Origin of the sequence: Pseudochelatococcus sp. G4_1912, from assembly GCF_047501465.1 — a bacterium.
Taxonomy (GTDB): Bacteria; Pseudomonadota; Alphaproteobacteria; order Rhizobiales; family Beijerinckiaceae; genus Pseudochelatococcus.
In genome coordinates this window covers 967,501-1,025,171 of sequence record NZ_JAZDRL010000002.1, presented here as the reverse complement: position 1 = coordinate 1,025,171, position 57,671 = coordinate 967,501, and the positions used below count along the sequence as shown (strand labels likewise).

Genomic DNA, 57,671 nt, shown 5'->3' with positions numbered 1-57,671 from the left:
AGGCGATGAAAGCTGGCCGAAGGTCACACTGGTTGGCAAGGGCGTAACATTCGATACTGGTGGCCTTGATATCAAGCCATCCAGTGCAATGCTTCTGATGAAAAAGGATATGGGCGGAGCCGCAGCGGCATTGGCTACGGCGCAGATGCTGCTTGATGCCAAGGTGAAGGTGCGCCTTCGTGTGCTTATTCCAGCGGTGGAAAATGCCATATCCGGCGACTCATTCCGCCCTGGCGATGTCATCCCCAGCCGTAAAGGATTGACGGTCGAGATCGGTGACACCGATGCCGAAGGCCGGCTGGTGCTGGCAGATGCACTCGCACTTGCATGTGAAGATAAACCCGAACTCATTATCGACTTCGCAACGCTGACAGGCGCTGCCCGCGTCGCACTTGGACCTGAGCTGCCCCCCTTCTACACCGATGATGATGCAATAGCGGCAGATATTGGTCGTATAGGTGAGCAGGTCAACGACCCCGTTTGGCGGCTTCCACTATGGCCGCCTTATGACAAACTGCTAGCCTCCAAGATTGCAGACGTGAATCATATTTCGGGCGGTGGCTTCTCAGGCTCAATCACGGCAGCGTTGTTCTTGCGTCGTTTTACGCAAGGTGTACCACATGTACATTTCGACATCTACGGCTGGACGCCTACGGCAAGACCAGGCCGGCCAGAAGGGGGCGAGGTGCAAGGCGCGCGCCTTGTTTATGAATGGCTCAAACAGCGATACGGTATGACCGCATGAACGCGCCACACCTTCGCCAGATCATTGCGCCAATTGCTCCTTTGCGGCGCATCCCCGTATCCAATGGCGCGCTCGACACCGAAGCGTTGATGGGCGAGCATGTCCATGTGAAGGATGAGCGGGAAGGCTGGTCGCATGTCATGCTTCTGCAGGATGACTACGAAGGCTATATGCCAACTTCCGCATTGGGAGAACCAACCACACCAACGCATCGCGTTAATGTTCTGCGCAGTTTTGTTTATCCCGGCCCTTCCATCAAACTCCCTCCCCTTGCAGCGCTGCCGCTAACCGGGCAAGTACGGGTGATCGCCGCACAAGGTGATTTCGCACGCATTAGTGGCGATTTTGGCGAAGGCTTCGTTTATGCTGCACATCTCGTGCCATTAAGCGCGCTGTGGGAATCTGATTTCGTGAGTGTTGCCGAACGCTTCATCGGGGTGCCTTATTTATGGGGCGGAAAGTCAGCACTGGGCATAGATTGTTCGGGATTAACACAATTATCGCTTGCCACAACTGGCACGAGAGCCCCCCGTGACAGCGGACCTCAGTGCGAAAGGCTGGGCGATAAACTCCCTGACGAACAGGCCCTTAGCCTGACAGACTTGCAACGTGGTGATCTGATTTTTTGGCCAGGACACGTAGGCATTCTGCGAGATGCCAACACCCTGCTTCACGCGAATGGCACCCATATGCTCGTTGTTAGCGAGCCTTTGATAGAAGCGGTGGAGCGCATCATGACACTTACCGGCAACGGCATTACCGCCATCCGACGTTTACCACGCTGAGGCCTGAAATATACAAACGTACGTTTAAATCGGAGATCGAGTTAAACGTACGTTGCATATTATATATAAGTTATATTTATCCTGTACTTACCGTCATGCATTCATGATAGAGATGCCGTTTTTCAGCTGTAATTTATTCAGGCATAAGTGTAGATGCATCGCTTGTCGAGGCATTATAATCCGGCACAAGAGCACTCAATACAAGTAAGTTATCCATATCGGGCCTATCGTCTTGAATTGCCGAAGAGGGTATATTTTCCTCCGCTGGAAATAAGCATCGTGGCTCCAGTGGGCGATATGGCCGCTGTTCAACGGGCCTTGGTAGAGTTGCAGGACTATTCACCGCTAGTCGCAACACCGTCGATGGTGGACCGTGGTTTCGTTGGGAAGGAGGATGTTGTAAGTACAATTGAGGCCGTAGCTGATGATGATCATTATACCTACCTCCCCGAAATAGTTCTTGATTATTCTTTATAGGACTAGAAGGAGGTGTAGTAAAAGAATTTGACATTTTTGCATCCGAAATAAATATTGTATGATAGCAAGATCGTTATTATGACATAATTGCACGGAGAAGGGATAGACAAGTGTCAATTACTTTACACCTCAGCATACAAATAAACCACGATTAATATTTAGCGACATATAGCCACCAAATAGTTATAGCACACCTTGGAAGCGTTGCCAGCTTATATCGCAAACAACACTTCCAATGCAACTTTATTATGCGCAAGATTTAAATATAACAACGCATGCCTAAAAAATAATCGAATTAAACATACGTTGCAATATAACATAAGCAGAAATTTTGCTTCTTACTGCATATTACGATAATTTCACAACTTGTTGAGTTTTATACTAATATGTTTATCACTCTGGACCATTATTACTGCGCAGAAGATCGTCATAATTATCTTCAGGAGTTATGAAGCTATCTTCGCGAATAAAGACTTGGCCAAACGCAAGAACTAGAGGCCGTAATTGAAACTGTAAATGAGGCAATAGTAGAGGTGGAAACATTGCAGTGGTCATTTCCGGAGACGCCTCACTGTTCAACGCCTGACGAAATATATTCGAGAATACATGGTTTGGTGATGCAGGATTATTTGCTTGTGCACCAAACTGAATATGCCTCTCATCCCCCCCCCTTCCAGGATCTGTATTACTATTTCTTCCTAACTCCGATATAATAAGCTGCTGTCTTTGGCGGGATAATTCATTCTCAACTCTCTGTAGGAGCTGTGTATTGTTAATAGGCCGAAGAGGAGGCGTAGAATAAGGATCTGACATTACCTGCATCCAAAATAAATATTATCTTGCTGAGTAATAACAAGATAGTCATTGCGATAAAACTGCGCGTCTGTAAGAAAAGGCAAAAACGTCAATTATCTTACAAATGTGACTGGTATAAGTGAATTATGGTTAATATTTGTCGTCTCCTTGGTGATAAATAGGTGCAATTAAGGTTTAACTCCTTTTCCCCGAAAAAAGAGTAAATACTTTATTAACAAACGATTACCTGATTGCATCGTTGTTCGCTCTTGCAACCCAATAAAATGTTCCGATGGAGTATCTTTATGAAAAATTACATCAATAAATTTTATTCTTATAGATAGAAGTATATTGAACGGTGTTCAGAAAATAAGAATGTCGCTTAAAGCTTACCAGAATTTACGCCCCATCAAATCCGGCCCTCTTCTACGCCATGGCACGCAACCATGGCCCCATTGACCGTAACCGGCTCCGGCACTTCTGCCTTGCATCGGGCGTTGGCGAAGGGGCAGCGGGGATGGAATGTGCATCCTGATGGTGGGTTAAGCGGACTTGGCACATCGCCAGCAATCGGTATCCGCTCCCGCCCCGTCATCGCGAGATCCGGCACGGCATCCAGTAGCATGCGCGTATAGGGATGGCGTGGTGCATTAAAGAGTTGCTTCGTCTCCGCCTGCTCGACGATACGCCCCAGATACATTACGCCGACCCGCGCCGACATGTGATACACAACCGCCAGATTGTGGCTAATGAAGAGATAAGTCAGACCAAGTTCCTGCTGCAAATCCTTCATTAGATTAAGGATCTGCGCCTGCACTGATACATCGAGCGCTGAAGTGGGCTCATCGCAGATCAGAAAGCTCGGCTTACCCGCCAATGCCCGTGCGATCGAAAGACGCTGACGCTGCCCACCTGAGAATTCATGCGGAAAGCGGTTACCATCCGATGGCGCCAACCCCACCTGCCGCAACAGCTCATCAACCCGCTGTCTGATCTTGCGCTCATCGCTCTCCAGCCGCAGAAACCGGATTGGCTCAGCAATGATATTATGCACACGCATCCGTGGATTAAGCGATGCATATGGGTCCTGAAAGATCATCTGCAGCTGGGTTTGCTCATGCGCATTCTCTTTGCGCGCACGCGGGGTGCTGAGGTCTTTTCCATGCACCGTCAGCTTACCATTGGAGAGCGGATAGAGCCCCACAATCAAACGCGCGACGGTTGATTTCCCGCAGCCGGACTCGCCTACAAGGCTGAATGTCTCGCCCTGACGAATATCAAAACTGACATTCTCCACCGCATGCACGCTGACGGCCTTCTTGCCAGTCACCCGCCCGATCAAGCCAGGCGACATATTGAAGTAGCGCTGCAGATTATTAGCGCTCAGCATGACTTTGCCAGCGTCGGCTGTGCTTGTATCGGCTACCTGAATGCTCATGGAGCCTCCCCAATTTCATCGCTGAAAAGAAAGCACGCGACCTTCCGTTCGCCCACATTCACGAGGGGCGGTTGCGACTGTCGACACACATCCATTGCGTGGGGGCAGCGTGGGTTGAAAGCGCAAGCCTTGGTCCGTTCCGATAGGCGCGGCATGGAGCCATCAATTTGCGCCAACCGTTCTACATCATCGCCAATTTCGGGAATGGCCCCCATCAACCCCTTGGTATAAGGATGTTGTGCATCATGCACCACCTCGGCAACTGGCCCCACCTCAACAATGCGCCCGGCGTACATCACAACAACCCGATCAGCCGCCTCAGCGATCACGCCCATATCGTGGGTCACGAGCATTACCGCCGTGCCGCGCTCGTGGCAGAGGTTTTTCAACAGCGTGATGATCTGCGCCTGCACCGACACATCAAGCGCGGTTGTCGGCTCATCAGCAATGATCAGGCGTGGCTCCGTGCATAGTGCAAGAGCGATCACAACACGCTGGCGCATACCGCCCGAGAACTGATGCGGATAATGATCAATCCGCTCTTTAGCCGCCGGCACACCAACAGAATCCAACAGCGCAATTGCCTTGGCTCGCGCTTGCTGCTTCGAGAGCGGAAGATGGGTGCGGATGGTCTCGATCAGCTGATCACCCACGCTATACAACGGATCCAGGCTGGTTAGCGGATCCTGAAAAATCATACTAATGTGTCGCCCGCGGATGCGGCGCATGTCTTTAGACGGAAGGTTATCGATGCGCTTGCCATCGAGCACAATCTCACCTGCAGCTAGATAGCCCGGCGGATCAAGCAAACCGATAATGGCCGACCCCGTCAACGATTTACCTGCACCGGATTCCCCCACGACGCCTACGATCTCACCCGCTTCAATCGAAAGCGAGACATCATCAATGGCAAGCAACGGGCCATGTCGCGTTGCGAATTCGATGCGGATATTGCGCACCTCCAACAGCGGATCGACCGATACGGCGCTGTCTTCGGCGCTCATTTTATTTGAGCCGAGGATTGAGAGCATCGCGTAACCAATCTCCGAGAAGGTTTACTGACAAAACAAGCACACCCAGAACCGCCGCCGGAAACAGCGTGATCCACCACTCGCCCGAGAACAGATAATCATTGCCCGTGCGGATAAGCGTGCCTAACGAAGGTTGCGTGCTGGGAATGCCAACGCCAAGGAAGCTAAGTGTTGCTTCCGCAATGATCGCCAGGGCCAGATTGATCGTGCCGATCACAAGCACCGGCGTCATGATATTGCGTAGCAAATGCCGCCACATGATCAACGGTGCGCTCAACCCCAGCACGCGCGCCGCCATGACATATTCCTTGCCGCGCTCAATCAATGTCGAACCGCGCACCGTGCGCGCATACTGCACCCAGAACGAAAGCCCGATCGCAAACACCACCGCCGCCATCGCAAGATTATCGCTGGTGCCCTTGGCCGCTGCCTTGATCACACCATCAACCAGCAGTGCAACCAGAATAGCCGGAAATGTGAGCTGTACATCAGCAATACGCATGATGATGTTATCGATCATTCCGCCGAAATAACCGCTGATCAGCCCAAGCATAATCCCGATGACCATCGCCAGCAGCACCGAGCACATTCCCACAATCAGAGAGAGGCGCGTGCCGTACATGATGGTTGAGAGGATATCACGGCCCTGATTATCGGTGCCAAGCGGATACGACCAGTTTCCGCCTTCAATCCATGCTGGCGGCAAAAGCGCATCCATCAGGCTGAGCGAATTCAGATCATACGGATTATGTGGCGCCAGAAACGGCGCGCCGAATGCTCCAACAACGAAGATCAGTGTAAGCACAGCCGCGACGACCGTCATCTTCGATTTTTTAAAACTATAAACGAGGTCGCTAGCCAGAAAACCCCGCATGCGCTCCATGTACGCACTCATGATCTTCCCCCTACGAACTCGTTCTCAGACGGGGATCGACTGCAAGATAAAGCATGTCGACAATGAAGTTGATTGTGACGAACACAACCCCGACAAACAACAGATACGCTGACATCACCGGCACATCAGAAAACTGCACAGATCGGATAAACAGCAGCCCAAGCCCCGGCCATTGAAACACCGTTTCCACAATGATGGAGAACGCAATCAGCGAACCAAGCTGCAGCCCTACCACCGTAATCACCGGCACAAGCGTGTTCTTGAGCGCATGTCGGAAGTAGATCGCCCGGTCACTTAGCCCCCGTGCACGGGCGAACTTGATAAAGTCGGTCCCCAGCACATCGATCATTCCGGCCCGCACGAGCCGCATGATCAATGTCATCTGAAACATCCCCAGCGTAATCGCCGGCATGATCAGCGACTTCCACCCTGAAACCGTTAAAAACCCGGTTTGCCAAAAGCCAAGATCAACCACCTCCCCACGTCCGAATGTCGGCAATATACGCAGCGTGACGCCAAAGATAAGGATAAGCACAATGCCTATCACAAAAGGCGGCAGGGAAACGCCGAACAGTGACACCGCCTGAAACAACCGGCTGAAGGCATTATGGGGGTGGATGCCACAGTAGATGCCCATGGGGATACCAACAGCCAGGGCAAAGAAAGCGGCAACGGCGGCGAGCTCAAAAGTCGCGGGCAGGCGCTGTGCGATGAGTTCAGAAACGCGATGCCCATCTCGATAGGAAACACCGAGATCCCCAGACGCAATGCGCGTCACAAAATCAGCGAACTGGATGATGATGGGGCGATCAAGACCCAACTCTGTCCGCAACCGCTCCCGTTCCGCCATCGACGTATCCTGCCCAACCATGTTGGAGACAGGATCGCCCACAAACTGGAAGATCAGGAATGAGAGGAATGCAACCGCAAGAAGGACAAAGATTGAATGCCCGACACGTTTCAAGAGCAAGTTAATCAATCAACCCCTCCTGCAAATTCGACATGGCTGGGTCACGCCACATCTAGCGGGCGCGAGGGTCAAGTCATTCCGGGGCAACGTCCACTTCAATTGGACGGGACATTGCCCCAGTATGATATCCGTAAGGTAGTGTGTTTGAACAGCGTCAGTTTACGCGTGTGAAGCGTAGCTCCAGCCGATCATCGGGACGCTGGTGCACATCGACATTTTTGCGCTTGGCCCAGACCAGCATCTGCTGATGCAATGGCACGTGCGCATTATCATCACGTACAATGCTGAACGCCTCAAACAGCAGTTCCTTACGCTTGTCGGCATCCATCTCGGCACCAATCTGCTGCGTTAGCTCATCCACCTTGGGGTTTGAATAGCCATTCAGGTTCCACGTACCGGTTTGTGGTGTTGGCGTATTGAGCAGATCATACAGGATGTTATGGCCATCATTGGTCGATGTCGCCCATGCGTGCAGATAGAAACTGGTATCGCGCGCGAGCACTTTCTTGAAGAACAGCGAGCGGGTCTGAGCCTGTAGATCAACCTTGATGTTAATCCGCGCCAGCATGGCTGCCACTGCCTGACAGATCGCCTCATCGTTGACGTAACGATCGTTGGGGCAATCCATCGTGAGGGTGAAGCCATCAGCATAACCGGCGTCTTTCATCAACGCTTTTGCTTTTTCGAGATCGTATGGCAAACGCCCATTCAGCCGTTCATCGAAGCCCGTTACACTCGGTGCAATCAGCGTGCCTGTGGGGAAGGAGGCATTACGCATGATCCGGCTTTTGATCGCCTCAACATCAACTGCATGGTAAACAGCTTGCCGCACGCGCTCGTCTTTAAATGGATTTTTGCCCTTTACACTGCTATGCAGCAATTCATCACGCGCAACATCGAAGCCCAGGAAAACAACGCGGCTTTCAGGGCCTTTGAGCAGCTCAATATCCGATGTTTGCTCAAGCCGTGGCATGTCTTGCGACGGCACGGGATAGATCATATCGACATTGCCCGAGAGCAGTGCCGCAACACGTGTCGAGTTATTGGATACGGGCGAGAAAATGGCTTCCTTGATATTGAACTCAGGCTTATCCCACCATTCTTCATTCGCGTTGAGAACCGTCTTTTCATCCCGCTGGCGAAGGGTCAGCTTGAATGGGCCAGTGCCGTTTGCACGGTGGGTTGCAGCATTTTCGCCACCTTTACGCACATCGGCTGGTGCCTGCGCATTATTGGCCTCGCTCCAGGCTTTACTGACAATGAACCAGTCAGCAAGCTCGGCAAGCAAAATCGGATTAGGCGATTTTGTCTCGATTTCGATCTCGTGATCGCCAATCTTGCGGATTTCCTTGATGCTCTGCACACGCGGCTTCACGTCCGAGCCATCTTTCATCGACCGCTCATAGCTGAAAATCACGTCATCAGCCGTAAAGGGAGAGCCATCGTGAAACTTGACGTTATCGCGCAATTTGAAGCGCCATACCGTCGGGCTTTCAAGCTTCCACTCTTCTGCGAGCGCTGGCTCGATCTGCATATTGCGATCGCGCCGAACCAGTCCCTCATAGATGTTCGATAGAAAGCCAACGGTGGTGTATTCCGTTGTACTGTGGGGGTCCATGGTGATGTTCTCACCCTGGAACGCCCATCGAAATGTCTGCGCAAACGCGGAACCAGCAAGTGTCTGACTCGCAAGAACGCCAATAGCGGCGGCCGCGACCGTCCTCAGCAAAATCTTTCTCATTGTTCCTCTCCGCGTCCCTTTGTGGGACTGTCATTGATTTATTCAGGTTATGTCTTTTTGCATGCACAAGTCAATCATTATGCATGCACAAAATATCAGATAGGAATAAAGATATGTTCGCTAGACAGCTGATCGATCGCAGTAACGCCCAGATGCGCCATGGTGATTGTCAGTTCTTCGCGCATCAGCGAGATGACCTGCTCCACACCGGCTTTGCCGCCGGCTGCAAGTCCATACATCGCCGCACGCCCTATCAGAACGAAGCTTGCTCCATAAGCAATTGCTTTGGCGACATGCTCACCTGAACGGATGCCACTATCGAATATGACGGGATAATCCGGCCCCACTGCCCGCCTGATTTCCGGCAAGCTCTCTATGGTCGCCATGGCGCCTTCCAGCTGTCGCCCGCCATGGTTGGAGATAACGATGGCATCAATGCCCAAAGCCACGGCACGCGCAGCATCCTCAGCCGATTGCACGCCTTTCAAAATGAGCTTCCGCGGCCATTGCTGGCGCAGCTTTTCAACAACCTCCCAGTTGAGCCGCCCAGATGATTGCGAAGACATATAAGCCGCCAGCGATTGTACGCTGCTTTTGGGCGGCGCGTATTGCTCAATGGTTGCGAACCGGGGCACCCCTTTGCGCAATGTCTCAATGCCCCACAAGGGACGTGAGGCTATGTCTGCCATCAACGGCAAGCTTGGTTTTAGCGGAAGCTGGAAACCATTCTGCAAATCCCGCAACCGCCGTGATGGGCGCGGCACATCCACCGTCACCACGAGGGCATCGAAGCCCGCAACATCAGCACGACGCACGAGATCATCAACAATCTCCTCCGACTTCGCCACGTAGAGCTGAAACCAGCTGCCAGGCGCCACCGCGCCAATGCGCTCTATGGATGTCGTGCCAGCCGTGGACAATGTATAGGGAATGCCATTTTCGGCGGCAGTGATAGCCACAATTTCATCACCACCTGGCCAAATGAGATTGGTCAGCCCAATGGGCGCAATACCAAACGGTGCTTGCCAGCGCTTACCGAGAAAATCGGTCTCCAGGCTGATCTCTTCGGTGTTGACCAGCGCGCGTGGCCGCAAACGCACTTTGTCCAGCGCCTCGGTATTATGCCTCAAGCCATATTCATTGCCGGCACCGCCATCGAGAAAATCAAAGATCACGCGCGGAATGCGCCGCTTTGCCAGATTACGCAAATCACCAATTGTGTGGGCCTTCATCCGATCAACCCCGTCTGAATTATTATGAAGTGTGTCTTTTTATGAACGCTGTGCCAAGGGTGCATCTGCTGCGAAAGCCTCGCCCGCGGCGCGCAAAAGGTGCAGAAACTCTGCCAGCCCCTCGCCAAGAATGTTGACATGTCGGCTCATGGCAGCAGAGGCTTTATCGCCCTCACGCTGCATAATTGCTTTCAACACTTCGGCATGCTGATCCACCGACACGTGCATTCTACCCGCCTGCGCCGTGATCGTGCGCCGATAGGGCGCAACCTTCAGAGTAAGACGGCGGATTTCATCTTGCAGAATGCGGTTTTGGCTTGCTGCCGCAATTGCTTCGTGGAAGGTGAGATTAGCAATGTAAAAGCCCGCATCATCATCAGCCTTCATCGCGCGCTCACACGCCTGATGCGCCTCTTCCAGACGCCCAATCTGTTCTGTACGGGCGCGCCGTGCGGCCTGCCGTGCAGCAAGCCCTTCAAGTTGCGCCACAATACTAAAGGCATCGAGAATTTCAGCTACAGACAGCTGCGCAACCTGCAGCCCCTGTCTGCCGCGCGATACAACAAGCCCGCTGGCAACAAGTCGCTGTAAGGATTCCCGCACAGGGGTGCGCGAAACACCAAACCGCTCTGCAAGCTGGCGCTCATCCAGATGATCCCCGGGACGGCGCACTCCCATAAGGATCTCGCCCTCAAGACGACTCACGACATAGCTTGAAAGCGAGCCGTCAGCAGCGGGATCAGCGCTATCCGCAGCCTGATAAGATGCCGATAAGAGATTCATGTCATGCACCGTTTTCATCACTCATTCGTAACACGGTGTACGCCAGATTGTAAATCAAATATACAAATTTGTATTGCATGCATGCCAGGATACTGCCTATACTCCAACCAACGAGGAACGCACAGGCCTAAAAGCTCCAAGCAGCATATTGCCTGAAATAAAAAGAACGGATTGATTCATGAATCAAGCATACGTTCGACCTTCGCATTTCGTTGACGGTGAACGCCTCTGGCACCGCCACTTGACGCTTGCCCAATTCGGCGCACGCGCAGATGGCGGCGTTGATCGCCCTGCCCTCTCGCCACAAGAAAGCGAGGCCCGCGCACAATTGGTGCAATGGGGGCGTCAAATTGGCCTGCAAGCGTTTACGGACAAAGCCGCAAACCTTTTCCTACGTCTTGAAGGCACAGACACCACAGTCGCGCCAGTTCTGTCGGGCTCTCATATCGATTCCCAACCAACCGGCGGCAAGTTCGATGGCGTTTTTGGTGTCTTGTCAGCACTCGAAGCCGTTGAGGCAATCGTCGCTTCCGGCAGAACCCCAAAGCACCCTATCGAAATCGTTGCCTGGATGAACGAGGAAGGCTCCCGTTTTTCACCAGGCATGGCTGGCTCAGAAGCATTTACGGGCGTCAAATCCATCGAGGAACTGCATGCGGTAACGGATTCCAACAGTATAACCGTCGGCGAGGCTGTAGCGCAGGTTCTCAGTAAAGATGAAAATATCCCTTTGCGGCCCTTCGGCAGGCCGGTTGCGGCCTGTATTGAGGCGCACATTGAACAGGGCCCACTGCTGGAACGTTTTGGTATACCGGTTGGTGTCGTTTCGGGCATTCAGGGCACGCGGCGTTATCGGGTACGTGTGAAAGGCGAAGCCGCCCATGCGGGCACCGCCAACCGGAGCGAGCGCAAGGATGCTCTTATGGCAGCCGTCCGCATGGTAGCAGCGATTGACCGGGGCGCGCTCCAGCCCGACGATCTCAAGGTGACGGTCGGAATGTTTACCGTCACCCCCAATGCTCCCTCCGTTGTGCCATCGGAGGTTTTTTTCTCAATCGATGTCCGCCATCCTGATAATGCCGAAGTCGATCGCATCGACGCGCTTATTCATGAAGTGGTGGAAGCGGAAAAGGGTCCGTGCACTGTCTCATTGACACAAATTGCGCACGCACCATCCCTAACTTTCAATGCCCATATCCGGCAGACGATCCACACGGCTGCGAGTGCTTTAGGCATTCCGGCGATGGACATTTACTCCGCAGCCGGACACGATGCCCGTCAATTGCACTACGTATGCCCCACGGGCATGATCTTCGTGCCATGCCGTGAGGGCATCAGCCACAATCCGAAAGAGTGGGCGGAGCCTGAACACCTGCTCAAGGGAACACAAATTCTGGCCGATGCCTTATGGCATCTCGCTAACGCGGCATAAAGGAAACAACAATGACGGCCACACCATCACGGACTGCGGGAAATGCCGAAGAGATCCATCTTGACCTTTATATCGGCGGCGCATTTCGCGAGGCATCCTCATCCAACCGCACCGAAATCCGTAACCCCGCCACAGGCGCGCTGATTGGCAGCGCAGCCAAGGGCACGCGTGAGGATATGCTGGCTGCCGTCGATATTGCGGCAAAGGCCTTCGACAGCGGAGCGTGGTCCAACCTTGATGCACTTGATCGCGGCCACATCCTCCATGCCATCGGCGATGCGTTGAAAACCCGTCTGCCAGAATTTGCCGAGTTGGAAACGCGCGTAACCGGCAGACCGATCCGCGAAATGACGGCACAGCTCAGCCGCCTGCCAGAATGGTTCTATTATTTTGGCGGCATCGCGCGCGGTCTTGAGGGGCACGTCAAACCATTCAAGGGGGAATATCTCAACTACACGCAGTTCAGCCCCTTAGGCGTTGTGGGGTTGATCACTTCGTGGAACCATCCCCTGCTGATATTCCTGAAAAAGCTCGCCCCCGCCCTTGCTGCCGGCAATACAGTTGTCGTCAAACCCTCCGAGATTGCACCCCTCACCCCCCTGCTATTTGCTGATCTCGCCACTCATGCAGGTCTTCCTCCCGGCGTTCTGAACATTGTTACCGGCGAAGGCTCACAGATTGGCCCGGCGATGTGCGCTGCCCCTCGTATGGCCAAGCTCGACCTCACAGGCGGCACAGATACCGGGCGGCGCGTTGCAGGCATGGCAGCCGAACGGCTAATCCCCGCCACGATGGAACTCGGCGGCAAGGCTCCCGTTCTCGTATTTGACGATACACCGCTTGATGAAGCCGTAAACGGCGCAGCCTTCGCAGGCTTCATCGCCTCGGGGCAGACCTGCGTTGCAGGCACACGCTTCATTGTGCAACAAACGATCTATGATGCCTTCGTTGAAAAGCTCGTCGCCAAGGTGGCTGCCTTCCGGCTCGGCGATCCGATTGAACGCACAACCGATATGGGCCCCGTCATCTCGCGCAAGCAGATGGAGACGACGCTGGAATACATTGAATCTGGAAAAAGTGAAGGCGCGCGCCTTGTCACTGGTGGTGAGCTGGCCAATCTTCCTGCTCCTCTCACTGATGGGTACTTCATCCAACCAACGATTTTCGCAGATGTTACGCCTAATCACCGAATTGTGCGGGAAGAGATTTTCGGCCCCGTCATTTGCGTGATGCCCTTCACCGACGAACAGCACGCGCTACAATTAGCGAACGACCACGAGTTTGGCCTCGGCGCCTCTGTCTGGACGCGGGACGTTACCCGCGCCCACCGGGTGGTGAAGAAGCTCAACGCCGGCATTGTCTGGATTAACGACCACCATAAAAACGATCCGGCCTCGATCTGGGGCGGCTTCGGATCAAGTGGATATGGCAAGGAAAACGGCTGGAACGCGCTGCACGAGTACTCGAAAGAGCAGAACGTCGTCGTGCGTTTGGCGCCTGATTTCCCAGATTGGTATGGCGGCAGCGACCGCTACAGCTAGACGCGGATGCACCACCCGTTTGATGCAAATTAAACTGCAGGGAACACCTTATGTCGACTTCATTCACGCGGACAGCAAGCGACGTTTTTCTCGAGTCACTCAGCCTTGGTGGCGTTGATGTCGCATTTTCCGTCTTTGGTACGGATCACGCGGGGTTGATTGAAAGCTGGGCCAAGCACGAGGCCACGGGCGACATGCCCAAGGTGCCAAGGCTCGTCCTGTGCCAACATGAGGCCGTGGCAATGAACGGTGCGCTCGGCTTCGCGCACTTTTCAGGACGCGCGCAGGCCGTGATCGCCCACGTCGATGTCGGCACGCTCAATCTGGGCGCCGGCCTGCACAACTCCATGCGCAACCGTTTGCCAGTACTGATATTTGCAGGCATCTCACCGTGGACGGAAGGCGATCGCTTCGGCGGTCGCGATCACTATGTCCACTGGATGCAGGATGTCTACGATCAACGCGGCAGCGTGCGCCAATATGTCAAGTGGGAGTATGAGGTGCGCACGGGCGCATCCTTCCCGGCAGCAGTATCGCGCTCATTGCAGATCGCCCACTCCAACCCACCAGGCGCCGTCTACATGACCGCCGCGCGTGAACCGCTGGAGGAAGCGGTTGCAGAATACACCTACCCCACCATGCCAGCCCCGGCACCTACAGTGCCACCAGACCACATCCTGCAGGATCTTGTCACGCGTTTGCGGCAGGCCAAGGCGCCACTTCTCGTCACAACATCAGGCGGCGCAGAACCCGGCGCAGTGGAAGCGCTTGTCGCCTTCGCGGAAACATTCGTGGTTCCGGTCATCGAAATCCGCCCGTTCCACGTCAACATGCCTTCAGATCACACCTTGCATCAAGGCTATATTACCGATGCCAAAACCGACCTGCTGGAACAAGCCGATCTGGTGATCTCACTGGATTGTCCCATTCCGTGGGTGCCTGTCATTCAAGCACCAGCGGACGATGCACAGGTCGTATGGATCGGCATTGATCCGGTTGATGGTCGCATTCCCATGCGCAGCCTGCGTGGCGATATGTTCATTCAGGCGAATTCGCGCGAAACCCTGAACGCCCTTACCCGCCTTGGCCGCTCAACGCCCGCTATCAATGAAGTTGGCCTCCGTGAGCGCTGGGATAAACTCGCCGCGTCCCACAAGGCGCTCCATGAAACGTGGGACAAGGAAGCCAGCACGGATACACTGACAGTTGCGCATTTGGCCAAACTGGTTGCAGAAATCTGCGGCAACGACGCGCTTGTGATCAACGAAACCGTCACCAACGACACCCGCGTATTGCGTCAACTGCGCAAGCGCAAACCGGGTACGCTCATGGGCGAGGCCGGAAGCGGGCTAGGACTTGGCCTTTCTGCCGCGCTCGGCGCAAAGCTGGCGCGCCCTGATGCCGATGTTGTCTGCTTGCAAGGCGACGGGTGCTACATTTTCGGCTCCCCCTCTGCCGTTCACTGGAGTGCAAGAGCCTATGATGCGCCATTTCTAACGGTAATTTTGAACAATGGTGGCTGGCGAGCGGTAGCACGGTCGACCGCTTTGATGCATCCTGATGGACATTCGGCCCAGGCCGGGTTCCCGGAAGGTCGTTTTGCTGCCCCATTGGATCTGGCGCGCACGATCGAAGCCGCAGGCGGTATTGGCCTGACGGTGAACACCCCAGAAGAAGCAAAAGCAGCCATCACAGAAGGATTAGCTAAAGTGCGCGCAGGAACAAGTGTGGTGATAAATGCTTATGTAACCGACTAGAATAGTTTGCGTGCAAGTTGGTTTGCCAAATTGAACGCAAGTTGCGGTAAAATATAAAATTAGAGCGCAGCTCTGATCCTATCAGAACGTCTGGCGCTCTAATCAGCATCTTCGGTCAGGGAGGGTGAGGAATGACAACAAAAATCAGCAGACGGGATTTCCTTTTCGAAGTATCAGCCGCAGCGGCACTGGTTTCCGGCGCTGCGGGCACAGCCTTACTACCCACAATAGCCCAGGCGCAGACACCAACCGTTCGCGTAACCCATTTCGGTGGCCCCTATCAGATCCTCGATCAGGCTGTCGGCAAACCATTTGAGGCAGCGGGCCTTGGACGTGTCGAGTACATCGCCAGCCTAACCCCCGCGACAATGGGGCAGCTTCAGGCTAGCAAATCCAACCCACCCTTTGATGTCGTGATGGTGTCGCGTCCAGCCGGTGTGCGTGCAGGACGTGCCGGACTGGTTGAAAAGATCGATATTTCAAAGATTCCCAACCTGGCAGAGGTTGAACCCGGTGCGCTAAGCCCGGAGGGTTTTGGCATCCCCTTCGTGCTCGATACAATCGAGATTATGTACAATACGAAGATGGTTAGCTCGCCCATCACCTCATGGCTTGATTTATGGCGCCCCGAGCTAAAGGGCAAGATTGCCCTACCCTCTACCAGCGTCGTCTTCGCACCAGACTTTGTCGCCCTCATTGCGCGCTCACTTGGCGGCGATGAGAAAGATCCGAAAGCGGTCGATGAAGCTTTTAAAAAGATCATGGAACTGAAGAGCCACGTGCGCACATTCACCACCAATCCTGAACAGGCATCTGCCTTGATGGAACGCGGTGAAATTGCAGCTTCACCACAATTTGGGGTGCGCATCAGCAGCGTAATCAAGAACAATCCCGATGTTGCAAGATCCTTCCCCACAGAAGGTGTGGCTGCCCGTCCTTATGATCTTGCTATACCGGCCGAAACGCCTGCAAAGGAACTGGCATACGAGTACATCAATTTCGTTATCGGCAAGCAGGCGCAGGAAAACCTGATGCGTGATCTCTGGGCGACCACTGTCAATCGCAACGTTGTCGTTCCCGATGATCTGAAAGACAAAGTCGTCACTGATTTCAGCAAGCTGATTTTCTGGGATGATATCTACATGGCTAGCGTAGAGCGTGATTGGCGGACCCGTTGGGAGAGAAACGTTCAATCGGGCTAAAATCCTGAAGAGCACCACCAGCCGGTTCGGACATTAAAAGCGAGCTCTTATACCCATGACGATTTTGAATCGAAACACTCAATCGAACGCAGATCATCAAGGGCTTGCCAGCTTCGGGCCGGAGTTCGACCTCGAGATCCGGAACGTCAGCAAACGTTACGAGTCTCTCCACGCGGTCAATAACAGCAGCCTCTCAATCCGTAAAGGCGAGATCATTTCATTTCTGGGCCCCAGCGGCTGCGGAAAATCCACGCTGCTGAATATGATAGCCGGGTTCGTTACCCCTGATGCAGGCGACATCCGGCTCGCCGGGCAATCGCTCATCGATCTGCCGCCCCATCGGCGCGAAACCGGGATGGTTTTTCAGCACTATGCGCTGTTTCCGCACATGACAGTGAAGGACAACATCGCTTACGGCCTGGAAGCACGGCGCCAGCCTGCAGCGCTGATCAAGGAGCGTGTGCACACCATGCTATCACTGCTTAAGCTCGACAGCTTCGGTGATCGCTATCCGGCAGAGCTCAGCGGTGGCCAGCGTCAACGTGTAGCGGTCGCACGCGCCCTCGCTCCCCAGCCCAAAGTGCTGCTGCTCGATGAGGCGTTGAGCGCGCTGGATAAAAATCTGCGCGAGGAAATGCAGATCGAGCTATCACTGCTGTTACGCCGCCTGCAGATCACCACCATCATGGTTACGCATGATCAAGCTGAAGCCTTCGCCATCAGCGATCGCATCGCTATTATGGAGGCTGGCCACATCGTACAGGTTGGCACGCCAGAGGACGTCTACCGCAATCCGGTTTCAAGTTTCGCATTGCGCTTTCTTGGCTCTGCCAATGAACTGCCGGCAACCCTCAAAAAAACACCCTCCGGCACAACAGACGCGGTTGCGCAAAGTGGGGTGCGAGCTTCCAATATCGATGCAGGAAATCATGGCACTAAAGCCAGTATCTTTATTCGTAGTGAGGATATCAGATTATCGCCGCGCCCCACCCTCGCCCATCCCGAAAAGCCGGGCAAAATCACTCTTGTGACATTCCTTGGTTCCATCTCACGCTATGTGATTGATCTCGACGGCTTACAAATCGTTGCCGATTATCCTGCTGATTTCAAAGCACTAACGGTTGGCGATGAAGTGTACCTTGATGTTGCACGCGAGCACATCCGTGTAATGCAGACGGGGACAGCCGCATGACTACAGCCCTTACAGCCCCAACCCAACCGTCGCCATCTCTAGGCATGAGATGGCGACGCCGGATGGCGGGGGCGGCACCATGGCTATGGCTTGCTCCGGCGATTGCGTTATTCGTGCCATTTTTCATCGTGCCGATGGCGGTTGTGTTCCGCAACAGCCTCAACCGCGATGATCCACTGGCGCTGATGGTCAGCGACGTCACGCTGGAGAACTATACCAGCATTCTGACAGATCCATATTATCTGACGGTGTTTTCCAACAGCATCGCCGTCTCGCTGGGGGTTACGCTTGGCACGCTGATACTGGGCTATCCCTTCGCCTACTTCCTGGTGCGATACGCCAGGTCCTCGCGCGGTTTCCTCTTGTGGGCAGTCTATCTGCCGTTGATGGTCAGCGTGATTGTGCGGGCATTCGGCTGGATTGTAATCACCGCCGACACGGGTCTGATCAATTCAATTCTTATGGCAACAGGCATACTCCACAAGCCGCTGATCATGCTGTTCGAACTGGAGAGCATGGTGCCTGCGATGATCCATCGGTATCTACCGCTGATGGTACTACCGCTGATCAATTCCATCGGCAAGATCGACGATACGCTCTATTCCGCCTCTTCCAATCTCGGCGCGGGCCGCGCACGCACCTTCCGGCGGGTGATCCTGCCCTTGAGTGCACCGGGAATTGTTGCGGGCAGTCAGCTTGTATTCGCGAATGTCCTGAGTGATTTCGTCATTCCGAACCTGCTTGGATCCACGCGCTTTCGTATGCTTGCGCCGGTGATCTATGAGGAAGCCGCAGTGCATGTTGCGTGGGCAACTGCGGCAGCACTTGCTATCGTGATGCTCGTTGTTGTCACAGCAATGCTGTTCATCTCAAACTATACATTCCGCCGTCTGGCGCCCTGGGCAAGGACACTCTGACGTGACAAACCATCGCCAATCAGAAGACCGTTTTGCGCGCCGCATGCTCGCTATCTACGTAGGCGGAGTCTGCATATTTCTGATCGTCCCGATCCTGCTGCCGATGGTGATTTCCTTTTCCAGCAGCGCGCGCATCGAGTTCCCGCCACCGGGTTTCAGCCTGCAATGGTATGAGGCAGCGCTCAGCAATGAACATTTCCGGCGCGGCTTACTGAACAGCCTCATCATCGCCTTTGCATGCGCACTGCTTTCTACAATTGCAGGCACAGCAGCGGCGATTGCCCTCAACCACTACAAATTTATTGGCAGAACTTCGGCGCAGCTTGTTTTGATGATGCCGCTTGCCCTGCCGGCTGTGGTGAAAGGGTTGGGCATCATGTTCGTGCTGCCCTCCTATGGTCTGTCACAGGGAGTTCTGGCAACTGTCTTCGCACACTGCGTGCTGGGCATTCCGTATGTCGCCTATCTTGTGCTTGCAACATTAGCCAACTACGACTTAACGCTTGAACAAGCCTCGCGAAACCTCGGCGCATCGGGCTTGCGTACCTTCATAAAGGTCACCTTCCCTCTGATCAAACCGGGGGTTGTTGCGGGCGGTGTGTTTGCGTTTCTGATGTCCCTCGACAACGTCTCGCTGTCACTGTTCACGGCGGCCGGCGATACACTGCCGTTGCGTCTGATGCAGCACATTCAGCACAATGCCGATCCAACGATTGCCGCCGTCTCGACATTCCTGATTGTAGCGGCGTTGGTTATAATGGCATTGTTCGGGCAAGTTATCCGGCAACGCCAGCTGAGCGGCCTGAAACCGGCAAAGTAATATTCACCGGTACAATCAAAGTATCGCCTGGGTCATTGGCCTTGGTAGCGACACTATATAAAGAAACCGCTCTCACCCTGATTTGATGCAGCCTGCCCATCATCTCACACAAGATTGATATAGTTGCGAATTATGGAAGTCTGACACAGCGCAAATATATTCAATGGACACGAACCGCTTAGATCACCACACCGATACAAGCCTATGCCTAAGCTTCAAAAGTAATGGCGATGTATTCTCATTATACATCGCCATATATAACATATATCCTATTACCATCTAATAATACAGGCTATGTCTTACGGGAAGAAAGCTTATATAACTTTAAGGCAAATTTGCCTCTGACCTTATCTGCATGGCTAAACTCTGTGGGAGCTGCCCCCACGTGATTGGCAATCGATACTCTTACCCGCTCTGCAAATTCGCTTGGTGTCTCATTATCGTGTCTTCTGGCTGTCTCCATTATATCCATTTCTACCGTTACATAAGGCATTGCAAAAACCCAGAACATATTGACTGCGTGAGACGCGCCTAAAGGATGGATATTGAAAGAAAACGCCGGATTAACGCGAAGCGCTACAGGTATGACATCTGTGTCAAAAGAGAAGAAGAACTTCTCAAATCGGAACAATCCCCTTCCATCCGCGATGGTGCCTTCAGGCGCAACACATAGTATTCTTGGAGATGGCGATTTTTTCCACTCTTGAATATCACGCAATAAAGTACGGAGATTATTTATAATAAGTATATGTCGATCAAAAGATTTTATAACAGCGCCGAAGAAATGCTTATTGAAGCTGCTCTCATTCGCAGATGGATCAGCTGCAATGATTGTTGTATTTTCAATAGAGGCAATTACAAGAGCATCAGCGAGTGATACATGATTGTAAACCAGAACAGAAGGTAACCCCGTATTTTTTACTTCTCCCGTTTTCTTAACACGCAAGCCACTTGTAAGGAGCGTTAGTTTATAGATACGGTTTTTCCAGGATGGTAGTGGGACAGCCGCCGCCAAAAGGGCGAAAATACCGGCCATCAGCACGCGGAAAAGCACAAGAAGTAGACCAAACGGCAGATAAAGGATGGCCCACCATGGCAATCCTTTCTGGCCTGCGAACCTGTTCAAGGAGCATGGTAGACCTGAATTCATGCCCGTATACTCATTACTATTCGTGGAGGCGTGCTTTCCTAAGCTCATCACGTTTCGTAATGGGCTCAAGTATAGATAAGCCCTTTTCAAAAACCCGCTCACCCCAGTACTTATTTGCGTCGATTGATTGCTTAACATGCTTAACCCCTGAGATTTCTAGCGTGTTTTCGTATTTCAGACCGAACTTTTCATTCAGCTTCCATGCTCGCTCATTCTTCTCAACGGTAAGCGCGATGGCTCGTCCAATTCCTCTCTTGGCAAGCCCTTCTTTCAGAGCATAAACAAGGGCTTCCGGAGCATATCCACTACCCCAGAAAGCACGGTTTACTCTTCCACCAAAATCAACCTCTCCATCACGAACCATAAAGCCAACCATGCCGACGAACCGACCATGACTTTGCTCGCGCACAACCCAGCGAGAGAAGCCATGCTCCGCTTCATGAGCTATAAACCCATTTATCTCAGCTTCGGCTTTACTGATATTTCGCGCCTCACCATTGCCAATATAGCGCATGACACGCTCATCGCCTATAAGTTGAGCATAATCATGAACGTCCGCTTTATTCCACTCAGTAAGTAAAAGACGAGGTGTCTCAGCAATAATTCTTGCAGAAATCCCCAAACGAGAGTCACCAACCATCTAGCGTCTCCGACTTTACTAACACTATAGTGCAAGCATCATAGTCAGAGAATTTAACGCCCATGTCAACATAATCTGTAAATAAAATTACAAAAATGATATATAAAGTATAATTTAGTAAATTTTTTAAATAAGCAAATATAAATTTGAAATGAACAGAAAACAGAGAAATCCTCCGATTAAATATCCGCTTAACACATCTATTATATAATGTTTTTCGAGAAGGACTCGTGATAATCCAATGCAAATTATAATTAATACCCAAAACACCGATATTATTCCGGGCGAAAAATATGCCAAGGAAAGCAAAATGGCCGCAGAATTCTGAGCATGAGCAGACGGAAAGCTCCATCCGTGCTCAGCTTTCGCATCAATATGTTCAGCAACTGGTCGCGGTCTTTTTATGATACTCTTGAGAACTGCGTTAACGACCTCAGATACAAGCAACAGCACAAAGAGACCGCCGCCCAGGGTTAAGTCAACACTGCATACACCCAACAATAGAAATATAAACCCGGGTGTCTTACCCAGCTCTGTAAACCCCTGAGATACTACTGTTAAATTTAATCTTGTATTATATGCAGATAATTTCTTTGATAGCACCCTATCTACATATAAAAAATTTTTTTTAATTCCGTATCTGAGATTTTTGTATGTCATGCTACATCCATTTATTCACCCATCACAATCCAACATATACCTCAAATAACTGTCGTGACGCTGACATAACGCGCATGATGGCAGGCTGGCCGTTATCGCCAGCCATCAGATTACCCAAATATGGCCAGGAATTTTTAGCTCAGCAAAAGCCTTCGATGCGCTTTAGATGATAAAACATCGGATGCAACAATACCAAAACATCAAGTCTGGATCAGATCTACATCCATGCTCAGAAAATGAATAAGATCCGAAAGCCCTTCACCCAGCAATGTAACATGCCCACGCAATGCCTGGCTTGCGCCCAGACTATCGCCGCGGAAGATAGCATCCATCACCTCATTATGCTCGGGGATGGATTTGCTCATCCGATCCGCCTGAAAGGTGATGATCCGCCGGTAAGGTGAGGTTTTGACAGTCAGCCGGCGCAGCTGATCCTGCAACACCCGGTTATGGCTAGCAGCCGCAATCACTTGATGAAACGCAATGTTAGCGGAAAAGAAGGCGTCGGCATCGCCCCTAAGCACTGCTTCTTCGCATGCAGCGTGCGCCTTGATCATCTCTTCTTTCTGCGCGGGGGTTATTCTGCGCGCGGCTTGCCCGGCAGCCAGCGCCTCAAGCTCAGCAACAACACTGAACGCATCGAGCAGATCAGCAACCGCAAGCTTTGCTACTTGCAAACCCTGCTTGCCACGCGACACAACAAGCCCACTGGCCGCCAACCGCTGCAACGCTTCCCGCACCGGTGTGCGTGATACACCATATTGCTCCGCAAGCTGACGCTCATCCAGCCTGTCTCCAGGTTTTCTCCTGCCGTGCAGAATTTCTTCTTCCAGCCGTGTGGCCACCTCCTCCGAGAGAGAAAGAGTTTCCGCTTGAGACATGCCCTATTCCTAACGCCAACCTGGAGATGTTGCCATACATAATGCCAACGACAATGCTTTGAAAAACATACACACATAATCATTGCGTCTCCAGCCTTATCCGGCATGCGATAATAAAACTTTGGTGCACAACTATAAGCAAGAACCATCAGCCGATGGGATAAAACCCGTCACAGTATAGCGGTAGCTCCTCTCCTAATTGTCACTCCATTGTTCTGGATCACGCTGACACCCCGATTCTATGCGTTCGTCCTTCAATAATTTTCCATGCCGTTCGTTATTTTTGGTATACACAATTGACACGCGTGCATGCATTGCGCATAGTTCATCAGGCGCAACGATCCTGACGAACGCCGAAAGCAACGACCAAGGGAACCAGCCAAGGGGTATTGGATATGAGGAGCTTTGAGCTCAGAAACGCCCATTTCGACAGGCTCGTTAATACGCCGGATTTGAAATGGCTTGGACAGAACACCAATCACGCCAAGCTGCATCCTGCGGTTATTGAGGCGATGGAGCGTTGCATCCAAGATGAGGAATTTCACATCTACGCCCCACCAGCTGGCCTTGAAGAACTGCGCGCTGGCATTCTGGATGATCTAGGCCTGCAGGGGCTTTCAACGCTGGTTTCTGATGGTGCGGTCGCGTCGCTTTACCACGTCTGCCACACGTTCCTGCAGCCGGGCGATGAGTTCATCACCACCGATCCGACATGGAACTGGCCAATGGCATTTGCGCGGTCTGTCGGCGCGACGGTGAAACAGATACCAATTTATGGCGACGAATACGGTTATCGCCTCGCTCCAGAGCGTCTTGCGGCTGCAATTACGCCTAAAACCAAAATGGTGTATCTCGTCGACCCCAACAACCCGCTAGGCACAGCCTGCACACCGGAAGAGATCAAGGCGATCGTCAAGATTGTGCGTGATGCTGGTGCTTATCTGATCCACGATTGCACCTATCGCCATTTCGCCTATCACCACACACTTGCCGCGACGCTATATCCTGAAAAAACGATTACGGTCTATAGCTTCTCCAAATGGCTTGGCCTTGCGGGATTACGCATTGGTGCTGTCGTTGCGCATGGCAACGTTGTTGAGCAGCTTGCGAGTTCGCCCCCGAACAATCTTGGTTCCAGCATCTTCGCCCAGCGCGCGGCAGCAGCCGGCCTGCGGACGAAGGCGGAGTGGTTCCCGGCTGTACTCGCACAACAACGCGATAACCAGCGGCTCATCAAGGACGCATCCGAGAAGATTGAGGGCCTGAGGATGCCCGTCTACCCATCCAACGGCAACTTCATAGTGCTTGAAACACTGGGCGCCGGCGTATCGCCAGAAGCGTTGGTAGCGGAATATCAAAAGCACAAAATCATGATCCGTCAAGGAGCCTATCACACACCCACTTTCGGCGATCGGTTCGTAAAGGTCAGCGTCAGCGTGCCCCAGGAGTGGGTGCAGGAGTTTGTTGATCTGCTGCCAACGCTGATCGAGCGTGCCCGTGGCCGTAATGAAGCTGTGAAGCTCTTCTGAGCTGCGCCTGAAAAGCAAAACACAATATCGAATATCTCAGGAGGGATACTATGGATCTGGCTCTCAACGGCAAAAAGGTATTGATTACAGGCGCGTCACAAGGCATCGGTGCGGGCTTGAGCAAGGCTTTTGCTGAAGAAGGTTGCGATGTTCACCTTGTCGCACGCTCCAAAGACAAGCTAGAGGCAATCAGGGATGACATCCTGAAAAACCACGACGTCCAAGTCACCATTCAGGCACTCGATCTTACCTCGGAAGGCGCGATTGAGAAGGTGCTGGAGGCTGCAGGTAACGTCGATATCCTGATCAATAACGCGGGCGTTATTCCAAGCGGTAGCTTATGGGATATCGACGAGAAAAAATGGCGTGACGGCTGGGATTTGAAGGTTTTCGGTTACATCAACCTCACCCGCGCGATCTATCCGCGTATGAAGGAGCAGGGCGGCGGCGTCATCATCAACAATATCGGCAATGGTGGCGAGGTCTTTGATCCTAACTACGTCGCAGGCACCGCCGGCAACGCCAGCCTGATGGCATTCACCCGTGCGATGGGCGGCTGCAGTCTTGATGATAACATCCGCATCGTCGGCGTGAACCCTGGGCCTGTCGATACGGACCGTATCTACAACATGCTCAAGAAGCGCGCCAAGGAATGGCATGATGATGAAAGCCGCTACACGGAACTGCAGAACCGCTACCCGCTGAAACGCCCTGCGCATATTCACGAAATTACCGATCTGATCGTGTTCCTCGCATCCTTCCGTTCGGGCTATACTTCGGGTGCGATTTTCACAGTTGACGGCGGCATTACCTCACGCCGTTCGGTTATTTAAACGAAAAAGACCGGTTCGGGAGACACACAATGGGTTTCGTCACAACGAGCGATGGCCTGCAACTTTACTACGAAGAGGCAGGCTCCGGACCGGTGATCGTGTTTGTGCACGAGTTCGGCGGGAATTACTGGAGCTGGGAGCCTCAGCTCAATTATTTCTCGCGCCGTTATCGTTGCATCACGTTTGCAGCGCGCGGTTATGCTCCCTCTGACATTCCGGAGGATGTGGAGCGCTACTCACAGGCGCGTGCTGCCGATGATATCGTGGATGTGATTAAGGCTCTTGGCGTTGAAAAGGCTCACATCGTGGGTCTCTCAATGGGCGGCTTCGCTTGCCTGCACGCAGCGTTGCGACATCCTGATCATATCCAGTCAGTTGTCGCAGCAGGCGCCGGATACGGCGCTGAAAAGGCACATGAGGCATACTTTAAGGGCGTGTCAGAACAGGTCGCAAAGAACTTCGCAGAGCGTGGCGCAAAAGACTTTGCGCCGGTCTATGCCTCAGGTGCCTCACGGGTTCAGTTTCAGAATAAAGATCCGCGCGGATGGGCACTGTTTGCCGAGCGCCTGGGGCAGCACTCATCGATTGGCGCGGCCAACACCATGAGAGGCGTGCAGATGCGCCGCCCCTCTCTTTACGATCTGGAAACAGAGCTCTCTGCATTACAAGCCCCCACGCTTGTAATTGTCGGCGATGAGGACGATCACTGCTTGCAGCCCGGCTTCTTCCTCAAACGCACCATTCCGAGCTGTGGCCTATCGGTTTTCCCAAAGGCTGGTCACACGCTCAATCTGGAAGAGCCAGCGCTCTTCAATAGCACAGTCAGCGAGTTTCTGGCGCAGGTTGAGCTAGGCCAATGGAAGCCCAGAGACCCACGCGCCAACCCGGCACAAATCATGCGCACAGATTGAGGTGCGCCCAACTTTTATACACCTTCTCTTCCCCAACTGAACGACAGCGCCGCGCGGGCCTTAAACCCATATCGGCACTGTCGTCTTTTTTTGCAGTCATCCCGTCTGCTCAGTACATAACCACGCTGCGGATGCTCTCGCCTGAGCGCATGAGATCAAACCCCTTGTTGATTTCATCAAGGGTCAGAATGTGGGTGATCATCGGATCGATCTCGATTTTTCCGTTCATGTACCAGTCCACGATCTTCGGCACATCCGTACGCCCACGCGCACCGCCGAATGCCGTGCCCTTCCACGTACGTCCAGTCACAAGCTGGAAAGGACGCGTCGAGATTTCCTGCCCTGCACCGGCAACACCGATCACAATGGACTCGCCCCAACCACGATGCGACGCCTCCAGCGCCTGACGCATCACCTTGGTATTGCCCGTACAATCGAAGGTGTAATCCGCCCCGCCAATCTGGTCAGCACCACGCTTGGTGAGGTTGATCAAATAGGGCACGATGTCCCCCTCAACCTCTGCAGGATTGACAAAGTGCGTCATGCCGAAGCGCTCGCCCCAGGCCTTTTTGCTGTTGTTGAGATCAACACCGATGATCATATCAGCGCCTGCAAGCCGCAAACCTTGAATGACATTGAGACCAATGCCACCAAGGCCAAACACGATAGCGGTCGCCCCTTCTTCCACCTGCGCTGTATTCAGCACCGCACCAATGCCCGTGGTAACACCGCAGCCGATGTAACAGATCTTGTCGAATGGCGCTTCCGGGTTCACTTTAGCCAGCGCGATCTCCGGTACAACGGTATGGTTCGCGAAGGTCGAGCAGCCCATGTAGTGATAAATCCGATCCTTGCCGATAGAGAACCGCGATGTACCATCGGGCATCAGCCCCTGCCCCTGCGTGCTGCGGATGGCCGTGCACAGGTTCGTCTTGCGCGACAGGCACGAAGGGCACTGGCGACATTCCGGCGTATAGAGCGGGATGACATGATCACCCTTTTTCAGGGTAGTAACACCGGGGCCGACATCCACGACAACACCCGCTCCCTCGTGCCCTAAAATGGCCGGGAACAAACCTTCAGGATCAGCACCTGAGAGCGTGAACTCATCTGTGTGGCAAATGCCGGTCGCCTTGATCTCAACCAGCACTTCACCAACGCTTGGGCCCTCAAGATCAACTTCCATGATCTCCAGCGGCTTACCTGCAGCAACTGCAACAGCGGCACGTGTTTTCATTGATCTCGTTCCCTTGAATAGCTGGTGAGATTACCCTCAACCCATCAAACGCGCGGCATGCCAGCGCAAATGATCTTCGATAAAGGTGGCGATGAAAAAGTAGGAGTGATCATAACCATCATGGCGACGCAAAGTCAGCTTTTGCTGTGCGCTCGCGCAGGCCTGCTCCAGCAGGTGCGGCTTCAGTTGCACATCCAGAAAATTATCGGCAAGCCCCTGATCGACGAGAATATCCGGCACGCGCGCACCATCCTCGATCAGCGCGCAGGCGTCATAGGCCCGCCAGCGGGCGCGGTCCTGCCCCAGATAATTCCTCAGCGCCTTCTCACCCCATGGACAGTTCATGGGCGAAACGATGGGTGCAAATGCGGATACTGACTGGTATCGATCAGGGTTCTTAAGTGCCATTGTCAGCGCACCATGCCCACCCATAGAATGTCCAGCAATACCTTGCCGACTGACATCAACCGGCAGCCGCCCCGCAATCAGCGCAGGCAATTCTTCAACGATATAGGTCGACATCTGATAATGCGTATTCCAGGGCGCTTCAGTTGCATCAACATAAAACCCCGCCCCAAGACCGCAATCATATGCGCCTTCAGGATCGTCCGGCACACCTTCACCGCGCGGGCTGGTATCAGGGGCAATCAAGACAAGCCCCAACTCAGCCGCTACGCGCTGAGCGCCGGCTTTGACTGTGAAATTTTCTTCAGTGCACGTTAATCCGGAAAGGAACCACACAACGGGTGCGGCCTCATGCTCGGCCTGTGGCGGCACGAAAGCCGCAAAGCGCATCGCAGTGCCGGTTGCCAGTGATTGATGTCGATAAATATATTGTGTGCCGCCGAAACAGCGAACAGCGGAAACGACTTCAAGTGATGTCGCATGCGGGCTTATCCATGACATGGCGTACTATCTCCCTACACAAGGTATAGCATCATGCACTGTCAGAGGCACCCTCCGCGGCGATTCAATCACATGCTATTAAAAGCGAACATCGTTTTTGGACTTGGTGCATAAACAAATAACTTAGAGAAAAATAACGACAGAGATTTGCATTTGTCTTGATTGCGGATTTGTCTACCCACTGCTGCAATACGTGTGTAATCGCCATCAAAATAATGCCCTCTCTCAAGCGGCACCCGTTGAGCTTGCCCTAACTGAGATGCTGGGTATCTTTTTTCGGCAACTCTCTTGCCATAAATGCACTGTGTGCGATCTGGCTGCAGCGCAAAAAGCCCCCAGCACCGCGACACCTCACTGTAAAAGCCATTCACCGATTGATCTGTCGATATCGCGTCAGCCACCATCACCCGAAAACAATAAGCGCCAATGCCTACACTGCCTCCTTAGGTTCAATGACAGCAACCGGCAGATCGGACACGCCATGATCACCGCCGCCGCCCATTTTAACGGCTCCCTCGATTATCGCCGAACGAACTGCATCATCGCTCTCTGCGCTCACGAACTGGGCTTCATCAAGCGCCGACTGGAACGTGGTTATGCGCGCCATTTCGCTTTCAGGAGCGATGACACGCCACGGATCCGACAGCGCCTCAGTTGGAATTGAGAGCGCGAACAGTCCTTCCCCGGTTGATACCTGTGGTGTGTCGAAGCAATATGTACGATCCGTCCGCAGTACCGGCTGGAAATCCACACTGATCGCACCGCCCAGCGTATTAACCGGCGCCTGCGCAACCACCGCATAAGCAAACGCTGCGCTTTCACCCCGGCCAATTACAATCGGATAAAAATAGCGCTTCAGCTGCAGGCCATTCTCTACCTCACGAGCCAGATCCTTAAGGTCATCAGAAACGTAGTGACATTCTGTCGAAGCTGGACTTGCAGCCAATTGCGCACGCACGCGATCCATATCAAGCGCGATCGTGATGATACCCGCACGTGCAAGCGCTTTTATGTCATCAACCTGCGCTTCCGCATTGTCTGCATCCATCATGACGATGGAGATACCGCGCACCGGCACTGCTGCCCGTGAGACTTCGACCTTGCCGAAAATCTCGGTGTCCATTTGCATCAACGTCACCTTGGGCCCAATGAGGAAGGTCAAGATTATGTTGCCGAACAAAAATGTGCCTATCCCCAGCGCACCAATCGCCACCACCCCTGCTACAATCCGGAACACCAGCCCCGTTTTCATTTCCTGCAATCCTTATTCATTATTCTCTGTACTGGTAAGACGAGCCGGTCGTGTGGACACAAGGGTCGTCGCAGCGATCAAATCTATGGCAACACAAGACCGCCCGGGTTAGCGAGATGGGGCGAAACCCAGACTGGATTATATTTTTCCTTATAGGCACGCAGCCCATGAAAACCATAGAAATGTTCGCTATGGCACGCAGCGAAAGCGACAAACTTGTGCCAATCCGGCGCAAGTCGATGACAGGAGAAGCCAGACAGCGGCGCCATAACCAGCTTAAACCAGCTATAGCCACGCTTAGTGGCTTCCAGCATAACGAAAATGCGTTGAATTCCAGCTATCGCAGGCAAGCTGAGCAGAGGCTCATGTATCAGCTAAAGCCACCTCCTGAATGCCCGGCAGCTCCGGCCCCACGGGCACAATGCCATTCGGATTGAGAGTTTTGATTGAGTAGTACCCCTGCTTGATATGATCAATGCTCACTGTTTCCCGCACACCTGGCATGGCAAGCAGGCGCAGAAGATAGGCGCTTAATAACGGATAATCAGCAAGAGGGCGCAAATTGCATTTAAATAGCCCATGATAAGCTGCATCAAAGCGCACAAGGGTAACAAATAGCCTGACATCGGCTTCAGTCAGTCGCGCCCCGAATAGATATGGCCCTTTTTCGGCAAGGCGGCTTTCCAGCGCATCAAGCATGTCAAATACGTCCGCAAAGGCTTCTTCGTAAGCTTCTTGCGTGGTCGCAAAGCCAGCCCGATAGACCCCGTTGTTGAGCTTCGTATAGATCGCATCATTCAATGCATCGATGTCATCCTGCAGATCAGCAGGATAGAGATCAAACTGACCACTCGCCAACGCGCCAAAACCTGCGTTAAACATGCGCAAGATATCAGCGGATTCATTGTTTACGATTGTCTTGCGTTGCTTATCCCACAGCACAGGTACGGTCGCACGCCCCGTATAATGCGGATCAGCCAGCGTATAAATCTCATGCATATAGGTTGCACTGTTAAGCGTATCGCGATCAGCACCCGGATAACTCCCGAAACGCCACCCCTGCTCAGTCAATGCAGGCTCAACGATACTGACAGAGACAACTTCATCCAGACCTTTCAGCTTGCGCGCCATAAGTGTGCGAGAGGCCCATGGGCAAACCAGCGCGACATAAAGATGATAGCGACCGCTTTCGGCCTTAAACCCTGCATCACCTGTAGGGCCCGCGCTGCCATCTGGCGTTACCCAGTTTCTGAAACCAGAAATCTGCCTTACGAAACCACCCTTATTGTCAGTTGCCTGTACGGGCTGCCAATCGGTCGTCCATTTACCGTCAACGAGCATCGCCAGATTTCCTTTCCTCCACTCAATGCAGAGCATGGGCGCATGGTTGCCTTAGCTATATATTTTATCAGTCAGAGCAGCCGCAAGAACAACCGCTGCCCTGAATATTTTGATGAGATAATAGCTGATACATATTTATTATCATGATGTGTATTGGTCGAAGTCTCCCTCTGCGCGCCCATAGCGCTGGTACGGTTCGCATGATAGGCACTCAGCAACGTAATGTATGAGCCTCATGAAGCATCCAGATAACGAATTACCCGCGCTAGTGCTGTTTCGCAGCGACCTGCGCCTTTCCGACAATCGCGCACTCGCTGCCGCCGCAGCGGCAGGCGGGCCGATTTTGGCTGTCTATATCCACGATGCTGCTGAAGCAAAACGGGGCGGTGCATCACTCTGGTGGCGGCATTATTCGCTCAAACGTCTTGCAGAAGACCTCGCACGCCAAGGCATACCGCTCATACTGAGGGCGGGCGATGGTGCCGCAATCGCGGAAGAACTGATTGCACACGGCACATGTGGTGTATTCTGGAACCGCCGCTACAGCCCCGATGCCATTGCAGCGGATAGCCACCTCAAAGCAACATTGCGCGCACGTGGCATATTGGCGAAAAGCTTCGAGGGGCATTTGCTCCACGAGCCATCGCTGATGAAGACCGGCGCAGGGGGCGCGTATAAGGTTTATACGCCATTCCGCAACGCACTGATGCGCGGACCTGAGCCACGGTCACCAGTCGATGCTCCCGCCTCGTTAAAACCATGCATTGGCGATATCGCTTCAGTACCGCTCGATACGCTTATCCCGCTGCCGCAAACTCCAGATTGGGCAGGCGGATTGCGTGACAACTGGACCCCCGGTGAAGCGGGCGCGCAGAAAGCGCTTGATGATTTTCTGGAGAGCACAATAAGCGGCTACGCCACGCGCCGCGACATCCCAGGCATTGTAGGCACCTCGCGTCTGTCACCGCATCTCGCGCATGGCGAGATCACGCCTTACCAAATCCTGGATGCCCTGGCACAGGCCAAGCCAGACAATGACAGTGCAACATTCCGCAATGAGATCATCTGGAGAGAATTCTGCTACCATCTGCTCTTCCACTATCCTGACCTCGTAAAGACCAATTACAATCCCGCCTTCAACACCTTCCCCTGGCATGATGACCCAGCCGGTCTGCGTGCCTGGCAGCGTGGTCAGACTGGTTATCCAATTGTTGATGCGGGGATGCGCGAGCTCTGGCACACGGGCTGGATGCATAACCGCGTGCGAATGATCGTTGCCTCGTTCCTGACAAAGCATTTGCTGATCGACTGGCGAGCCGGTGAGGCGTGGTTCAACGACACTCTCGTCGATGCCGACCCGGCCAGTAACCCCGCCAGCTGGCAGTGGGTTGCGGGATCGGGCGCAGATGCTGCCCCCTATTTCCGCATCTTCAACCCGGTACTGCAAAGCCGCAAATTTGACCCCTTAGGTCACTATCTACGCCAATGGTTGCCAGAACTCGCAAACATGCCCGATAAGCACATCCACAGCCCATGGGAGGCATCAGCGCAGGTGCTGAGGCACGCAGGCGTTACCCTCGGCAAAACATGGCCTCACCCGATTGTCGATCACACCTTCGCCCGAAATCGTGCCTTGGAGGCTTGGCAGGAAATCCGTTAGCTTTCCGCAATCGCCTGTCCGGCCGCCCAGCCGGATGACCACGCCCACTGAAAATTGTAACCGCCCAGCCATCCCGTAACATCAACAACTTCGCCAATGAAATAAAGCCCTGGCACTGCCGCTGCCTGCATCGTTCGCGAATTGAGGCCTGCTGTATCGACACCACCCAGCGTCACTTCAGCAGTGCGGTATCCTTCCGAGCCAATCGGATTCAATGTCCAGTTCTTGATAGCATCGGCGAGCGCCATAAGCCTTTTGTCACTCATGTCGCCAATATTGCCATCCGCCTCAAAGATATCAGCCAGATAAGCGGCGAGACGCTTCGGGAATAGCTCTGCCATAATAGTCGCAATGTTCTTGCGGCCATCCTGCTGCCGCCGTTCACGCAGCACTTGGTATACATCCACACTTGGCAGCAACGACACTGTTATCGGCGTTTTCTCCCTCCAGTAGGATGAAATCTGCAAGATCGCAGGCCCCGAAAGCCCACGATGCGTAAACAGCATCGCCTCCTCAAAGGTAATTTTGCCGCATGAAATACGCGCATCAATGGCAACACCCGCCAGCGATTGGAAATCAGCCAGCACATCCTCGCCAAAGGTTAGCGGCACAAGTGCGGGCCGTGTCTCGGTCAAGGCAAGCCCGAACTGCTCAGCAATCTGATAACCGAGGCCGGATGCGCCCATCTTAGGAATCGACTTACCGCCGCAGGCCACAACGAGATTGCGACAGGTTACATTATAAATGCTCCCCTGTTCCTCAAGCTGCAGCGTAAAGCCACCTTCCGTGCCAGATAGCGCTCGGATATGGGTTTCAAGGCGCAGCTCAGCGCTTACCTTCTGCATTTCCTCAAGCAGCATCTCGATGATTGATTTTGCGCTGCCATCGCAAAACAACTGCCCCAATGTCTTTTCATGATAGGCAATGCCGTAGCGCTCGACCAGCGCGATAAAATCATGCTGAGTGTAGCGGCTGAGTGCAGACTTCGCGAAATGGCGATTGGACGAGATAAAACACTGCGGCTTCGCATGCAGATTGGTGAAGTTGCAGCGCCCCCCACCTGAAATACGGATCTTCTCGCCCGGCGCTCTTGCGTGATCGATCACCAGCACACGCGCGCCACCAACGCCCGCTTGCGCAGCGCACATCATGCCAGCCGCGCCAGCGCCAAGAATAACAGTGTCAAAGTTTTGTGAATTACGTGCCATGCGGCATGACTAGCCGAAGTTGAGATGCATCGCTAGCAGCATATTTAACTTTCTGCTGCCGCATCAGGTGCCAAAGCGATCAGCGCTTCATTGACGCTATGAAACAGACGATCCGGCCCCAGTTTAGCCAACACACCAAAGCGCTGAATCGCCTCTTGCGCACGCACGGATTCCAGCCGCGAGATAGCGAGTTGAACTTGATGTTCATGGCAGTAGTCAACAACCTCAAGCAAAGCCTGAGCGGCGGTGTAATCAATATCCACGATACTGCTTGCTTCGATCACGACGAGTGAAGGTCGCACCTCCGCTGCTTCAATGATGCGCAGCACGCCCGCCTTGAATGCCTCAGCATTGGCAAAAAGCAACGGCGCCTGAAATGCGATGACCGTGATGCCTTCCACAGTCTCACCTATTCCTGCGCGGCCTGGAGGCCACCAGATGGTTGTGCCCGGCAAGCGATGCAACACAATGGGGCTCGTGCGCGTATACACCGCAACACCATGCAATAGCGAAAGCCCAATACCGATTGCAGCCCCGGTCTGGATGGGGAGCAGCACAATCGCGATAATCGTCAACAGCACAAGTCCGCCTTCAACCGGTGACTCTCGTGCGATTTTGACGATCGTTTCATACTGAAAAATGCGCTTTGCCACGAACATCAAAACGCCCGCAAGCGCCGCCTGCGGCACGTGCGCCAATAACGCACCGCCCCATAACGCAAGCATTAGAATAAACCCCGCCGCCGTGAGCGCTACCCATTGTGACGTACCGCCAGCAGAAACAACAACGCCCGTTCGTGGCGGACTGGCATTTACCGGAAATGCCCCAAAAACGCTCGCCAGAAGATTGCCCGCACCAATGCCAATAAAATCCCGGTTAACGTCAGGCGCAGCGCCCTCCGTACGAAACGAATGGCTGACAGCCGCCGTCTGCATCATAATAATCAACGTAACAATCAAGCTAACGGGAACAAGCTGCGCCCAGTCATTCATGGCGGGGAATGCAAACTGCGGTAACCCCCGCGGCAAAGTGCCGAGCACACCAACCCCGCGCTGCTCAAGCCCCAAGACCAGCGACAGCAATATTGCAGCGATCAAGCCAATCAAAGCACCAGGAATACGCGGGCTTATCTTTTCCGAGATCAGCATGAGCGCCAGCACACCACCTCCAATCCCGGCCGACCATGGATTGATTGCAGGTAGATGATGAATGATACCGACAACGCGTTGGATCAAGCTACCTTCCGTTTCCACGATGCCCAACAACCCCGGCAGTTGGGACACCACGATATGAACAGCGATGCCCGCGATGAAACCGGTAATCACCGGGGTCGATAACAGGTGAGCAATCCAGCCAAGCTTCAGCGCGCCACATACAACGAGCATCACCCCCACCAGAAGCGCCAGCGCCACCGCCGCAGATTCCAGCGAAGCCGTGCCCGCAGCCACAAGTGCAGCGAGCAAACCTGCAAACAAAGGTGTGATGGTTGAATCCGCCCCCGCCGTCAGCACACGGCTTGCACCGAAAGCGGCGAAGCCAAGCGTTGCGGCTATAAAGGCATAAAACCCCACCTGCGGCTCAAAGCCGCCCAATCGTGCAGTTGCTATCTGTTCGGGAATAGTGATGGCTGCAAGCGTTACACCCGCAAGAACATCGCGCCCGAAAGAGCCGCCCGAACGCCCGCGAAGCGCACTGAACAATATGGCGAAGCGCGGTACTTTAGCTACCGTCTTGCCCTTGCCTGCATCACCATAAGTCATATCCGCCATCCATTCGCGGCCTAAACAAACATTGTTTCATGGCAGCAATAGCTGATCTATAATTTTTGCTGCGCATGGAGCCTTTCCCTTTTATATATCGCTCCACATCATGGCAGCGTTTTTGCTTGGGTAACGTATATATTTGGAGACTATCATTGATTCACGCTAATACTATTCACGCAGAAGTTCACAATGATATGCTTCGCATTGCATTTAATGGACGACTGGATACAGCCACAAGCATGCAGATACAGAATGAGGTGATGTCGATCATTGAAAATACCCCCCATTCCCTTGTTTTTGATTTAGCGAAGGTCGACTTCGTAGCCTCTGCTTTTCTCCGCCTCTGCATTCTCAGTGCACGGAAGGTGGGTATGGAACGTTTTCTTCTAACAAATGTTAATCCAGCCGTTGGCCGGGTATTTAGCATCGCCGGCCTCGACAAACACTTAAAAATCACATGAAGCTAACACTGCGCGCCTCTCTCGATGCCTTGCCTATGCTGCTGGATAGCGCCGACTCGGCGTTACATGGCTATGGCATTGATGATGAAAGTTGCGCCACTATTCTGCTGTCGATTGATGAAGTGTTCAGCAATATCATCCTTCACGGACAGCTGGATGCGAGTTCAGATGTGATTCAATTCACACTCTCGCCCGACAAGGATGGTGTTAGCATTGACATTTGCGATCCCGGCCCTCCTTTTGACGCTGCAAAAGCAGCACATTCCGCCGCCGCCTCTAACGGCCCGATAAGTGATATTCCAATAGGTGGCTGGGGGCTTCTACTCGTGCAAGCCTTCACAGCCAATATTCAATACGTGCGTGAAAACAGCACAAATCACATCAGGTTATCTTTCAAGCTGCCGTTAGCGACTGACGGCGTAAAATCATCAGTGTGATATCGTCTTCCTGTTCACCATCGGCATGCTTCATTACGGTTGCGGCAATATCTTCAGCGGCTTCATCAACTGGTTTGTTAGCCAAGGCATGCATAAGCGTTTTCAACCGCTCCTCTTCATAAGGATCATTTTTACACGTCCCAGCCTCTGTCACCCCATCGGTATATAGTAATAACGCATCCCCAGGTTGCAGCACGATGCCTTGTTCAATGTATTGCTCATCCGCAAACACACCCAGCAATGCACCGCTGCTATTGAGCTTTTGAATATCACCGTTTCTACGTCTCAAGAATGGCGACGGATGGCCTGCACAGACATACCTTAACAGTCCTGTCGGCAAGTCATAATGAGCAAGGAATAGGCTGGCGAACATAGCATCAGGGTTCTGCTGGGCTAATGCTTTATTAGCTGCATGGACCGTTTTCCCAGGTGATTGTCCGGCTACGCTGAAGTTGCGCAAGGTCGTACGAATAAGCGCCATATAAAGCGCAGCCGACATGCCCTTGCCACACACATCCGCAATGACCAGTACCAGCGTGTCACCATCCAGCATGAAGTAATCATAGAAATCACCGCTCATCATTGCGGCTGGTTTGCATAATGCATAAAGCGCATCATCGACAGAGGATCCGAAAACAGGCCGTGAAGAGGGCAGTAGATTACGCTGGATATCACGCGCCAGCGTCATTTCCTTCAAGATAGCCTGTCTTGCCTCAGCCTCATGCATGCGATCGGCCATGGCAACCTGAAGATCATCCAGCATTCGGTCAAAGACCTGAGCAAAGTTTCCGATTTCATCCTTTGCGCCAATTTCACCCACACGCAGTGCGAGATTGCCCTGCCCTACCGCATGCGCCACTTGATTAAGGCGTACCAGCGGCTGCGTCAGATGCCGGGTGATCAGGATTATAGCGATCAAGATCAAGCACAGGATGACCAACGCGATGAGCAAATGCCATTGCAAATGATCATAAACATCATGCAGCACCTTGCCCTCATCCACCAACGCGACAAGGCTCCATCCGGTACTGGAAACGGGCGCATACGCAAGCCAGAACATCCCCTTACCATCCAGAGGATCACGCATACGCACGACACCGCTTTCGCCCCCCACCATACTGAGACCAGCTTCAATCAGCTCCGGTAAATTGAGCGCCTCCGCCGCGCGAAAGAGATTCACATTATTGCGCAAATTCACAGGTGTGCGCTCAACTGGCGGAAGTGGTGAAAGATAGTTGCCTTTCTCATCAATCAACCGCGCATAACCGCCCCAAAGACCTTCCCATTGAGGATTGGGGTTAACATTCTCAAGTAGCACATCGACAGAAACGACCCCTTGAGCATTATCTGGCCCCTGGAAAGGAACGCTGTAAGTCACTGCTTTTGCATTATGAAAATACGCATCGATATACGGGCCGCTCCACCTTGGCCTGTTTCGTTTGATAACTTCCCCAAACCAACGTTGGGTTGTGTAGTTAATTTTCGCTTCAGCTGGCGACCGAATTCTTGCCTCGCCAATGCTAAGGTCCACATAGATTTCATCTGTCCGCACAGAAGAAACGTAGAAAATTGATGCGCTATAAATGAGCGGATTTTGAGTTAAGCTATTTGAAATTACTTTCTTTAGCGCGTCATCATCATACGCATCAATCTCTTTAAGCAAACTGGCAGTTGAGCGCGCAACTTGAGCAATAGCGGTAAAGCGGGAATCCAAAGCAGCGGCCTGATACAGCGCTGACTCCCGCATGTAATTCTGCAAATCAGTAATATCTACTGCGCGCTGAGTATTATATTCATAAATCATCATCCCCGTTTGCACCAACATCAAAGGAATACAAATGGCAATGATTAATCTGAAGTGAAGTGTCTTGAAGAAATTTGAAAAACGCATATTTCACGCCATTATAAATAAATTTACACCAAATCCAACAAAATTAAACAGCAGGATGCATATTTAAAATTGTATACTATTATGCCTTATCATGGAAATAGTAAAAATCCCCATACAACCAGCAATTGAATTGTGCCAGACACTTCAAAAACGCCTTTAATGGCATTTTCAGATATTACACAAATACCAGTTCAAGACTGCCAATTAATTCTTTTTCTGCATGATAGAGCATCATAAAAACATACCCACCATAGCATTTCTTAAAATAAGACAAGATATATCAATTAGATAACAACCGCCCCTGTTCCACCTGGACTGTTTGACCGCAATTCAGCAAGCAAGCTTGGCGATAGCTTTATTAAGATATCATCTGGCTGCAAAGGCGGTACAAAAGATGACTCATTCTAAAGTGCCAATTGTTTCTAATAAAGAACGGCTCAGTGCAATTCAGGCGCTGGGCGATTTGCAAAAGCCTTATCAGATCGGAGGAGAAGCAGACCAGCTATTTGTAGCGGCAATGCGCGAATGCATTGACTGGCACGCCGCTGAAAATGCATTTTATGGCCGTTTACTCAAGGAAAGAGGCGCTTCATCGGCCTCCCTCAGCACCATCGATGACTGCATCGCATTGCCATTCATCCATGCGAATTTCTTCAAAACACATGAGATTTTATCTATCCAGCCGGAGCAGGTCACGCTTCATCTGACATCTTCTGGCACCACGGGACAGAAGTCACAGATATTCTTCGACGAATGGTCGATCGGTGCTGGCCAACAGATGGTGCAACGTATTTTCCAGCATTACAATTGGTATCAGCCAGGAGAACCGGCCAATTATCTGCTGTTTAATTATGAACCGCTTCAGGACTGGAAAGTCGGCACCTCCTATACAGCAAACTTTCTCACACGCTTCGCCCCGGTTAATCGCATATCCTATGCGTTAAAACGTACAGGTTGCGGCGGTCATGAGTTTGATATTTACGGCGCCATACGCACCCTGCAAGATTATGCGCAAGACGGGCTTCCAGTGCGTATATTCGGCTTCCCTGCATTTCTGCACGCCACCTTGCTGCGTATGCAAGCTTTAGGAATGCCGCCCCTTTCACTGCCCCATGGCTCAATGGCGTTTTTTGGTGGGGGCTGGAAAGGCCAGGCTGACAAAGCAATTCCGAAACCTGACTTTTATGCCACCATCTCCGAACAACTGGGCCTGCCTGATGCGAACATCCGCGATGGCTATGGCTCGGTGGAGCACAGCGTGCCCTATGTTGAGTGCGCAAATCATCGCTTCCACGTGCCGGTGTGGTCGCGCATTGCTATTCGCGATGTGGAGACGCTCAAACCGCTAGGCCCCGGCGAGCCTGGCTTCCTCAATTTCATCTCGCCTTACGTCACCTCGACGCCAGTACAAAGTGTGCTGATGGGTGATCTCGCTGCATGGCATCCGGGTGACGGTTGCGGCTGCGGTCTTAAATCGCCGTATTTCGAGCCCCTGGGCCGGGCAGGTATTTCCAAAAACAAGAGCTGTGCAATTGCGGCCGCAGAATTGTTAAAGGGAAAAACAGCGTGACAAAACATCTATGGCGCGGCCAATGGGTGGATGATGCAGAGCTGGCAGTACGGCTGCCGATGCTTGGCGCCACATTGGCGGAAGATCTTGAATGCACATTCCCGCTAAGACAACTGCTAACGGCAGCGCATGATCTGGGGCAGGAATTGCGTACATCCGGCACAGTGCGAGATCAGTTGCATGGCGTATTGATGGCAGCCCCCGATGCCCGCGAGCAGGACGTCGCTATGACGCTTGACTCCGTGGCATCATTTTTGGACAGGGAGCAGCTTGAGTACAAGCTTAAGCGGGAGCTTGGCTCAACAGATCCCTTCACTCCCAGGCGAATTTCCTTCACTGGCAATCGCTTTGAATCATGGGCGCCGCTTGGTTTTCTAGTGCATGTTGCACCCGGCAATGTATCCTCAGTCGCGCCGCTATCGGTGATTGAGGGAATGCTATCCGGCAACATCAACTTCCTCAAAACCAGCAGCGGCGGCTCGGCCTTTGCCCAGCACCTTCTTGCAACCCTTGTGGAACGCGATCCATCGGGCGCACTCGCACCTTTTGTCTATGCAGCCGAAATTTCTTCCCGCGAAACTGACCGCCTGCGCAACCTGTTCTCGTTGGCAGATGGTATTGCTGCATGGGGAGGCGAAGCAGCCATTGCTGCAGTGCGGGATATGGCGCCGCAAGGATGCCGGGTTATCGATTGGGGGCATAAGATCTCCTTTGCATATCTGGCCAAGGAAAAGCTCGAAGACATCGCAAGCCTGCAAGCCTTGGCGCGGGATGTCTGCTTTATCGAGCAGCAGGCATGCTCAAGTCCGCAATGCCTTTTCATCGAGGCAGCGGATCGAGAAGACCTGTTTGCTTTCGCAGAAAAATTTTCCGGCATCCTGGGGGGAGTTTCTGAAGTAATCCCCGTGACGCATCCAGGCCTGCAGGAGCGCGCAGAGATCACCACGGTTACGGAAGCGGCACGGATGGAGGCGGTCTATTCCGGTTCCACACGTGTATTCGCCGCCCCGGATAACAGCTGGCGAGTATTGGCTGAGGATAATCCGGCACTGCGAGCATCGCCGTTATACCGAACGCTTTGGGTCAAACCGCTGGCACCTTCAGCCTTTACCGCAACCTTACGGCCCATGCGCCCATGGCTGCAAACTGCTGGGCTTGCTTGCAATCTGGAACGATATGCTGACCTCTCCAACCGCCTGATCGCAGCCGGGATCAGCCGCGTTACACAGGTGGGTGAGCAGCTGGGCGGATATGTCGGCGCACCGCACGATGGTGTTTATGCGCTGCAACGCTATTGTCGTCGCATCAGCTGCGAATTACCGGCAAATGCAAAAGGGATTGCGAGTTTTCATGAGTTGACTGAGCCAATCCCTCCTCTCGCACCAGATACGCCGTTACTCGACAAGGCAGGCTTTCTGGCGCTGGAGGAGAATGAGAACCACGCGCATCTCTATTTCAAAAGCGGCGGCAGTTCGGGGGCGCCGAAGTTGGCAGTGTATTCGTGGACTGATTACCACAGCCAGATGCAGGCGGCCGCCGATGGCCTCTATGCCGCAGGGCTTGATCCAACAAAAGACCGGACGATGAACCTGTTCTTCTCGGGCCATCTCTATGGCAGCTTCATCAGCTTCTGGAGCGTCCTTGAGAACCTGGGCGCGGTGCAATTCCCGATAACCGGCATTGATGATATGGAAGAGGTAGCCAATACCATCATCAATCAAAAGGTTGATACGCTCCTTGGCATGCCTTTCTACATCCATAAGCTCTTTTCCACACAGGGCGATATGCTGCGTACTTATGGCGGCGTGAAAAAAATCTTCTTCGGCGGGGAGCATTTCAACAGCGTGCAGCGCAAGCATCTGCAGCGGGAGTTCGGCGTTGAAATCATCCGGGCAGCCGCCTACGGCAGCAATGACGCCGGGCCTCTCGGCTATCAATGCGAGGGATGCGATGACTCGGAATATCATGTTCTGACGCAGACACAGTATCTGGAAATTCTCGACACCGAGGCCGATCGTCCCGCAACCGCAGGTGAGCCAGGGAGGCTTGCCTTCACCTCTCTGGCGCGTCGCGGACAGAAGGTGGAGCGCTATGAGATCGGCGATATGGGGCGTTGGCTTACAACGCCCTGTTCATGCGGACGCAGCGCACCGCGCTTCGAACTAATGGGACGCTATGGCGACATGTTCCGCGCGCCCTATTTCTTCAACTACCGCATATTTTGCCGCGTATTGGCGGAGCATGGCCATTATACCGGTAATGTACAGCTCGTACTCAATCACGATGGTATTCGTCACAACATCAAGGTGTGGCTAGAGGATGGCCATAATCTAGCCTCAGCTCAAGCCCGCTCTCTTTTGCTCACTCACTATCCTGATTTGCGCGATTTCGTTGAAGAATATGGTTTTGTTACTTTAACTGTCGAGCAAATATCGCTCTCAGCATTCGCAACAACCCCCAGCACCGGCAAACTGAAGGCCATCGTCGATCTGCGGAGCGCAACATGAATGCTTACCCCCTAGCGACATTAATCGCTGTAGCGCGAACGCTATCCCCTTTCTATCGCCAACTTTATGAGGGGGTGGGCGATGCGCCCGCATTGACTGATCTTCCGCTAACCGACCAAAAAGCCTATTGGGCCGCCAATACCATTCGCAACAACAAACTGCTCACCGGCCCCCTAGAAAACGGGATGGTCTTCAAGAGTGGCGGCACGACGGGTGCACCTAAATTCTCGGTGTTCAGCCAATCTGAATGGCGCATATTCACGCAGGTTTTTGGCGAGGGGCTGGATGCTGGCGGCCTTCGCAATGGTGAGCGTATAGCCAACATGTTCTATGCGGGCGAGCTCTATGCTTCATTCATTTTTATTATGAACTCGCTGACGGATGCGCATGCGCCAGTGCTACAATTCCCTCTTTCCGGGAAAGCAGATATTCCCACAACCATCCAAACCATGATCGATTTTGATATCGACGGGATTGCGGGAACGTCCACAACGCTCATCGGCCTTGCCGATCATCTGCTGCAAACCAATGTCACCCTGCCCGGAATCCGACGCTTGCTGTTTGGTGGAGAGTCGCTCTACCCGGATCAGCGCAAAATGTTGGCACGCGCTTTCCCGAATGCGCACGCAGCCTCAATCGGCTATGCAAGCGTCGATGCTGGCCTGCTCGGTTATGCGGATACGGCCTGTGCACCAGACGAACATCGCGTGTTTGACCATTATACGATCCTCGAAATACTTGACGAGGAAACAAATGAACCAATCCGCGAAACGGGGAGGCTGGGACGCATAGTTGTAACCAATCTCACCCGATTGCTGATGCCAATCATCCGTTACCCAGTTGGTGATCGCGGCATGTGGCTGGAAGAGGAAGGCGCTCCAAACCGCAAATTCAAAATTGCTGGCCGCTCGGAAGAAGGTGCCCGTATCGGCCCCGTCACGCTGTATGTGGAAGACGTCGCGTTGGTGTTAAAGCCTTTTAATGAAGCGTTACAAATTACGGGTTTTCAGATGATCATCACACATCATGATCAAAAGGACCGGCTAACGCTCAAGCTTGCTTCACACAGTGCACCTAAGCTTCATGATACCGCAAGCGCAGAGATACTCTCTATGCTGTTCACGGCCCGCCCGCTGCTGCTGGAGTTTGTGGAGCGTGATCTCATCCATCCGCCACAAGTGGAATGGGTTCATACCGCCGACCTCGCAATCAACCCGCGCACGGGTAAGTTGAAACGCGTGCTGGATTTGCGCTGGACAGACGCAACACAATCGCCCACGAAACCATCATGAGCCAACCAGCCCTCACCCCTGGTTATAGCCGCCTGACCTTAACCAACGAAACGCATGCACCCGCATTGGCTTGCGCCCACGTGGTGCAGGTGGCGCGCAATCTTGGTTCTTCGGATGAAGAACTGGCAGCAATTGAGCTTGGAGTTGAGGAGGCTACAGCAAACGTGGTGCGTCACGCTTTCGCACCGGGAGAGTTGGGCAGCTTTGACATCATTTGCATGCCAACCGCGCTAGGACTTGAAATCCGCATCTGTGATCAGGGCGTCCCATTCGATCCCGGGCAGTTGCCAGCATTCAGCCCCGATGGCCTGCTCTCATTGGATGATAACAGCGCGCATAATAACGGATCGGGCGGCGGGCTGGGCATCTTCCTGATGCGGCAGGTTTTCGACGTCGTCATATTTCGCAATCTGGGGCGCAACGGCAAAGAAACCTGCCTGATTAAATATCGCAACCATGCGCCGATTGGTGAATACACTACCCCGCCCCCCACACCGCTTGATGCCTCCAGAGAAATTGTCTCAAGTGTACGGCGCATAAAGCCTTCCGAGGCGATTGAGGTTTCGCGCTGTGTTTATGAAGCCTATGGCTATTCCTACCCTTATGAACACATCTACTATCCCGAGCGCATCACCGCGTTAAATGAAAGCGGCGAAATCGTCTCAGCTGTCGCTGTAACACCAAGCGGACGCATTGCTGGCCATGCTGCACTGGTAAAGGATGCAAATGATGGCGCTGAGCTGGCCATTGTTGTCACCCGCCCAACCTTTCGTGGACAGGGTATAGCACAGCAGTTAGGCGACTTTCTTCTACAAGAAGCGCGGGCAATAGGCTTGCAAACTGTCTTTACACAAGCAGTAACAAGCCACACCTACACCCAGCAGTTCTGCAATGCATTAGGCTTCAGCGAGTGCGCGCTTCTGCCTGGGCATGCACCCGCTTCCATGCAGTTTCGCAATATTGCTGATCATTTGCAGCAACGCGAAAGCTGCATTCTGGCTGTGAGGTTTTTATCGACAAAACAGCAACGTCCTCTGGTTTATGCACCAGAGGCCCATCAACCTTTGATCGAAAGACTTTATCTCAATCTTGGTATTGAACCACTATGGCAAAAGCCGCCCGCTTCAGATGATGCGATGCCTGACCATACCGAAATGAGTGTCAATGCATCGAGTAGCCTTGGGCTTGGTATAATGAAGGTTGCAACATGGGGGAAGGACTGTACAGACATCCTTCGGCAACATTTGCTACAATTGCACCATGAACGCTATGCAGTTGTACAATTGCTGTTACCACTCTGGCAGCCTGCCTGCGCTAGCCATTTGATAGAGGTCGAAAAGATCGGATTTTTCTTCAGCGGCATCTTCCCTCAACCCTCAGGAAAAGACTGGCTGGTGATGCACTATCTTCTGGACCCCAATATTGATTACAACTGTATTCACGCCTACTCTTCTACTGCCAAGCTCCTGCTAAATTATGTAAAAAACCTTGATCCATTTAATTCAAAAAACATAAAAATATAAATATTGATATCTGTTCATATTCACCCATCAGTGATAAAAATTAACCACGTCATCGCCTATTCTGACCGATCCAATTAATGGATGCGGAGACATTCTCTACGACTATGAGGAGAGTGAAATGGCAAGCCAGGCCGATAAAGAAGTTTTCATTGAGAGAACAGACGGCGGGCGACTATTTATGCGGTCCTGGCACCCGGTCGGAAATCCGCGTGCGATCATCATGATTTGCCACGGTATCAATTCTCATAGCGGACAATATTTCTGGGTTGCCAACCGGCTTGCCTGTGAAGGCTATGCTGTTTACGCACTGGATCTGCGCGGACGCGGAAATTCCAGCGGCGAGCGCTACTTTGTTGAAACGATAGACCAATATGTTGAAGATCTTGCTGCAGCAATTAGCCATGCCAAGACGCAAGAACCTGAGTTATCAATATTTCTGCTGGGGCACAGTGCAGGCGGCATTGTATCCTGTATTTATGTGCTCGATAATCAGCACGAGATAAATGGTTTTATTTGTGAAAGCTTTGCCTTTCAAATTTCTGCTTCAACCCTGGTGTTGTCCCTCATCAAGGGCCTCAGTCTAATTGCACCACATCTGCCGGTACTACGCCTCAAAAACGCAGACTTCTCACGCGATCCCGCAGCAGTACATGCAATGAATAAAGACCCCTTGATTGCCAACGAAATGCAGCCCTCGCAAACGATTGCTGCATTGATACGTGCGGGCGATCGTCTTCGTAAGGAGTTTCAACGCATCACCTTGCCAGTACTGATCTTGCACGGTACTGCCGACAAAGCGACGCTTCCCAGCGGCAGTCAACGATTTTACGACACGGTTGGTTCTCCCGATAAAGCACTGTGGCTATATCAGGATCGTGCTCATGATCTGCTAAATGATCTGGGTAAAGAAAAAATATTGGATGACATCAGCGATTGGATAGACTCGCGCATTCCAGAACATTGAGCTCCACACTCTCCTCCAAGGTTCCATCCGCAATCTGCAGCATGCACGCTCGCATACCTGCGTTAGCGATTTTACGCTCATTGGGAACCTTACTTCTCAATAACGGTTATAGAAGACGTAAACACGTCGCGAATGTATAAATCGTGTTCTTGATTGATCAGGCATCATGATCATTCAGATTTGATTGATGCTCAAATAGCTTTGAGCAATGCATCTGATCTGTTTTTTGATGACTTGCTTGATCTTCAATAGTTGCAGAAGCCCATAGCCTAAGCGGACAAAGGGGTAATTCTTTCGTTGTCTAAATCCGTTACGGCATCATCAAGCCAATTCTACAAACGATTGATGCTTTAACAAACTTTAGGAGGAAAATTATGAAAAAACTCGTCCTTGTCAGCGCTTTCTCGTTGCTTGCTGCCGGCGCAAGCGCACAGACAGCCGACCCAGGAACGCAACCGCCGATCGCGCCCCCCGCTGATACTATGATGCCCAGAGACACAACGATGCCTCCCGCTGGCGCACAACCCACAACACCCACGCCACCTATCGCTGGCGCTAATTCATTTACAGAAGATCAGGCCAAGTCGCACATCGAAAAGATGGGCTACACAAATGTGACAGATCTTAAAAAAGACGAAAAAGGCATTTGGCACGGACACGCCATGAAGGGCGGGCAGACGGTGCCTGTTTCACTTGACTACAAAGGCAATGTTGTCAGCAAATAACAAGGAGAATAACTAATGACCACGACAATCACACGCGCTTTTGATGATCCAGTCCTCGCTCAACGAGCTGTTACAGCGCTCACCGACGCCGGTATTCCTGTCAGTGACGTAAGCTTGATAGCGAACAATGAAGAAGGCTGGTTTGATGAAGACAGCAACATTAGCTCCAGTGGCGCAGCTGATGGCGCAGGCACAGGGGCAGGCGTTGGGGGCGTATTGGGCGCAGGCGTAGGAGCTCTGACGGGCCTTGGATTAATGGCAATCCCTGGTCTGGGCCCTGTGGTTGCCGCTGGATGGCTTGCTGCAACAGCAGTGGGCGCAGTAGGTGGCGCAGCTATTGGTGGTGCCGCCGGTGGCATAATCGGCGCTCTGACCTCATCAGGGGTCGAAGAACATGACGCTCACGTTTATGCTGAAGTGGTGCGCCGTGGTGGAGCCGTTGTCTCATTGCGTGTTCCTGATGAAGCAGTGCGACGCGCAGAAGAAGTACTGGCGCGCACCAGCACCATCGATACCAAGCAGAGGCGAGAGGCTTACACAAGCACCGGCTGGACCGGTTTTGATCCAGCAGCGCCAACCTATAAGGGCGAACCACCACGAAAGGATGACTACCGCCCACTTCCTTGATTTAATCACCTTGCGTAGCGCAGTGCCAGAACTGCGCTGCGCTTTTCATGACAAACACACGAGGCATTTCAGCGAATACATACCTGATGAAATGATGCGAAGAGAAACGAATTCATGCTGGAAAGAATTATAACCGAATTTTCGTTCTCCACTGTGGTACCCATGGACATCATGCTCATCAGAATAATTGGAGCAGTGTTCCTTTGCGGAATGATAGGTTTCGAGCGGCGCTTGCATAATAATACAGCTGGCGTGCGAACCAATATGCTTATCGGCCTTGCCGCCGTCATGTTCTCAATCATTACTCTGCATCTGATTGAAACATTTGACGTTAAAGGTGGCTCAATGGGTTTTGATCCACTTCGTCTCGTTGAAGCGGTGACAGCTGGTGTTGCGTTTCTCGCTGCGGGTGTTGTCGTCTACACGAGAGGTGACGCAAAAGGTCTGACAACCGGCGCCAGCATGTGGGTTTCAGCTGCAATTGGCGTCTCCGCCGGGCTAGGAATGTGGCCACTGGCAATCGTCGCTACCATTATAGGCATTATCATCCTTTGGATACTGCGGAAAGCCGAGTACGTGACAGGCGTAAAAGAGCCTGAAGAGAGCCCTGGCTAAGAAGCCCCGCTACCGGAACCATCTCTTGTCTGAAACGTTAATTTTTCATCATGAGGTAGGGGGAGGTGTTTTTATGCCACGCCATCATGGTCGACCGACGTCCCCAGAGGGGGAGGATGAGGAAATCATCGTACCAGCGCGCAGGATGCGTCCCGGCGGTATCGGTAGAACTGTCGCATACATTCTCTTCTTCAGCCTGGCGCTTGTTCTTATAGCATGGCTGGGGCTGGCTATATGGGCCGCCTACTTTGAAAGCGGACTGTAAACAGCCCCCAAATCAAGCATTCCCGAAAGGAACTGGCAATGAGCAAAAAAGACATGATGAAGAAAGATAACACAAAGTCCCTGAAGAAAACTGAAGATTTGCTGGATGAGAGCCTTGAAGAGAGTTTTCCAGCAAGCGATCCACCAACACTCACGCGTGCACCTGCTGATAAACGCGAAACGAAATATCCGCCACCGAAGAAAGATGGCAAGCCAAAGCATAAGTCTGCCGGCGATTATAGTATTTAATGCCGACAATAGACCCTGTCAGCCATCATGCATCCATGCACTGGCAGAGTAGAGGTATCAATCATGCCAGCAAAATCAAAAGCACAGCAGAAAGCAGCAGGAGCTGCTTTGGCAGCAAAGCGTGATCCTAAGAAAAAACGCACGTTGAAGGGGGCATCTCAGGAAATGCTCGAAAGCATGTCTGAGAAAGAATTGCACGATCTTGCCTCTACAAAACATCAGGGTAAACCTGAGCACGTTTCGAAATAATAACATGCGCGTTCAAGCGGCCCGCATCCCTTTAAGCACGCACTTCCCCATGCACCATTGCGGATGCGGCTCTTACTTACTCTGAATCAAAATTGCCATTTGCTGCCTGTAAAACAACTGTAGCAGCATGGCCTGCCCAAAACTTGGCATTGCCTGTCCTCTCAGGCTGCCACCATCGAAAGCGGAACAAATCCTGATCTGAACAGTTCTTGTACTGCTTTTTCCATTACGGCCCCACAGGCGCGCGCCTGTTTTGCGTGCGCATAAAGACGCAGGGAGGCGTGCTGTGAGAATTGCGCAGATTTCACCTTTGATAGAGAGCGTTCCACCAAGACTTTATGGCGGAACAGAACGCATCGTGTCGTATCTGACAGAAGAGCTTGTGCGACTTGGACATGATGTCACACTTTTTGCTAGCCGCGATTCAGTGACAGCTGCAAATCTCGTGCCCTGCGCTCCCATGGCTTTACGTCTGAGCGATCACAATGTGGATCCTATCCCGCATTATATGGTGATGTTGGATAGGTTACGCTTAATGGCCGACCAGTTTGATATTCTACATTTTCATATTGATGGCCTGCACTTTCCATTATTTGCACGCTCTCACCATGCCACAGCTACCACTCTTCACGGCCGCCAGGATTTACCCGACCTGCCTTTTCTTTATCGTTATTTTCCGCAGATGCCCCTTGTGGCAATCTCTCATGCCCAACGCTTACCCATTCCTTCGGCTCACTGCGCTTCGGTAATCCATCATGGATTGCCGCTTGATCTATATCGGGCCAATACGGGCGAAACCCAGAACTACCTTGCATTTCTGGGGCGGATATCACCGGAGAAACGCCCTGATCGTGCCATTCAGATTGCGCGCCGTGCGGGCATTCCCCTCAAAATAGCAGCCAAGGTGGATACAGCGGATTCCCAATATTTTGAGGCCTGCATAAAGCCGTTGCTGAGTGACGGTGACGTTGAGTTCATTGGCGAGATCAATGAGCATCAGAAGGAAGAGTTTCTGGGCAATGCGCGCGCGCTTCTGTTCCCCATTGATTGGCCAGAGCCATTCGGCCTTGTGATGATCGAGGCCATGGCATGTGGCACACCGGTTCTCGCGTTCAATTGCGGCTCGGTACCAGAAGTTATCGACGATGGTATTTCAGGACGTATCGTCAACACTATGGAAGAAGCCGATATCGCCTTACCGCAAGTGCTGGCCCTTGATCGCGCAACTGTGCGTCGTCAATTCGAACAGCGGTTTTCTGTTACCCGAATGGCTGAGGATTACCTTGCGCTCTATCGCAGTCTGCGCATCAACGTGCCAGCGATAGGAACATCACCGGAAACAGTTCGTGAGATATTACCAGCCCGAACATCTCTTGGAGGTCTTCATGTCAGTTGACGGAGACAAGCAGCATACAGTCTTGCGGACGGCGAATGGGGGTGGTGTTACAACCGCCCCCTCGCTGCCGCTGGACTCGCATCAACCAGAAGTACCGCAAGAAATCCCCTTTTACATTCCTGCAACAGGAGCTCTTACAAGGGCCAGGCGCACCCTCAAGCATGACGATGCCTTTGCTGTTCTGGATAGCCATGGCGATATTGGTATCTCAACAGATGGCGTGGATGGGTTGTTCTTTGAGGACACACGCTACCTTTCGCGGTTGGAACTGCGCATCTTTGACGAGCAGCTTCTATTGCTAGGATCCAACATTCGCGATGACAACGCCATGCTTGTGGTGGATCTGACAAACCCTGATATCTTCCGCGATGAACAGCTGATGATGCCCCGTGAGACATTACATGTCGTACGCTCGGTATTTTTATGGAAGGGGGTGGCATATGTGCGCTTTGGCGTCCAGAACTTCAGCAACCATACTATTTATGCCGATCTCTCGATCGACTTTTCTGCAGACTTTGCTGACCTGTTTGAGGTGCGCGGCGTCAAGCGCGCGCGACGTGGAGTGCGCCTGCCAACCGTAATCGACAATGACAGCGTCACATTAAATTATCGCGGGCTTGATAACATAAACCACGCAACAACACTGCGTTTCGATCCTGCACCTGCAGCCGTTACAGAAAATAGCGTGCGCTATCATCTGGCGGTTCCCGGGAAAGATACAGTCTCTCTATTTTTACAAATTGCCTGCAACACCCCGCCAGACGCGCCCAAAAGGCATTTTCTGAGTGCCATGTTGTCATCCCACCGCGCAACACGTGCAGCGCTAACTGGCGGTTGTATAGTTTCCTCATCCAACGAATTGTTTAATGAAGTCATCGGCCGTGCCGCAGCCGACCTGGCCATGCTGAAGACCAGTGAACCTGAGGGATCTTATCCCTATGCCGGCATTCCGTGGTATTCCACAACCTTCGGCCGTGATGGCCTGATCACCGCTATTGAAATGCTGCCATTCGATCCCGGCATGTCACGAGGCGTGTTGCAACGTCTGGCGCTGTTTCAGTCAACACAATACGATCCCATAGCTGACGCCGAGCCTGGAAAAATCCTGCATGAAATGCGGGGGGGCGAGATGGCGCGCTTGGGAGAAGTGCCGTTTCGCCAATATTACGGCAGCGTTGACTCCACGCCTCTCTTTGTATTGCTGGCAGGGCTTTACATAGAGCGAACAGGAGACAAGGATTTTCTGCAATCGATATGGCCCAACATCGAAGCAGCCCTTGCATGGATCGATGGCCCCGGCGATGCTGATGGTGACGGGTTTGTCGAATATCAGCGCGCGACGGATAGGGGGTTGAGCAATCAAGGATGGAAGGATTCCTTTGATGCCGTCTTCCATGCTGATGGCCAACTTGCTGAAGGCGCTATCGCGCTCATTGAAGTGCAGGCTTATGTTTTTGCAGCCAAGCAAAAAGCGGCGCATTGCGCACGCCTACTAGGGCTGCACGCACGTGCAGATGCGCTGGACCAGGAGGCAAGATTACTCGCAAAACGCGTCAATGATACCTTTTGGCTGCCGGACATGGGCACGTATGCACTCGCCCTTGATGGCAACAAACGGCCATGCAGCGTGCAGACCTCCAACGCCGGGCACACTCTGTTTGCAGGTATTGCTCCACCCGAACGTGCAGAAAAAATTGTCTCCAACCTTATGAAGCGCTCATTCTTTACGGGCTGGGGCATTCGCACTGTTGCCTCTGGTGAAGCCCGTTTCAATCCGATGTCGTATCATAACGGCTCGGTCTGGCCTCACGATAATGCGCTGATTGGGATAGGACTGGCGCAATATGGCTTCAAACAAGAGCTTAGACACCTGTTTGACGCTATTTTTGAGGCTGCCATCTATATGGATCTCCGTAGGTTGCCAGAGCTTTACTGCGGGTTCCGACGCCGCTCGCGCCGTGGGCCTACTCTATATCCCGTTGCATGCTCCCCACAGGCATGGGCAAGCGGAGCGCCTTTTGCGTTTTTACAATCATGTCTGGGTCTTGCCTTTGATCCTCAACGCCAGGAAATTCGCTTATATGAGCCAAGACTTCCTGCATTCCTCAATGAGCTTACGCTTTCTAACCTAACATTAGGCGATGATACGGTGGACTTGCTTATTCGCAGGCATCAGGAAGAAGTTTCAGTCCAGATCCTGAATGCATGCGGAAACATACGGGTATCCATCGTGCATGAGGGCAAATGCTCTTAGACATGAATAAAAACAATATCGCTGATCCGCCCCTTGGAGTGGATCAGCGAAAAGATCAATCGGCTTAAGCAGCCTTTAATGCCTTGGAATTAACGACCTGATCGGCAATCTTCGTCAATGCGCTGTCGGTCATGGATTCTTCCTGCAGCGTGGCATCAAGCAGCTTGGCCGCATCTTTCATACCCAGCACCTCAGCCCAGCGTTTTAACGTGCCATAGCGGGTGATTTCATAGTGCTCAACCGCTTGCGCGGCAGCGAGAAGACCGGCATCAAGTGCGGGCTCGCCCTTGAATTCCTCCATGATCTCCTCACCCTCTGCAACAATGCCTTCTATTGCATCACAAGTCTTGCCCTGCGCACGTTTTCCAATGATCTCGAAAACCTGTTGCAGGCGCTCTACATGCCCTTCTGTTTCATGTAGGTGCTTGTCGAATGCAGCCTTTAATTGCTCTGAATGGGCAGCGCGCTTCATCTTCGGTAACGCTTTAAGAATTTTACGTTCTGCATAGTAGATGTCTTTAAGCGTCTCATAAAATAGCGCATCCAAGGTTTTTCCTGCCATGATCAAGTTCTCCCTGTTTTCTGATCTCGTATTGAAATGAGACAGATAACCATTAACGGGAAAACACGCACCTTGTTCCAGTAATAAAATAATAATCAGCATTTAAAATACACATAAATACTGACAATAAAAACATTATAAATTTTACGCACGTGAATTATCAATCATTAAGATCAATAAATCTCAATGATTGATAATATTTACACTGATAATTGATTAATTTACTGGGCAGCAAGCAATATTTCTTGCGGGCGCATTTCCAGATCCCGCAGAAAACGCGTTGCCCACCCAGAAATATCCGTTTCATCTACGCCCGCCCACATAGTTTTCCATCGGGCAATGCGTTCTTCACGCTCCATTTTAAGTGCTTGATCCATGGCTTTTGCCACACCGTCCAGATCATAGGGATTAACCAGCAGCGCCCCCTTCAGCACTGACGCAGCGCCTGCAAAGCGGGAAAGTACGAGCACCCCAGGGTTATCCGGATCCTGCGCAGCGACGAACTCCTTCGCGACGAGATTCATACCATCACGCAGTGGCGTCACCACGCCCACTTTTGCCAATCGATACAACCCTGCCAGTTCCTTGCGGGAATGCGCGTGGTTGATGTAGCGAATAGGCGTCCATGAGGCTCTTCCATAAAGACCATTGATGCGACCCGCGGCCTCACCCAAAGCACGCTGCATTGCTGCATATTCGGGAATATCACCCCGGCTTTTAGGCGTAATTTGCAAGAATGTCACTTTATCCCGCCATCCTGGATGCCCCTCCAGCATACGCTCAAAAGCATCCAGCCGGTGGGTCAGACCCTTGGAATAATCCAGCCGATCTACACCAATCAGCATCGCACGACCTGATAGGCTTTCCTCGACATCACTCACAAATTTGCTGGAAGACGCCCGCGCTGCAGCACGCGCAAACTCATTACGGTTGATGCCAACCGGGTAGACGCCTACTTGAAGGCTTCGGCTGCCGATAACAAAATGCTTATGATCGCGCGTAAACGCCTTGCATTCAGAAAGCAGATAGTCGCCAAAATTTTTCGCATCGCGTTGCGTCTGGAATCCGACCAGATCGCAGGATTTCAGTGCCCTTGCAATCTCGGTATGATTGGGAAGAGCAAGAAAGATATCAACCGGCGGCCATGGAATATGCTGAAAATAACCAATCCGATTATGAACCCCACGCGCACGTAACGCTTCAGCAAGAGGGATGAGATGATAATCGTGTATCCAGATGACATCATCAGGTTCGATATGTTGCAATAGCAAATCAGCAAAATAGCTATTCACCCGCCGATATCCATTGAGATCCTTGCGATCAAACTCAGTCAGATCAAGACGGTAATGCAAAAGCGGCCACAAAGCGCGATTGGCAAAGCCATTGTAGTACTCTTCGTAATCCTCTTTCGAAAGATCGCACAAACCATATGTAACGCCTGCACGTTCGGATATCGTGGCTTCTTTCTGCTCGGGACCTATCTTGCCACTCCAACCGAACCACATACCGCGGCGCTTTGCTAGAACATCGTTGAGTGCAACCGCCAGCCCCCCGGCGGTCTGGTTCTTGTTACCAGAGATAGTCACTCTGTTCGAAGCAATGATAAGCTTCAAAGTGCCCTCCTAAAATGCCTCCTCCCATCCGCGCGATAGTGATAACGCAGTATGAATAAGGCCAACCATGGAATACGTCTGCGGAAAGTTGCCCCACAGCTCTCCGGATTCGATATGAATGCCTTCTGATAAAATCCCCAGACTGTTTCGTCGTCCAAGAACCTCATTAAACAACGCCCGCGCTTCCCCCTCTCTCCCAATCTTGGCCAAAGCCTCGATGTACCAGAGAGTGCAGATCGTAAACGCTGTTTCAGGAACCCCGAAATCATCCTCCCCTGCATAACGGAAAAGATGCGATCCCCGTTTCAGCCTATGGCCTATGTAATCAACCGTTGAACGGAACTGATCACTATCAGGACGAACCAATCCAATATCAGCTAAAAGCAGAAGACTTGCGTCAACATCGTTGCCGTCAAAATGAGAAACGAACGATCGCAGGTTATTGTTCCAGCCTTTTTCGAATATTGCATCGCGGATGGTATCTGCATGCTCCCGCCAATAGGCCGCACGATCTGCAAGATTCAGGCGCATCGCTATGCGTGCCAGCCGATCACATGCTGCCCAACACATTGCCGCTGAGTGCGTATGAATGTAAGAGAGTGTGCGAAATTCCCATAGCCCAGCATCTGGCTGATCCCACAAGGCTACAGCCTTGTCGCCCAGCTCCTCAAGCCGTTCAAACAGCGCTTTATCGCCACGCCGTTCCAGTCGTTCATCAAAGAAGCACTGCGCTATCGCCAGAATGACTGAACCATAGCCATCATTCTGACGCTGATTGTAAGCTGCATTGCCCCGGCGCACCGGCCCAAAACCACGATACCCCGGCAATGAATCGACAGTCTCTTCCGTAATCCTGGCCTCGAATTGTAAACCGAATAACGGCTGCAGCTCCTTGGAGCCATTTTGCATCACGACATTGGTTACATAACTGATGTAATCTTCCATCGTCAGCGTGGCGCCCAGCCTGTTTAAGGCGCGAACGGTGAAGAATGAATCCCGCAGCCAGCAATAGCGATAGTCCCAGGTGCGCCCGGATGCGCCAAATTCAGGGATGGATGTTGTCAATGCTGCAACAATGCCCCCGGTCTCTTCATAAGCGCACATACGCAGCGTTATTGCAGACCTGATAACAACATCCTGCCACTCAAATGGAATGGCGAGATATCTCACCCAGTCACGCCAATAGCGTGTCGTCTCATCAGCAAATTGCAAGGCCACGAGGCCAGGGGCTTCCTGCACAGTTTCATCCGGCCCCAGCATACAGGTCAGCGTACGCTCAAGGATGAAAGGAATTTCATCAATGATCAGCCCTGGCGGAGCATCAGTCGTCAGGCGCATCACCTGATTGTCGACGATATAACGAATGTGGTTTGAACCGCGCGTGATCTCTGCTGGTACGCGACCATAATTACCGGATGGCCGTATACGCAAGGTTATCCGGGGCGATCCTGCCAATAGCTCAATCTGCCGCATCACCATTGCTGGCCTGAACAGGCGCCCGCGACGCTTGAAGCGCGGCACAGTATCAGTCACGCGAATACGAGAACCATCTTCGGCTTCCAGCTCAGTCTCCAGAATGGCCGTGTTATGCCTGTAGATGCGCTTGCTGGACTTGAACCCGTCGAGCACAATATCGAAACCGCCAGCCCCTTGCTGTGTGTGACCAAGCAAAGAGTGGAAAACCGGATCCCCATCCAGCCGCGGATAACACATCCATACGATGCTTGCCCGCTCATCAACGAGCGCTGCAATTGTACCATTGCCGATAACGCCAAGATCCAGATTATTCATGCAGGATGCCTCGTTATGCCACGCCCTCATCAACCCCCGCCGCTCTCATCAGAAATGCGCGAACAGAGGCTGGTTCGGACAAAGAAACCATAGCGCCTACTTCTTCCGCAGGTCGCCCCACTGCAACCGCGATACCGCCTAGTTGGCGTACCGCACGAAATCCATCTTCATCTGTACGATCATCGCCAAAGAACACAGGAATGCGACCATTAAAGGGAGATTCATGCATAAAGGCCTCTAAAGCAGAGCCCTTATCCGCCCCAGCGGTGCGCAATTCGACGAGCGCCTTGCCGCCAATCGCCTCCAACGCTCCCTCACTCTGAATGGCGATATCAGCCAAAAGCGTTTCAATAGCCTCACGACGATCCTGTGCTGCGCGATAATGCACAGCAATGGCAAGTCCCTTGTCTTCAACCAGAATCGCCTCATCCTGACGCGCGAATTCATCGATCATCAGCCGAGCAACTTCCAGGTATGGGGGCGGCACCAGCGCCTCAATAAGGCCAGTTCTGCCTCGTCTTTCAAGGCCATGCAATCCACCAATAGCGCCTACCTTACCCTCAAAACGCTGATCCAGCCAAGCGATGCTCCTGCCACTAAGCAATGCCACAGCGCCCCCATAACGATTGCTGGCACGCGCTATTGCCAATGGCAGATCACTTGGCACAACGACACTTTCAGGTGTGGGAGCAAGTTCAATCAGGGTTCCATCAACATCGAAAAACAATGCGAAACGCGAGGGCTGCGCAATAACCTTCTCAAGTTCATGATTTGCTGCAGTATCGGCAGGCAGAGTCATCATCTCACTTGCTTTCATCTATGTTTAAGGCGGACCAACCTTTGTCAGAATCTGGGGAGCTGGAATGGAAACCGCTGTTATTACTAAAGTGTTCCGTGGCTTGGGTTGATTGCGCATAACAAATTATACGCAAACTCTCTCATATAACACCTGCACCC

General features: G+C 52.6%; 53 protein-coding genes (1 of these 53 running past the window's edge). 28 read left to right on the top strand and 25 right to left on the bottom strand.

The window, feature by feature from the left end:
- Nucleotides 1-745, top strand: partial view of a leucyl aminopeptidase family protein gene (locus VRZ32_RS11930; protein ID WP_414525941.1) — the 3' portion only. 662 nt of this gene lie to the left of the window's left edge; only the last 745 of its 1,407 coding nucleotides appear in the window; its start codon lies off the left edge, out of view; its stop codon occupies nucleotides 743-745.
- Entirely contained in the window at nucleotides 742-1,530 is a 789-nt protein-coding gene (locus VRZ32_RS11925; protein ID WP_414525940.1) for a C40 family peptidase, read from the top strand. Before VRZ32_RS11930 ends, VRZ32_RS11925 begins: the two co-directional genes overlap by 4 nt.
- 870 nt (nucleotides 1,531-2,400) lie before the next feature.
- Here the strand turns inward: VRZ32_RS11925 and VRZ32_RS11920 are convergent.
- The 8 genes from VRZ32_RS11920 to VRZ32_RS11885 form a co-directional block, all read right to left on the bottom strand.
- On the bottom strand, nucleotides 2,401-2,820 hold the full coding sequence (locus tag VRZ32_RS11920) for a hypothetical protein (protein ID WP_414525939.1): 420 nt from the start codon (nucleotides 2,818-2,820) through the stop codon (nucleotides 2,401-2,403).
- A 391-nt stretch (nucleotides 2,821-3,211) separates the two neighbouring features.
- The gene (locus VRZ32_RS11915) at nucleotides 3,212-4,240 is read right to left on the bottom strand and encodes an ABC transporter ATP-binding protein (RefSeq protein ID WP_414525938.1); all 1,029 of its coding nucleotides are present in this window, start codon (nucleotides 4,238-4,240) and stop codon (nucleotides 3,212-3,214) included.
- Complete coding sequence (locus VRZ32_RS11910) at nucleotides 4,237-5,244, bottom strand: ABC transporter ATP-binding protein (RefSeq protein WP_414525937.1); 1,008 nt, start codon at nucleotides 5,242-5,244, stop codon at nucleotides 4,237-4,239. Before VRZ32_RS11910 ends, VRZ32_RS11915 begins: the two co-directional genes overlap by 4 nt.
- Nucleotide 5,245: 1 nt before the next feature.
- Entirely contained in the window at nucleotides 5,246-6,166 is a 921-nt protein-coding gene (locus VRZ32_RS11905; RefSeq protein ID WP_414525936.1) for an ABC transporter permease, read from the bottom strand.
- Nucleotides 6,167-6,176: 10 nt separating this feature from the next.
- Nucleotides 6,177-7,145 carry an ABC transporter permease gene (locus VRZ32_RS11900; RefSeq protein WP_414525935.1) on the bottom strand — a complete coding sequence of 323 codons (969 nt, stop codon included), beginning with the start codon at nucleotides 7,143-7,145 and terminating at the stop codon, nucleotides 6,177-6,179.
- 145 nt (nucleotides 7,146-7,290) lie between these two features.
- A complete protein-coding gene (locus VRZ32_RS11895) occupies nucleotides 7,291-8,877 on the bottom strand; it encodes an ABC transporter substrate-binding protein (protein WP_414525934.1) in 1,587 nt (528 codons plus the stop codon).
- Nucleotides 8,878-8,972: 95 nt separating this feature from the next.
- A complete protein-coding gene (locus VRZ32_RS11890; protein WP_414525933.1) occupies nucleotides 8,973-10,109 on the bottom strand; it encodes an alpha-hydroxy-acid oxidizing protein in 1,137 nt (378 codons plus the stop codon).
- A gap of 39 nt (nucleotides 10,110-10,148) precedes the next feature.
- Nucleotides 10,149-10,892 carry a GntR family transcriptional regulator gene (locus VRZ32_RS11885; RefSeq protein WP_414525932.1) on the bottom strand — a complete coding sequence of 248 codons (744 nt, stop codon included), beginning with the start codon at nucleotides 10,890-10,892 and terminating at the stop codon, nucleotides 10,149-10,151.
- A gap of 178 nt (nucleotides 10,893-11,070) precedes the next feature.
- Between VRZ32_RS11885 and VRZ32_RS11880 the strand changes: the two genes are divergently transcribed.
- The 7 genes from VRZ32_RS11880 to VRZ32_RS11850 all read left to right on the top strand — a co-directional run bounded on the left by VRZ32_RS11880 (nucleotide 11,071) and on the right by VRZ32_RS11850 (nucleotide 19,753).
- Complete coding sequence (locus VRZ32_RS11880) at nucleotides 11,071-12,324, top strand: M20 family metallo-hydrolase (RefSeq protein ID WP_414525931.1); 1,254 nt, start codon at nucleotides 11,071-11,073, stop codon at nucleotides 12,322-12,324.
- An 11-nt stretch (nucleotides 12,325-12,335) separates the two neighbouring features.
- Nucleotides 12,336-13,865, top strand: a complete 1,530-nt coding sequence (locus tag VRZ32_RS11875; protein ID WP_414525930.1) for an aldehyde dehydrogenase — start codon at nucleotides 12,336-12,338, stop codon at nucleotides 13,863-13,865.
- 50 nt (nucleotides 13,866-13,915) lie between these two features.
- Nucleotides 13,916-15,622, top strand: a complete 1,707-nt coding sequence (locus tag VRZ32_RS11870; RefSeq protein WP_414525929.1) for a thiamine pyrophosphate-requiring protein — start codon at nucleotides 13,916-13,918, stop codon at nucleotides 15,620-15,622.
- Between the two features lie 131 nt (nucleotides 15,623-15,753).
- On the top strand, nucleotides 15,754-16,824 hold the full coding sequence (locus VRZ32_RS11865; protein ID WP_414525928.1) for an ABC transporter substrate-binding protein: 1,071 nt from the start codon (nucleotides 15,754-15,756) through the stop codon (nucleotides 16,822-16,824).
- Nucleotides 16,825-16,879: 55 nt separating this feature from the next.
- Nucleotides 16,880-18,016, top strand: a complete 1,137-nt coding sequence (locus VRZ32_RS11860) for an ABC transporter ATP-binding protein (RefSeq protein ID WP_414525927.1) — start codon at nucleotides 16,880-16,882, stop codon at nucleotides 18,014-18,016.
- Nucleotides 18,013-18,933, top strand: coding sequence for an ABC transporter permease (locus VRZ32_RS11855; protein ID WP_414525926.1), 921 nt, complete (start codon nucleotides 18,013-18,015; stop codon nucleotides 18,931-18,933). Before VRZ32_RS11860 ends, VRZ32_RS11855 begins: the two co-directional genes overlap by 4 nt.
- 1 nt (nucleotide 18,934) lies before the next feature.
- Nucleotides 18,935-19,753: an ABC transporter permease gene (locus VRZ32_RS11850; RefSeq protein ID WP_414525925.1), complete on the top strand. Its 819-nt coding sequence runs from the start codon at nucleotides 18,935-18,937 to the stop codon at nucleotides 19,751-19,753.
- Between the two features lie 292 nt (nucleotides 19,754-20,045).
- On the opposite strand, the gene VRZ32_RS11845 is transcribed toward VRZ32_RS11850, so the two are convergent.
- The 4 genes from VRZ32_RS11845 to VRZ32_RS11830 form a co-directional block, all read right to left on the bottom strand.
- Nucleotides 20,046-20,903 (bottom strand): 1-acyl-sn-glycerol-3-phosphate acyltransferase, encoded by an 858-nt coding sequence (locus VRZ32_RS11845; RefSeq protein WP_414525924.1) that lies wholly within the window; start codon nucleotides 20,901-20,903, stop codon nucleotides 20,046-20,048.
- A gap of 16 nt (nucleotides 20,904-20,919) precedes the next feature.
- Nucleotides 20,920-21,543 carry a GNAT family N-acetyltransferase gene (locus VRZ32_RS11840; RefSeq protein WP_414525923.1) on the bottom strand — a complete coding sequence of 208 codons (624 nt, stop codon included), beginning with the start codon at nucleotides 21,541-21,543 and terminating at the stop codon, nucleotides 20,920-20,922.
- A 126-nt stretch (nucleotides 21,544-21,669) separates the two neighbouring features.
- A complete protein-coding gene (locus tag VRZ32_RS11835) occupies nucleotides 21,670-22,203 on the bottom strand; it encodes a phosphatase PAP2 family protein (RefSeq protein ID WP_414525922.1) in 534 nt (177 codons plus the stop codon).
- Nucleotides 22,204-22,403: 200 nt separating this feature from the next.
- A complete protein-coding gene (locus tag VRZ32_RS11830; protein WP_414525921.1) occupies nucleotides 22,404-23,084 on the bottom strand; it encodes a GntR family transcriptional regulator in 681 nt (226 codons plus the stop codon).
- Nucleotides 23,085-23,479: 395 nt separating this feature from the next.
- Here VRZ32_RS11830 and VRZ32_RS11825 point away from each other — a divergent pair, with 395 nt between their 5' ends.
- From VRZ32_RS11825 to VRZ32_RS11815, 3 genes are read left to right on the top strand one after another with little or no spacing between them, the layout of a single operon-like run.
- Complete coding sequence (locus tag VRZ32_RS11825) at nucleotides 23,480-24,613, top strand: pyridoxal phosphate-dependent aminotransferase (RefSeq protein WP_414525920.1); 1,134 nt, start codon at nucleotides 23,480-23,482, stop codon at nucleotides 24,611-24,613.
- A 50-nt stretch (nucleotides 24,614-24,663) separates the two neighbouring features.
- Entirely contained in the window at nucleotides 24,664-25,446 is a 783-nt protein-coding gene (locus tag VRZ32_RS11820; RefSeq protein ID WP_414525919.1) for an SDR family oxidoreductase, read from the top strand.
- Nucleotides 25,447-25,475: 29 nt separating this feature from the next.
- Nucleotides 25,476-26,357: an alpha/beta fold hydrolase gene (locus tag VRZ32_RS11815; protein ID WP_414525918.1), complete on the top strand. Its 882-nt coding sequence runs from the start codon at nucleotides 25,476-25,478 to the stop codon at nucleotides 26,355-26,357.
- A gap of 109 nt (nucleotides 26,358-26,466) precedes the next feature.
- Here VRZ32_RS11815 and VRZ32_RS11810 read toward each other — a convergent pair whose 3' ends face one another.
- The 6 genes from VRZ32_RS11810 to VRZ32_RS11785 form a co-directional block, all read right to left on the bottom strand.
- On the bottom strand, nucleotides 26,467-27,594 hold the full coding sequence (locus tag VRZ32_RS11810; protein WP_414525917.1) for an S-(hydroxymethyl)glutathione dehydrogenase/class III alcohol dehydrogenase: 1,128 nt from the start codon (nucleotides 27,592-27,594) through the stop codon (nucleotides 26,467-26,469).
- A gap of 36 nt (nucleotides 27,595-27,630) precedes the next feature.
- Nucleotides 27,631-28,500, bottom strand: coding sequence for an S-formylglutathione hydrolase (gene fghA / locus VRZ32_RS11805; protein WP_414525916.1), 870 nt, complete (start codon nucleotides 28,498-28,500; stop codon nucleotides 27,631-27,633).
- Between the two features lie 68 nt (nucleotides 28,501-28,568).
- The gene (locus tag VRZ32_RS11800; protein WP_414526207.1) at nucleotides 28,569-28,904 is read right to left on the bottom strand and encodes an AcvB/VirJ family lysyl-phosphatidylglycerol hydrolase; all 336 of its coding nucleotides are present in this window, start codon (nucleotides 28,902-28,904) and stop codon (nucleotides 28,569-28,571) included.
- A gap of 26 nt (nucleotides 28,905-28,930) precedes the next feature.
- A complete protein-coding gene (locus VRZ32_RS11795; protein ID WP_414525915.1) occupies nucleotides 28,931-29,752 on the bottom strand; it encodes a hypothetical protein in 822 nt (273 codons plus the stop codon).
- A gap of 83 nt (nucleotides 29,753-29,835) precedes the next feature.
- Nucleotides 29,836-30,066 carry a phosphatidylglycerol lysyltransferase domain-containing protein gene (locus tag VRZ32_RS11790; RefSeq protein ID WP_414525914.1) on the bottom strand — a complete coding sequence of 77 codons (231 nt, stop codon included), beginning with the start codon at nucleotides 30,064-30,066 and terminating at the stop codon, nucleotides 29,836-29,838.
- A gap of 49 nt (nucleotides 30,067-30,115) precedes the next feature.
- The gene (locus tag VRZ32_RS11785) at nucleotides 30,116-31,093 is read right to left on the bottom strand and encodes a glutathione S-transferase family protein (protein WP_414525913.1); all 978 of its coding nucleotides are present in this window, start codon (nucleotides 31,091-31,093) and stop codon (nucleotides 30,116-30,118) included.
- A 235-nt stretch (nucleotides 31,094-31,328) separates the two neighbouring features.
- On the opposite strand from VRZ32_RS11785, the gene VRZ32_RS11780 reads away from it, so the two are divergent.
- On the top strand, nucleotides 31,329-32,753 hold the full coding sequence (locus tag VRZ32_RS11780; RefSeq protein WP_414525912.1) for a cryptochrome/photolyase family protein: 1,425 nt from the start codon (nucleotides 31,329-31,331) through the stop codon (nucleotides 32,751-32,753).
- On the opposite strand, the gene VRZ32_RS11775 is transcribed toward VRZ32_RS11780, so the two are convergent.
- Together VRZ32_RS11775 and VRZ32_RS11770 are read right to left on the bottom strand one after the other, a co-directional pair.
- On the bottom strand, nucleotides 32,750-33,961 hold the full coding sequence (locus VRZ32_RS11775) for an NAD(P)/FAD-dependent oxidoreductase (protein ID WP_414525911.1): 1,212 nt from the start codon (nucleotides 33,959-33,961) through the stop codon (nucleotides 32,750-32,752). The two genes, VRZ32_RS11780 and VRZ32_RS11775, sit on opposite strands and share 4 nt — an antisense overlap.
- A 44-nt stretch (nucleotides 33,962-34,005) precedes the next feature.
- The gene (locus VRZ32_RS11770; RefSeq protein ID WP_414525910.1) at nucleotides 34,006-35,721 is read right to left on the bottom strand and encodes a SulP family inorganic anion transporter; all 1,716 of its coding nucleotides are present in this window, start codon (nucleotides 35,719-35,721) and stop codon (nucleotides 34,006-34,008) included.
- A gap of 155 nt (nucleotides 35,722-35,876) precedes the next feature.
- Between VRZ32_RS11770 and VRZ32_RS11765 the strand changes: the two genes are divergently transcribed.
- Together VRZ32_RS11765 and VRZ32_RS11760 are read left to right on the top strand one after the other, a co-directional pair.
- A complete protein-coding gene (locus VRZ32_RS11765) occupies nucleotides 35,877-36,185 on the top strand; it encodes an STAS domain-containing protein (protein WP_414525909.1) in 309 nt (102 codons plus the stop codon).
- Nucleotides 36,182-36,622 (top strand): ATP-binding protein, encoded by a 441-nt coding sequence (locus VRZ32_RS11760; RefSeq protein WP_414525908.1) that lies wholly within the window; start codon nucleotides 36,182-36,184, stop codon nucleotides 36,620-36,622. Before VRZ32_RS11765 ends, VRZ32_RS11760 begins: the two co-directional genes overlap by 4 nt.
- Here VRZ32_RS11760 and VRZ32_RS11755 read toward each other — a convergent pair.
- Nucleotides 36,579-38,369: a SpoIIE family protein phosphatase gene (locus tag VRZ32_RS11755; protein WP_414525907.1), complete on the bottom strand. Its 1,791-nt coding sequence runs from the start codon at nucleotides 38,367-38,369 to the stop codon at nucleotides 36,579-36,581. The two genes, VRZ32_RS11760 and VRZ32_RS11755, sit on opposite strands and share 44 nt — an antisense overlap.
- A gap of 538 nt (nucleotides 38,370-38,907) precedes the next feature.
- On the opposite strand from VRZ32_RS11755, the gene VRZ32_RS11750 reads away from it, so the two are divergent.
- The 13 genes from VRZ32_RS11750 to VRZ32_RS11690 all read left to right on the top strand — a co-directional run bounded on the left by VRZ32_RS11750 (nucleotide 38,908) and on the right by VRZ32_RS11690 (nucleotide 52,748).
- Nucleotides 38,908-40,083 (top strand): hypothetical protein, encoded by a 1,176-nt coding sequence (locus VRZ32_RS11750; protein WP_414525906.1) that lies wholly within the window; start codon nucleotides 38,908-38,910, stop codon nucleotides 40,081-40,083.
- A complete protein-coding gene (locus tag VRZ32_RS11745; protein WP_414525905.1) occupies nucleotides 40,080-42,590 on the top strand; it encodes an acyl-CoA reductase in 2,511 nt (836 codons plus the stop codon). The genes VRZ32_RS11750 and VRZ32_RS11745 overlap by 4 nt, the downstream gene beginning before the upstream one ends.
- The gene (locus VRZ32_RS11740; protein ID WP_414525904.1) at nucleotides 42,587-43,882 is read left to right on the top strand and encodes a phenylacetate--CoA ligase family protein; all 1,296 of its coding nucleotides are present in this window, start codon (nucleotides 42,587-42,589) and stop codon (nucleotides 43,880-43,882) included. The genes VRZ32_RS11745 and VRZ32_RS11740 overlap by 4 nt, the downstream gene beginning before the upstream one ends.
- Nucleotides 43,879-45,405 carry a GNAT family N-acetyltransferase gene (locus VRZ32_RS11735; RefSeq protein ID WP_414525903.1) on the top strand — a complete coding sequence of 509 codons (1,527 nt, stop codon included), beginning with the start codon at nucleotides 43,879-43,881 and terminating at the stop codon, nucleotides 45,403-45,405. The genes VRZ32_RS11740 and VRZ32_RS11735 overlap by 4 nt, the downstream gene beginning before the upstream one ends.
- A gap of 118 nt (nucleotides 45,406-45,523) precedes the next feature.
- The gene (locus VRZ32_RS11730; protein ID WP_414525902.1) at nucleotides 45,524-46,369 is read left to right on the top strand and encodes a lysophospholipase; all 846 of its coding nucleotides are present in this window, start codon (nucleotides 45,524-45,526) and stop codon (nucleotides 46,367-46,369) included.
- A 374-nt stretch (nucleotides 46,370-46,743) separates the two neighbouring features.
- Entirely contained in the window at nucleotides 46,744-47,094 is a 351-nt protein-coding gene (locus VRZ32_RS11725) for a PepSY domain-containing protein (RefSeq protein ID WP_414525901.1), read from the top strand.
- Nucleotides 47,095-47,109: 15 nt separating this feature from the next.
- A complete protein-coding gene (locus VRZ32_RS11720) occupies nucleotides 47,110-47,721 on the top strand; it encodes a hypothetical protein (RefSeq protein ID WP_414525900.1) in 612 nt (203 codons plus the stop codon).
- 114 nt (nucleotides 47,722-47,835) lie between these two features.
- Complete coding sequence (locus VRZ32_RS11715; protein WP_414525899.1) at nucleotides 47,836-48,336, top strand: MgtC/SapB family protein; 501 nt, start codon at nucleotides 47,836-47,838, stop codon at nucleotides 48,334-48,336.
- 73 nt (nucleotides 48,337-48,409) lie between these two features.
- Nucleotides 48,410-48,601, top strand: coding sequence for a hypothetical protein (locus VRZ32_RS11710; RefSeq protein ID WP_414525898.1), 192 nt, complete (start codon nucleotides 48,410-48,412; stop codon nucleotides 48,599-48,601).
- A gap of 38 nt (nucleotides 48,602-48,639) precedes the next feature.
- The gene (locus tag VRZ32_RS11705; protein WP_414525897.1) at nucleotides 48,640-48,849 is read left to right on the top strand and encodes a hypothetical protein; all 210 of its coding nucleotides are present in this window, start codon (nucleotides 48,640-48,642) and stop codon (nucleotides 48,847-48,849) included.
- A 63-nt stretch (nucleotides 48,850-48,912) separates the two neighbouring features.
- Complete coding sequence (locus tag VRZ32_RS11700) at nucleotides 48,913-49,098, top strand: DUF3008 family protein (RefSeq protein ID WP_414525896.1); 186 nt, start codon at nucleotides 48,913-48,915, stop codon at nucleotides 49,096-49,098.
- A gap of 286 nt (nucleotides 49,099-49,384) precedes the next feature.
- Entirely contained in the window at nucleotides 49,385-50,494 is a 1,110-nt protein-coding gene (locus VRZ32_RS11695) for a glycosyltransferase family 4 protein (RefSeq protein WP_414525895.1), read from the top strand.
- Complete coding sequence (locus tag VRZ32_RS11690; RefSeq protein ID WP_414525894.1) at nucleotides 50,484-52,748, top strand: glycogen debranching N-terminal domain-containing protein; 2,265 nt, start codon at nucleotides 50,484-50,486, stop codon at nucleotides 52,746-52,748. The genes VRZ32_RS11695 and VRZ32_RS11690 overlap by 11 nt, the downstream gene beginning before the upstream one ends.
- Nucleotides 52,749-52,812: 64 nt before the next feature.
- Here the strand turns inward: VRZ32_RS11690 and VRZ32_RS11685 are convergent, their stop codons facing one another.
- From VRZ32_RS11685 to otsB, 4 genes are all read right to left on the bottom strand, one after another.
- Nucleotides 52,813-53,310: a ferritin-like domain-containing protein gene (locus VRZ32_RS11685; protein ID WP_414525893.1), complete on the bottom strand. Its 498-nt coding sequence runs from the start codon at nucleotides 53,308-53,310 to the stop codon at nucleotides 52,813-52,815.
- Between the two features lie 221 nt (nucleotides 53,311-53,531).
- Complete coding sequence (gene otsA, locus VRZ32_RS11680; protein ID WP_414525892.1) at nucleotides 53,532-54,923, bottom strand: alpha,alpha-trehalose-phosphate synthase (UDP-forming); 1,392 nt, start codon at nucleotides 54,921-54,923, stop codon at nucleotides 53,532-53,534.
- Nucleotides 54,924-54,932: 9 nt separating this feature from the next.
- Nucleotides 54,933-56,714, bottom strand: a complete 1,782-nt coding sequence (locus VRZ32_RS11675; RefSeq protein WP_414525891.1) for a glycoside hydrolase family 15 protein — start codon at nucleotides 56,712-56,714, stop codon at nucleotides 54,933-54,935.
- 13 nt (nucleotides 56,715-56,727) lie between these two features.
- Nucleotides 56,728-57,516: a trehalose-phosphatase gene (gene otsB / locus VRZ32_RS11670; protein ID WP_414525890.1), complete on the bottom strand. Its 789-nt coding sequence runs from the start codon at nucleotides 57,514-57,516 to the stop codon at nucleotides 56,728-56,730.
- Nucleotides 57,517-57,671: the final 155 nt, after the last annotated feature.

Excerpts from the sequence above, each read along its gene's own strand:
- VRZ32_RS11925 (WP_414525940.1), top strand. The coding sequence starts at position 742 with ATGAACGCGCCACACCTTCGCCAGATCATTGCGCCAATTGCTCCTTTG.
- VRZ32_RS11920 (WP_414525939.1), bottom strand. The coding sequence starts at position 2,820 with ATGTCAGATCCTTATTCTACGCCTCCTCTTCGGCCTATTAACAATACA.
- VRZ32_RS11915 (WP_414525938.1), bottom strand. The coding sequence starts at position 4,240 with ATGAGCATTCAGGTAGCCGATACAAGCACAGCCGACGCTGGCAAAGTC.
- VRZ32_RS11910 (WP_414525937.1), bottom strand. The coding sequence starts at position 5,244 with ATGAGCGCCGAAGACAGCGCCGTATCGGTCGATCCGCTGTTGGAGGTG.
- VRZ32_RS11905 (WP_414525936.1), bottom strand. The coding sequence starts at position 6,166 with ATGAGTGCGTACATGGAGCGCATGCGGGGTTTTCTGGCTAGCGACCTC.
- VRZ32_RS11895 (WP_414525934.1), bottom strand. The coding sequence starts at position 8,877 with ATGAGAAAGATTTTGCTGAGGACGGTCGCGGCCGCCGCTATTGGCGTT.
- VRZ32_RS11890 (WP_414525933.1), bottom strand. The coding sequence starts at position 10,109 with ATGAAGGCCCACACAATTGGTGATTTGCGTAATCTGGCAAAGCGGCGC.
- VRZ32_RS11885 (WP_414525932.1), bottom strand. The coding sequence starts at position 10,892 with ATGAATCTCTTATCGGCATCTTATCAGGCTGCGGATAGCGCTGATCCC.
- VRZ32_RS11880 (WP_414525931.1), top strand. The coding sequence starts at position 11,071 with ATGAATCAAGCATACGTTCGACCTTCGCATTTCGTTGACGGTGAACGC.
- VRZ32_RS11875 (WP_414525930.1), top strand. The coding sequence starts at position 12,336 with ATGACGGCCACACCATCACGGACTGCGGGAAATGCCGAAGAGATCCAT.
- VRZ32_RS11870 (WP_414525929.1), top strand. The coding sequence starts at position 13,916 with ATGTCGACTTCATTCACGCGGACAGCAAGCGACGTTTTTCTCGAGTCA.
- VRZ32_RS11865 (WP_414525928.1), top strand. The coding sequence starts at position 15,754 with ATGACAACAAAAATCAGCAGACGGGATTTCCTTTTCGAAGTATCAGCC.
- VRZ32_RS11860 (WP_414525927.1), top strand. The coding sequence starts at position 16,880 with ATGACGATTTTGAATCGAAACACTCAATCGAACGCAGATCATCAAGGG.
- VRZ32_RS11855 (WP_414525926.1), top strand. The coding sequence starts at position 18,013 with ATGACTACAGCCCTTACAGCCCCAACCCAACCGTCGCCATCTCTAGGC.
- VRZ32_RS11845 (WP_414525924.1), bottom strand. The coding sequence starts at position 20,903 with ATGAATTCAGGTCTACCATGCTCCTTGAACAGGTTCGCAGGCCAGAAA.
- VRZ32_RS11840 (WP_414525923.1), bottom strand. The coding sequence starts at position 21,543 with ATGGTTGGTGACTCTCGTTTGGGGATTTCTGCAAGAATTATTGCTGAG.
- VRZ32_RS11835 (WP_414525922.1), bottom strand. The coding sequence starts at position 22,203 with ATGACATACAAAAATCTCAGATACGGAATTAAAAAAAATTTTTTATAT.
- VRZ32_RS11830 (WP_414525921.1), bottom strand. The coding sequence starts at position 23,084 with ATGTCTCAAGCGGAAACTCTTTCTCTCTCGGAGGAGGTGGCCACACGG.
- VRZ32_RS11825 (WP_414525920.1), top strand. The coding sequence starts at position 23,480 with ATGAGGAGCTTTGAGCTCAGAAACGCCCATTTCGACAGGCTCGTTAAT.
- VRZ32_RS11820 (WP_414525919.1), top strand. The coding sequence starts at position 24,664 with ATGGATCTGGCTCTCAACGGCAAAAAGGTATTGATTACAGGCGCGTCA.
- VRZ32_RS11815 (WP_414525918.1), top strand. The coding sequence starts at position 25,476 with ATGGGTTTCGTCACAACGAGCGATGGCCTGCAACTTTACTACGAAGAG.
- VRZ32_RS11810 (WP_414525917.1), bottom strand. The coding sequence starts at position 27,594 with ATGAAAACACGTGCCGCTGTTGCAGTTGCTGCAGGTAAGCCGCTGGAG.
- fghA (WP_414525916.1), bottom strand. The coding sequence starts at position 28,500 with ATGTCATGGATAAGCCCGCATGCGACATCACTTGAAGTCGTTTCCGCT.
- VRZ32_RS11800 (WP_414526207.1), bottom strand. The coding sequence starts at position 28,904 with ATGGTGGCTGACGCGATATCGACAGATCAATCGGTGAATGGCTTTTAC.
- VRZ32_RS11795 (WP_414525915.1), bottom strand. The coding sequence starts at position 29,752 with ATGAAAACGGGGCTGGTGTTCCGGATTGTAGCAGGGGTGGTGGCGATT.
- VRZ32_RS11790 (WP_414525914.1), bottom strand. The coding sequence starts at position 30,066 with ATGCTGGAAGCCACTAAGCGTGGCTATAGCTGGTTTAAGCTGGTTATG.
- VRZ32_RS11785 (WP_414525913.1), bottom strand. The coding sequence starts at position 31,093 with ATGCTCGTTGACGGTAAATGGACGACCGATTGGCAGCCCGTACAGGCA.
- VRZ32_RS11780 (WP_414525912.1), top strand. The coding sequence starts at position 31,329 with ATGAAGCATCCAGATAACGAATTACCCGCGCTAGTGCTGTTTCGCAGC.
- VRZ32_RS11775 (WP_414525911.1), bottom strand. The coding sequence starts at position 33,961 with ATGGCACGTAATTCACAAAACTTTGACACTGTTATTCTTGGCGCTGGC.
- VRZ32_RS11770 (WP_414525910.1), bottom strand. The coding sequence starts at position 35,721 with ATGACTTATGGTGATGCAGGCAAGGGCAAGACGGTAGCTAAAGTACCG.
- VRZ32_RS11760 (WP_414525908.1), top strand. The coding sequence starts at position 36,182 with ATGAAGCTAACACTGCGCGCCTCTCTCGATGCCTTGCCTATGCTGCTG.
- VRZ32_RS11755 (WP_414525907.1), bottom strand. The coding sequence starts at position 38,369 with ATGCGGGAGTCAGCGCTGTATCAGGCCGCTGCTTTGGATTCCCGCTTT.
- VRZ32_RS11750 (WP_414525906.1), top strand. The coding sequence starts at position 38,908 with ATGACTCATTCTAAAGTGCCAATTGTTTCTAATAAAGAACGGCTCAGT.
- VRZ32_RS11740 (WP_414525904.1), top strand. The coding sequence starts at position 42,587 with ATGAATGCTTACCCCCTAGCGACATTAATCGCTGTAGCGCGAACGCTA.
- VRZ32_RS11735 (WP_414525903.1), top strand. The coding sequence starts at position 43,879 with ATGAGCCAACCAGCCCTCACCCCTGGTTATAGCCGCCTGACCTTAACC.
- VRZ32_RS11730 (WP_414525902.1), top strand. The coding sequence starts at position 45,524 with ATGGCAAGCCAGGCCGATAAAGAAGTTTTCATTGAGAGAACAGACGGC.
- VRZ32_RS11725 (WP_414525901.1), top strand. The coding sequence starts at position 46,744 with ATGAAAAAACTCGTCCTTGTCAGCGCTTTCTCGTTGCTTGCTGCCGGC.
- VRZ32_RS11720 (WP_414525900.1), top strand. The coding sequence starts at position 47,110 with ATGACCACGACAATCACACGCGCTTTTGATGATCCAGTCCTCGCTCAA.
- VRZ32_RS11715 (WP_414525899.1), top strand. The coding sequence starts at position 47,836 with ATGCTGGAAAGAATTATAACCGAATTTTCGTTCTCCACTGTGGTACCC.
- VRZ32_RS11710 (WP_414525898.1), top strand. The coding sequence starts at position 48,410 with ATGCCACGCCATCATGGTCGACCGACGTCCCCAGAGGGGGAGGATGAG.
- VRZ32_RS11705 (WP_414525897.1), top strand. The coding sequence starts at position 48,640 with ATGAGCAAAAAAGACATGATGAAGAAAGATAACACAAAGTCCCTGAAG.
- VRZ32_RS11700 (WP_414525896.1), top strand. The coding sequence starts at position 48,913 with ATGCCAGCAAAATCAAAAGCACAGCAGAAAGCAGCAGGAGCTGCTTTG.
- VRZ32_RS11690 (WP_414525894.1), top strand. The coding sequence starts at position 50,484 with ATGTCAGTTGACGGAGACAAGCAGCATACAGTCTTGCGGACGGCGAAT.
- VRZ32_RS11685 (WP_414525893.1), bottom strand. The coding sequence starts at position 53,310 with ATGGCAGGAAAAACCTTGGATGCGCTATTTTATGAGACGCTTAAAGAC.
- VRZ32_RS11675 (WP_414525891.1), bottom strand. The coding sequence starts at position 56,714 with ATGAATAATCTGGATCTTGGCGTTATCGGCAATGGTACAATTGCAGCG.
- otsB (WP_414525890.1), bottom strand. The coding sequence starts at position 57,516 with ATGATGACTCTGCCTGCCGATACTGCAGCAAATCATGAACTTGAGAAG.